This window comes from Streptomyces sp. NBC_00459 (assembly GCF_036013955.1).
Lineage (GTDB): Bacteria > Actinomycetota > Actinomycetes > Streptomycetales > Streptomycetaceae > Streptomyces.
In genome coordinates, this window is sequence record NZ_CP107903.1 from 575,071 (window position 1) to 630,074 (window position 55,004).

Sequence of the window (55,004 nt, forward strand, 5' to 3'; positions counted from 1 at the left end):
GCATGTCCGGCGAACACTCGTACTGGACGGACTGCTGGGCAGTTCACGGGAGTTGACACGGGAGGCGGGCGCGCTCGTACGGGAGGGGCGGTCGGCTCCTCGGCTGGTTCAGCTCTGACACCCACCCTCCTTCTCACCTTGGGAGCCCCTGTGAAGGATCTCTGGAGTGACCTGCTCGCGTGTCTCGAACTCCGACCCGCCGACGCGGACATGGAGTTCGCGGGGGCCAACCAACGTCTCGACCATCACCGGCTGTTCGGCGGGCAGTTGCTCGCCCAGTTCGTGCGGGCGGCCTCACTGGCCTGCCCGGACAAGGCGGTGAAGTCCGTACACGCCCTCTTCGCCCGCGCGGGGCGGCCCGACGAGCCCGTCCGGTACGAGGTGACGTGTCATCACCAGGGCTCCACCTTCGCGACGTTGGGGATCATCGCCCGTCAGTCTCCCGGGGTCATGGCCACCGCCGCGGTGTCGATGCACGCCCCCGAGGACGGCCCCGACCACCAGACACCGTTCCACGTCCCGGCCGTTCCCGGCGAGGAGCACTCCGTGGAGCTGGGTCTGCTGCCCTGGGACACCCGCGCGGTCACCGACCTCGACACCCCCGAGCCGGAGGCGCCCGAGTACGAACTCTGGATGCGCACCCCGGCCGCCGAGCCCGAACTGGCTCCGGCCCTCACGGCGTACGCCACCGATCTGAGCCTCATCGGCACCGCGCTGCGCCAGGTCGAAGGGGTCGGCCAGCACGATGCGAACAAGGTGTTCACCTCGGCCGTGACGGCGCACACCGTCCGCTTTCACCGGCCCTTCCGGACGGACTCCTGGCTGCTTCTGCGCCAGCACAGCCCCCTTGTGGCGCAGGGCCGTTGCTACGGCCGCGGTGACGTTCTCACCGAGGAGGGCTCCCTGGTCGCGTCGTACGCCCAGGAAGCCCTGCTCCGTTTCAAGGACTCGGGGAGTTGACGGTCCGTCAATTCACGGCGCGGGTACCTCGATCACCGTCGCCGAGCCCATCCCCCCGCCGGCGCACATCGCCGCGACGCCGATCCCGCCGCCGCGTCGGCGAAGTTCGTGCACGAGGGTGACCAGCATGCGGGCACCCGTGGCGGCGACCGGATGACCGAGCGAGCAGCCGCTGCCGTTCACGTTGACGAGGTCCGGGTCGAGGCCGAGTCGCTTGACGGCGGCCACGGGCACGGCGGCGAAGGCCTCGTTGATCTCGTAGAGGTCGACGTCGGAGAGCGAGAGCCCGGCACGCTTCAGTGCCTTGGGGATCGCGGTCACCGGGGCCAGGCCCATGTCGGCCGGGTCGACGCCCACCGATGCCCACGCCCGGACCGTACCGAGCGCCGGGAAGCCCAGGCGATCGCTGGCGATGACCAGGGCCGCCGCCCCGTCGTTCGCACCGCCCGCGTTGCCGGCGGTGATGCTGAACCCCTCGATCTCCGGGTGGAGCGGCTTGAGCGCGGCCAGTCGCTCCGCGCTGGTGTCGCGGCGCGGGTGCTCGTCGACGGAGAACAGTCCGTGCGGGGTGTCGATGGGGACGAGTTCGGCGTCGAAGCGGCCCTCGTCGATCGCGCGTACGGCGTTGCGGTGCGAACGCAGCGCCCAGTCGTCCATCTCGGCTCGGCTGATGCCTGCCCGGACGGCAGTGTTCCAGCCGACGGTGATCGACATGTCGGTGTTGGGGGCGTCCGGCCGGGCCGGGTGGGTCGGTGACATCCAGGGTTCCCACTCACCGTCGGCCTTGGTCACCGAACGCGGCGAGGTGGAGGCCGAGTTGACGCCACCGGCGATGACGAGTTCGTCCATGCCGGCGCGGATGCTCGCCGCCGCGCTCTGGACGGCGGCCTGACCGGCGGCGCAGTGCCGGTTGTGGGCGAGCCCGGGCACCCAGGTGAGGCCTGTGGTCAGCGCGGCGTGCCGGGCGATCACTCCGCCGCCGTAGAGGCTCTCGCCGAGGACGATGTCGTCGATGAGGGTCGAGTCCAGTCCCTCCGTGGCGGCTGCCGCGGCGACGATGTGGTGGGCGATGTCGAAGGCCGTGGTGTCGCGCAGGGTGCCCTTGAAGGCGGTGCCGACGGGGGTGCGCAGGGCGGACACGATGACTGCTTCAGGCATGGCTGGTCTCCAGGTCGGCGAGCAGGGCGCGGCGCAGCAGCTTTCCGGTGTCGGTCTTCGGCAGTTCGGCGCGGAAGACGACGGTGTCGGGTGTCTTGGCGGAGCGCAGACGCTGCCTGACCCAGGCGCGGATCTCCTCCGGGTCGCCCTCCCCGACGAGCACGGCCACGATCCGCTGCCCCCACTCGGGGTCGGGCACCCCGATCACCGCCGCCTCGACGATGCCGGGACGGGTGAGGAGTACGTCCTCGATCTCGGCCGGGGCGATGTTCTCGCCGCCCCGGATGATGGTGTCGTCGGCGCGCCCCTCGATGAACAGATAGCCGTCGGCGTCGAGGCGCCCCCGGTCCCGGGTGGCGAACCAGCCGTCGCCGTCCAGTGCGGCAGCGCGTCCGCCGTACTCACCGGAAATCTGCTCCCCACGTACGAACACCAGCCCGGTACTGCCGACTTGGACCGGCTCGCCGGCCTCCTCGCTGTCCTCGCTGCGGATCTGGATCTCGACGCCGGGCAGTGCGCGCCCCACCGAACCGAGCCGGTCGCGCACCGCCGGTTCGTCGGAGGCCAGCGCCTCGCGGTGGTCGTCGGGTCCGAGCGCGGCGATCGATGACGTGGTCTCGGTGAGGCCGTACGCGTTCACGAACCCGGTGTCCGGGAAGGCCCGCAAGGCCCGTTCGACGACGGGTCGCGCGGTGCGGGCGCCGCCGTACGCGAGGTTGCGCAGCGTCGGTGTAGCGGCGGTGGCGCCGTCGGGGATCTCGGCGACGATCCGGGCGAGCATCGTCGGGACGACCAGCGCGTGGGTGACGCGTTCACGTCGGACGGTGGCCAGCCAGTCGGGCGCGTCGAAGGCCGACTGGTAGACGATCCGGCGCCCCGAGTAGAGGTTCGTGAGCAGGTTCATCAGACCGGCCACGTGATACGGGGGCACCGCCACGAGCGTCGTGGCGTCGGGCTCGGCCGATCCGAACTCCTGCGTGTTGAACACATAGGCAAGGAGGTGTCGGTGACGCAGGAGGGCCGCCTTGGGCTCGGCCGTCGTTCCGCTGGTGTAGAGCACGACGGCGACGGCGTCCTGGTCCTGGGGGGCCGGTTCGTCGTCGCCCTCGCCCATCTCCCGCCCGGCTTCGAGGAGTTCGTCGAGATCGGCGGGGCGGAGCACCAGGGCCCCCGGGTGGCGGGCCAGCAACCGGGCCAACTGGTGCTCGCCGAGTCGGTAGTTGAGGGGAATGAAGGGGACTCCCGCCAGGGCCGCGCCGAACAGGGCGACGGGGTGGGCGAGATGGTTGGCGCCCAGATAGAGCACGGCCGATCGGCGCCGGAAGCGGTGCGCGGCGGCACGGGCGCGGTCCAGCAGCTCCGAGGCGGTCAGGGAACGGTCGTCCGCCGTCACCACCACCCGGTCTCCGGCCGAGCTCGCCATCTCCAGAAGCATGGTTATATTCATGAGAATGCTATTCTCATCTCACTAGAGCCCTGCTTGCAAGAGAGGAAAACCTTGATGCAGATCAGTGGCAGCTCAGCAGTCGTCGTCGGCGGGGCGGGAGGCCTGGGCGAGGCCACCGTCCGCCGGTTGCACGCGGCGGGCGCGAAGGTGGTCGTCGCCGACCTCGCCGACGAGAAGGGCAAGGCGCTGGAGCAGGAGCTCGGCGTGCGCTACGTCCGGACGGACGCCACCAGCGAGGACGACGTCCTGGCGGCACTGGCCGAGGCGGAGTCGGCGGGCCCGCTGCGGATCTCGGTGGACTGCCACGGCGGCCCGGCGAGCGGCGGCCGGCTCATCGGCAAGGACGGCACCCCGATCAGCCTGGAGGGCTTCAGGACGACCATCGACGTCTATCTGACCGGCGTCTTCAACGTGCTGCGCCTGGCCGCCGCCGCCATCGCGAAGCAGGAACCGACGGAGGACGGCGGCCGAGGGGTCATCGTCAACACCGCTTCGATCGCCGCGTACGAGGGCCAGATCGGCCAACTCCCCTACGCTGCCGCCAAGGGCGGGGTCGTGAGCATGACGCTGGTGGCCGCCCGTGACCTGTCCCCGCTCGGCATCCGGGTCGTCACCATCGCGCCGGGCACCTTCCTGACTCCGGCCTACGGCAAGGCGGGTGACCAGTTGGAGGCCTACTGGGGTCCGCAGGTTCCGCATCCCCGGCGGATGGGCCGCTCCCCCGAGTACGCGGCGCTCGTCGAGCACATCTGCGAGAACGGCTATCTCAACGGCGAGGTCGTACGCCTCGACGGAGCGCTCAGGTTCCCGCCGAAGTGAGCGACGTCAGTGAGTCGTTGAAGTTGTTGAAGTCGAGGTCGTTGGAGGGGAAGGCCGCGTTTGTCGCCGGGGCCAGCCGGGGCATCGGGCGCACGGTGGCCGTGGCGTTGGCGCAGGCCGGGGCGTCGGTGGCGGTGGCCGCGCGGTCCGAGGAGGCGGGCCGGCTGCCGGGGACGATCCACTCGGTGGCCGACGGGATCACCGAAGCGGGTGGCCGGGCGCTGGCGGTGCCCTGCGATGTCAGCAGCGAGGAGTCGGTGGAGGCGGCCGTGGCGGCGACCGTCGCCGAGTTCGGCGGTATCGACATCCTGATCGCCAACGCCGGGGTGCTGTGGCTCGGCCCGGTCGAATCCACCCCGCTCAAGCGCTGGCAGCTGTGCCTGGACGTCAATCTGACGGGCGTCTTCCTCGTCACCAAGGCCGTGATCCCGTATGTCCGGGAGCGCGGCGGCGGTTCGCTGGTGGCAGTGACGACCGGCGGGGTCGGAATGACCGACCGGGGCGCCAACGCGTACTGGGTGTCCAAGGCGGCCGTCGAGCGGCTCTATCTCGGGCTCGCCACCGACCTGCGGGCCGACAACATCGCCGTCAACTGCCTCGCCCCGTCCCGGATCGTGCTGACGGAGGGGTGGCAGGCGGCGGGTGGTGGTCGCGAGATCCCGCCGGAGATGGTGGAACCGCCGGAGGCGATGGGCCGGGCCGCGGTACTGCTGGCCGGCCAGGACGCGGGCGGGATCACGGGGACCGTCCAGCGGTCGGAGTCGGTCGGCTGAGGAGCGAATTCCGGATGCCAACTACTGTGCAGGACAAGGTAGTTGACATCCGACAGTCCAGGTGTTCGTCCTACCGCCCCGTTCTCCCCCGTACCGCCGCACAGGCGCCGCCGTCGATGAGCAGGTCGATGCCGGTGACGAAACTCGCCTCCGCCGAGAGCAGGAAGGCGACTCCGGCGGCGACCTCCTCGGCGCGGCCCGCACGGCCGGTCGCGGACCCGCGTACGAGCGCGTCCATGGCCGGCTGTTTCGCAGCTTCCCGGCGGCCCTGCGGGGTGTCGATGACGCCGGGCGAGACCGAGCAGATCCGGGCACCGAGCGGGCCGAGCCGAAGCGCCTCCTGCCGTACGAAACGATGTACCCCGTACTTGGCCCAGCCGTAGGCGGTGCCGCTGTCCTCGACGGCCGGTCCCAGGGCTTCGTGGAGCCGGTCGAGGAAGGCGTCGTCGAGCGGATCGTCAAGGACGGCGGCGACGGCCGGACCGGCCTCCAGATTGCCGAGCAACGGTGCCATCGAGGCGAAGCACACCATCGCCGTGCCGTCCGTGGCCAGTGGGCGCAGTGCTTCCGCCAACAGCGCGGTGCCCACCAGGTCCACCGCGAAAATGGTCCGCCAGTCGGCCATCGTGGGCGAGATACCGGCGGCGTGGGCGACGGCGCGCAGGGTGCCGAGTTCGGTGGTACGGGCGGCGAGCCGGGCCAGGCCGTCCCGGTCGGTGATGTCGAGGACGAACGGTTCGATCGACGCGTCCCCTTCGGCCGACAGGTCCTTCGCCGCGGCTGTCAGCGTCGCCTCGTCCCGGTCGACGAGCAGCAGTGTGTCCACCGTAGCGACCAGCCGCCGGGCGCAGGCCAGTCCCATTCCGCGCCCGGCGCCCGTGGCGATGCCCACGGTGCTCATCCTCTGCCCTCCTCGCCGGCCCAGAGCTTCTCCAGCATCGGCTGTGCCGCCCGGTCCACGAGTTCGACGAGTACTCCGTCGGAGCCGCGCAGAAAGGCGAAGGCGGATCCGGCGGAGCCGAGGCGGGATGCCTCCACCGTGTACCCGAGGGCTGCGAGTCCGGCGCAGTCCGCGGCGACGTCGTCGGACCAGTAGCCGACGTGGTGGACTCCCCCGCCGGGCAACGCTTCCCAGAGGGTTCCCGGGATGCTCCGCAGGATCTCCAGCCGGGGTGAGGTCCGCGAGTAGACGCAGCTGAGCCGTACTTCGGCGTCGCCGGTGGGGAGCGTCACGGTCAGCGGGCCGGCGATCTCCGCGCACCACTCGTATCCGAACGCCGCCGACAGCCCGGCCAGGGTGCCCTCGAAGTCCTCGGCGACGATGCCTAGGTGGAACTGGTCCTCGCCCCTCATGACTCGACCACCTCACTCTCACTGGAACAGCGCAGGACAGGATCGTTGTGTTCACCCAGCCCGGGCGGCGGCCCGTAGCCGGGCTCGTGGCCCGCGATCCGTACCGGGCTGCGGACCAGCCGGTAGCCACCCGCGGTCACCACGGCCTCGGGTGTGGCAGCCAGCGCCTCCGGCAGGGTGCGTACCGCGGCGGCCGGTACGCCCAGGGGCCGCAGCCGGGCTTCCCAGGCCGTGGCGGTGTCACCGGCCAGGGCCGCCGTAACGGCCTCCAGCACCTCTTCCCGCCGCACCGCCCGCTCGGCCATGGTCGGAAAACCGCGGACGCCCGCCTCGGCCGCGAAGGACTTCCAGAAGCCGTCGTGGGTGATGAACAACGCCAAGTGGCCGTCGGCAGTGGGAAAGAGCTGCGCCGGTACGTAGTAGGAGTGCGCTCCGAGCGGCAGCCGCCGCGGCTCGGTGCCCTCGTTCAGGTAGGCCGAGGCACGGTAGTTGAGCTGCGACAGCATCACATCCCGTAGGGAGACGTCCACTTGGCCGCCACGCCCCGCGATGATCTGCGCGAGCAGCCCCAACGCGGCCGTGAGACCGGTCGAGTTGTCGGCGGCGGAGTAACCGGGCAGCGTCGGCGGGCCGTCGGGATCGCCGGTGAGCGCGGCAACTCCGGTCGCTGCCTGGACGACGTAGTCGAAGGCGGGTTCGTCGCCCGTCGCCAGCCCGAAGCCGGTCAGCGCGACGCACACGAGCCGCTCGTTCCACTTCCGCAGCGCCTCGTAGGTCAGCCCCAGCCGATGGATCGCCGAGGGTTTGAGGTTGACGAGCAACGCGTGGGCGTCGGCGGCGAGTTCACCGAGTCGGTCCTGGCCCTCCACAGTCGTCAGATCCAGGCAGACGCTGCGCTTGCCCCGGTTGAGACTGGCGAAGTAGGCGTCGCTCACCTGCCGCGAGATGTCACCGCCGGGCGGCTCGATCTTCGTGACCTCGGCTCCGAGGTCGGCGAGCATCATCGTGGCGTAGGGGCCCGCCAGCATGTGGCCGACCTCCAGGATTCGGATGCCCTCTAGGGGCCCGGCCGTCGACCCGGAGGTCATCGGACTTCCACCGCCAGCGCCGAGAGCATCTCGCGCGTACGGCGCTTGGAGGCGACCAGTTCGTCCCGGCCCTCACCGATCGGCAGCAGCCGTACCGACAGGTCGGTGACCCCGGCGTCGGCGAAGCGGCGGAACCGGGCCAGGATGGCCGCCTCGTCGCCCGCCGCGCACAGGTCGCCGATGTCCCGGGCGTCGCCGTAGTCCAGCAGTCGCTGGTAGTTGGGCGATATCTCGGCCTCGCCGAGGATGCGGTTCGCGCGCTCGCGGGCCGCGTCGACCTCCGTCGGACGGCACAGGCACACCGGGATGCCCGCGACGACCCTGGGCGCCGGGCGGCCAGCGCCCTCGGCCGCCTTGGTGATGCGCGGGACGACATGGTCGGCGACCGCGCGTTCGTCGGCCATCCAGAGGACGGTGCCGTCGGCGCGCTCGCCCGCGAGGGCCAGCATGACCGGGCCGAGCGCGGCGATCAGGACGGGCAAGGGGCCGACCGGGCCGAGGTCGAGCGGGTTGTGCACGGTGAAGGTGTCGTTCTCGACGTCTACCGGGCCGGGTCCGTGCAGGGCCGCGTCCAGGACGTCGAGGTAGTCGCGGGTGAACGCGGCGGGCCGCTCGTAGGGCAGTCCGAGCATGTCCCGGACGATCCAGTGGTGCGAGGGCCCGACACCCAGAGCCAGGCGTCCCCCGGTCGCCGCCTGGGCGGACAGGGCCTGCCGGGCGAGGGCGATCGGATGCTGGGCCTGGAGCGGTACGACCGCCGTCCCGATCTCGATCCGTTCGGTCCGTGCGCCCATCAGCGCGACGGCCGTCAACGCGTCGAAGTCCGTGGGTATCTGGGGCACCCACGCGGTGTCGAGGCCCGCCTGCTCGGCCCACGTCACGTCGTCGATCATCCGCGCGACCTTGCGCGCGGAGTCCCCACGCTCCGGCCCGATCATCACACCGACTCGCACAGTGCCTCCAGATGTTCCGACAGGGTTCCGAGCAGAGTTCGAGCAGGTCCTACGGGCGCGTGCCCGCACTCCCCGCGCCTCCCGCAGGCCTTGTGAGCGCCCGCATCTCCGCCACGAGCACGTCGAGGGGCGTACCGGTCGGGAAGACCGCCGCCGCGCCCGCCGCCCGCATCCGGGGTACGTCGGCCGGCGGGATGGTGCCACCCACGACGACGGCGATGTCGTCGGCCCCGGCGGCCCGCAGCGCCTCGACCACCTTCGTGGTCAGGGCGAGATGCGCGCCGGAGAGGATGCTGAGCCCGACCACGGCCACGTCCTCCTGGACGGCCGTCGCCACGATGGTGTCGACGCGCTGGCGGATGCCGGTGAACACGACCTCGAAACCGGCGTCGCGCAGCGTCCGCGCGACGATCTTGGCCCCGCGGTCGTGTCCGTCCAGGCCGGGCTTGGCGACCAGGATCCGAGTGGCGGCGGCGCCCATCAGAACACCACCGGCTGCTGGAACTCGCCCCAGACAGCCTTCAGCGCGGCGACCATCTCCCCCACCGTGCAGTAGGCGTTGGCACAGTCGATCAGTACGGGCATCAGGTTCTCCGTCCCGTCCGCCGCGCGCGCCAGCCGGGCCAGTTGCTCCCGTACGAGGGCGGCGTCCCGGGTGGCCTTCACGTCGGCGAGTCGCTTCAGCTGCCGGTCGCGGCCCTCCGCGTCCAGTTTGTACGTCACCAGGTCCGGCGGCGGCTCGTCCGACACGAACCGGTTGACGCCGACGACCGGGCGGGTGCCCGCCTCCACGTCCAGGTGCAGCTGGTAGGCCTCGTCGGCGATGAGTCCCTGCAGATAGCCGTCCTCGATGGCGCGGACCATGCCCCCGTACCGCTCCAGGTCGTCCATGATCTCGACGATCCGTGCCTCGGTGGCGTCGGTGAGCGCCTCCACGAAGTACGAGCCGCCGAGCGGATCCGCGACCCGGGTCACGCCCGTCTCGTGGGCGAGGATCTGCTGGGTACGCAGTGCCAGCGTCGCCGAGTCCTCGCTGGGCAGTGCGAACGGTTCGTCCCAGGCCGCCGTGAACATCGACTGGACGCCGCCGAGTACGGAGGCCAGCGCCTCGTACGCCACCCGGACGGTGTTGTTCTGCGCCTGGGGCGCGTAGAGCGAGGCTCCACCGGCCACACAGCCGAAGCGGAACATCGACGCCTTGTCGGTCGTCGCGCCGTACCGCTCCCTGACGATGGTGGCCCAACGCCTGCGTCCCGCACGGTATTTGGCGATCTCCTCGAAGAAATCGCCGTGGGTGTAGAAGAAGAAGGAGATCTGCGGGGCGAACTGATCGACCGTCATCCGGCCGCGCTCCAACACCGTGTCGACGTACGTCACCCCGTCGGCGAGCGTGAACGCCATCTCCTGTACGGCGTTGGCGCCCGCGTCGCGGAAGTGCGAGCCGGCGACCGAGATCGCGTTGAAACGGGGTACCTCGGCCGCGCAGAACTCGATGGTGTCCGCGATGAGACGGAGGGAAGGCTGGGCGGGCCAGATCCAAGTGCCCCTGGACGCGTACTCCTTGAGGATGTCGTTCTGGATCGTGCCGGTGAGTTTCGCGCGCGGCACACCCTTGCGTTCGGCGGCGGCCACGTAGAAGGCGAGGAGGATCGCCGCGGTGCCGTTGATGGTGAAGCTGGTGCTGATCCTGTCGAGGGGAATGTCCTCGAAGAGGATCTCGGCGTCGGCGAGGGTGTCGAGGGCGACGCCGACACGCCCGACCTCCTCGGTCACCTCCGGGTCGTCGGAGTCGTAGCCGCACTGCGTGGGCAGGTCCAGCGCCACCGACAGTCCCGTACCGCCCTGTTCGAGGAGATAGCGGTAGCGGCGGTTGGACTCCTCGGGCGTGCCGAAGCCGGAGTACTGGCGCAGCGTCCACAGCCGTCCCCGGTAGCCGGTCGCGTAATTGCCGCGCGTGAAGGGGTAGTTGCCGGGCTCGGGCGGGTCGGCGCCCCGGTCGGCGGGTCCGTAGACCGCCTGGAGCGGGATGCCTGAAGCGGTCTCGTCGGGTCGTGTCATCTCAGCTGGTCCTTCATCACCTTGCCGGTGGCGTTCAGCGGCAGTTCTTCGAGGAACTCCACGAACCGGGGCGCCTTGAACCCGGCCATCCGTTCACGGCTCCAGGCGATCAGCTCGTCCGCCGAGACAGGTTCGCTACGGACGACGAACGCCTTGCCGACCTGTCCGAGCCGCTCGTGCGGTACGCCGATCACGGCGGCCTGCGCGACGGCCGGATGTTCGAGGAGGAAGCCCTCGATCTCGGCCGGGTAGGCGTTGAAGCCGCCCACGATGAACATGTCCTTCTTGCGGCCGACAACTCTCAGGCGCCCCCGGTCGTCGAGGGTGCCGAGGTCTCCGGTGTGCAGCCAGCCGTCCGCGTCGATCGCCTCGGCGGTGGCGGCGGGATCGTCGAGGTAGCCGCGCATGACGCTGTAGCCGCGGATCAGGACCTCGCCGTCGTCCGCGATGCTCACCTCGACGCCTTCGCAGGGGGTGCCGACCGTGGTCGCGATGTCCTCGAAGGAGTCGCCGGGGCGGGAGGCCGTGGCCGTGCCCGCCTCGGTCAGGCCGTAACCGGTCATGACGTGCTGGAAGGGCAGGTCGCTGACGATCCGGCGGATCAGTTCCACCGGGATGTCGGCGGCGCCGGTCACCGCCACCCGCAGGGAGGACAGGTCGTGCCGGTCCCCCGCCGCCAGGAGCGAGTGGTAGAGCGTGGGCGGGCCGGGCAGGACCGTCACCCTCTCGCGCTCCACAAGCTCCAGGACGCGGTCCACGTCGAAGACGGGCACCGGCAGGATGGTCGCCCCCCGGATCAGGGCGGCGACGAGGCCCGCCTTGTAGCCGAAGATGTGGAAGAACGGGTTGACGATCAGATAGCGGTCGCCCTCGCGCAGGGTCGCCAGATCGCACCACTCGCCGTACAGGCGGAGCGTCTGCGCGTGGGTCATCAGGACGCCCTTGGGCCGCCCGGTGGTCCCGGACGTGAACGTGATGTCGCTGACGTCGTCGCCGCTCACCTCCCGTTCGAACGGCGAACCGCTGGCCAGGAAGCCGGACTTGAGGTCGATCACGGGCACGCCCGACGGGCCCTCGAAGTCGAGCCCGAGGAAATCCTCCTCCACCATGACCAGCCTGGCCCCGCTGCGGCGGATGATGTCGTGGGCCTCGTCCGCCTTGAACCGGGTGTTGACCGGGACGAGCACCCCGCCGGCGGTGAGCAGCCCGAAGGCGGCGACGATCCACTCGGCGGAGTTGGGCGCCCAGATCGCGACCCGGTCGCCCTTCTCGATCCCGGCCGCGGCGAAGGCGCCCGCGGCCGTGCGGACCCGGTCCACCAACTCGGTGAAGGTGAGCCTGAGTTCGCCGTCGACGACCGCTTCGGCGTCACCGAAGCGGTCGGCCGCGCCCAGCACCATCCGCGGGATGGTCTCCCACTTCATTCCGGGATCAGCCTGGAGAGGTTGCCGCCCATGATCTTGGCCTGGTCGGTGACGCTCAGGTGCTGGATGGCATCGACGTAACTCTGCGGCTGGGCCAGGCCCTCGGGGTGCGGGTAGTCCGAGCCGAACAGCACCCGGTCCACGCCCATCAGGTCGATGAGATCGCTGAGGTCGTCCTCGTAGAACGGGCTGACGTGGATGCTGTCCTTGACGGCCTGGACCGGGTCGCCCAGGAACTCGTTCGGCATCTTCTTGTAGACGTCCCGGAGTTGGTCGAGCAGCGGCGCCACCCAGGAGGAGCCGTTCTCGATGAGCGCGATCTTCAGCCCCGGGACCCGGAACAGGGCTCCGTGACACACCCAGGCGGCCACCGCGTCCTGGATCGGCCGCCACTCGGACACCGTACGGAAGGCGTTGGGCTTGAACGGGAGCATCTCGTTGGTCCCGCCCTCCCAGTCACTGGTGTACCGGGCGTAGCCACTGTCCGAGGAGTGCATCGCGACCAGTACGCCGGTCTCGACGACGCGCCTCCAGAACGGGTCGAACTCGGGCGCCGCGAAGGAACGCGAGCCGCCGTGGCCGGGCACCGGGGCGGGGCGCACCAGGATCGCCCGGGCGCCGCGCTCGACCGCCCAGTTCAGCTCCGCTATCGCCTTGTCGACGATGGGCAGGGTGATGACCGGGGTGGTGAGGATGCGGTCCTTGTAGTTGAAGCCCCATGTCTCGTGCAGCCACTCGTTGAGCGAGTGGATCACCGCGTGGATCAGTTCGGGATCGTCCCGCATCCGCTCCTCGATGAGGCTGGCGAGCGTCGGGAACATCAGCGTCCGCTGCACTCCCAGCTCGTCCAGCAGCTCCAGCCGGGGCCCCGGTTCACGGAAGGCGGGGATGGAGCGCATCGGCTCGCCGAAGATCTCCCGGCGGCTCTTGCCGTCCGGGTTGCCGAACTTGAAGTAGTCCTCCATCGCCCCGGGGCGGGCGACCACCTCGAAGGTGGGGTTGGGGATGTACTCGCTGATCTGCCCCCGGATCGCGATCTTCGTACGGCCGTTCACCTGCACGTACTGGATCGCGCCTTCGTATTGCTTGGGGAGGTGCCTGGTCAGCGCCTCTTCGGTCTCGTACAGGTGGTTGTCCGCGTCGAATAGCGGATACGGCAGCTCGCGCGACGGCATTGAGATCCTCCTTCGCTGATTGTGAGAATCTTATTCTCACTTCTTGCGGCTCGCAATGTCCTTGCGGAGAACGAACTTCTGGACCTTGCCGCTGGCGGTGCGCGGGAACTCGTCCACGACGTGCAGTTCCTCCGGCCACTTCTGCCGGGCCAGGCCATCCCGGTCGAGGTGGGCGCGCATCTCGTCGAGGGTGGGCGCGGGGTGACCGGGTTTCAGTCGCAGGACGGCCGCCGCGTGTTCGCCGAGTCGATCGTCGGGCGCGGCCACCACTGCGGCCTCGGCGACGGACGGCAGGGCGAGGAGCACTTCCTCGACCTCCAGCGCGCCGATGTTCTCGCCGCCGCGAATGATGATGTCGGCCTTGCGGTCGGTGATCGTCAGATACCCGTCGCCGTCGATGGCCCCGATGTCCCCGGTGCGGTACCAGCCGTCGGCGTCGAAGGCCCGGCCGGTCAGCGCGGGATCGGTGTAGCCCAGGCAGAGATCCGGTCCCCGGCTGAGGATCTCGCCGTCGTCGGCGAGCCTGACCTCGACGCCGGGCAACGGGTCACCGTCGGTGTAGAGCCGCTTGATCTCGGGCGCGGTGTGTCGGGAGCCGGTGACAGAGGGGTGCTCCGTGCTGCCGTACGAGCGGAAGACGGTGATCCCGAGGCGGGCCAGCCTCTCGGTGACCGCGACCGGGACCGCCGCGCCGCCGAGGCCCGCGTACTTCATGCCGGCCAGGTGGGCGGGCGTGAAGTCGGGATGGTCGAGGAGGCTCGTCATGTAGTACGCGGCGCCTCCGCCGACCGTCAGCCCGTCGCTCTTCATCAGGCCGAGGGCCGCGCCGGGGTCCCAGGCGTCGGCGAGGTTCACCGGGGTGCCGTCCAGGACGGGGATGAGGAAGGCGTTGACCATGCCGATGAAGTGGCCGACGGGCGCCGAGGTGAGTTGGCGGCCCCGGTCGGGCGGGTAGAGCCCGGCCAGTTGCCGGGTCTCGAAGCCGAGGGTCTGGTGGCTGTGCACAACTCCCTTGGGATCACGGGTCGTTCCGGAGGTGAACGCGATCAGGGCGGGGCTCGCCGGATCCGTCGTGAGGACTCCGGGCAGGGGTTCGTCGGCCAGCAGGTCCTCGAAGTCGCGCCCGACGACGCCGACCACGGGCACGCCCGCGCTCAGGTCGGGTTGGTGTTCGAGGTGGCCGAAGCGGGCGGCGGTGACGAAGACGCGCGGGCGGACGGCGTCCAGGATGTAGCCGACCTCCCTGCGCCCGTAGAAGTGGACGACCGGCACGACGACCGCGCCGAGGAACGCCGACGCCCAGAAGACCGCAGCCGCCTCCATCCAGTTGGGCAGCTGGAACGCGACCACGTCACCGGGGCCCACCCCACGCGCCCTGAGCCCGGCCGCCAGCCGGCGCGCGACCCGCTCGACATCGGCGAAGGTTCCCGTCCACGGCCGCACCTCCGAGTGCACACGGAACTCAGTGTCGGGGGCGGCCGCCAGACCGCGCGTCAGCAGGTCCCCGAGCGTGTCGCGGGTCCACCAGCCCTCCGCCTCGTAGCGCTGAACCAGCTCGGCCGGGACTGCGCGGGTGGGGATGGTTCGCATCGCGGGAACTCCTTCCCTTGTAACGAGAATTGCACTCTCGCAGAGAGAGAAGGTAAATTCCATACATGGTACGAGACCACGGTTTCCACCCGGTCCGGATCAAGCGGATCGTCCAGGAGACAGCCGACACGCGCACCTACGTACTCGACGCGCCTTTCCCCTATCTCGCCGGACAGTTCCTGACGGTACGAGCGTGCGGCGCCCTGCGCAGCTACTCGATGTCGAGTTCCCCGGACACCGACAGCGAGTTGATGACCACGGTGAAGCGCGTTCCGGGCGGTCTGGTGTCCAACTGGATGCACGACCACCTCGCACCCGGCGATCTCATCGAGACCACGTCTCCGGCGGGGGTCTTCTGTCTGCGCGAGGGGACGACACCCCTGGTCGCCCTCTGCGGGGGCAGCGGGGTCACGCCGATCCTCTCCCTCGTGAAGACCGCGCTGGCCACGACGGAGCGGCGGGTGCGGGTTCTGGCGGCCAACCGGGACGCGGACTCCGTCATCTTCGGCGACACGCTGACCGAGCTGGCGAAACGGCACCCGGGCCGGTTCGACATCCGGCACCATCTCGACGACCGGCAGGGCCTCGTCACCGCGGCCGAGGTGCGGGAGTTCGTGGCCGGCGACCTGGGCGCCGACTTCTACCTCTGCGGACCGGCGCCGTTCATGGCACTGGCCGAGAGCACGCTTCTCGGGCAGGGTGTCGAGGCGGGACAGATCGTCGCCGAGCGCTTCACGGCGCCGGATCCGGCGGTCGAGGAGTCCATCGGCGACGCCGAGGCGGTACCGGAGACCGGCAGCGGGACAGTCACCGTCGTCCTCGCCGGAAAGCGGCGCACGGTCGACCAGCATCCCCGCGAGTCGCTGCTGGAGAGCGCCCGCCGGGGAGGTCTCATGCCGCCCTTCTCCTGCGAGATGGGCAACTGCGGCACCTGCATCGCCCGGCTCACCGAGGGCGCGGTCAGGATGCGCGTCAACAACGCGCTCGACGACGACGAGGTCGCCGAGGGCTGGGTGCTGACCTGCCAGGGCGAACCGGTGACCGCACACGTCACGGTCGAGTACGAGAGCTGAGCCCGAGGACCGAAGTCCGCGCCCCACCGACCGAAGAGGCACACATGGTTGATCTCGAACTCGAACTGGACGAGGGTCTGGCGGTCATCACCATCAACCGCCCGCACTCCCGCAACGCCATCGCACCGGCCACCATGGACGAGTTGGACGAGGCCCTCGACGCGGCGGCGGGCGCCCGGGCCCTGGTCATCACCGGCGCCGGCGACAGGGCCTTCGTGTCGGGCGGCGACCTCAAGGAACTCGCCGCGATCCGCACCGAGGACGAGGCGCTGGCGATGGCCCTGCGGATGCGTGGCGTCTGCGACCGGCTGGCCGCCTTCCCCGGACCGGTGATCGCCGCCCTCAACGGGCACGCCTTCGGCGGCGGAGCCGAGGTCGCGGTGGCCGCCGACATCCGGATCGCGGCCGACGACATCAGGATCGGCTTCAACCAGACGGCCCTGGCGATCATGCCCGCGTGGGGCGGCGCCGAACGGCTCGCCGCACTGGTCGGCAGGGGCCGCGCGCTGCTGCTCGCCGGCACCGCGCAGATTCTCGACGCGCCGGAGGCCGAACGCCTCGGCCTGGTGGACCGCGTGCTCCCCCGGTCCGCCTTCGAGGAGGGCTGGCGCACGCTGGCCCGGAAACTCGCCACCCGCCCGGCGCAGGAGATCAAGCGGGTGGTGTCGGGCAGCCTCACGTCGCACCAGGCGGCCCACGCCTTCGCCCGGCTGTGGGTGTCCGACGAGCACTGGCAGGCAGCGGAAAGGGTGATGTCCCGTGGATGACAATGGAGTTGAGACCTCAGACGGAGATGTCGGCGAACACCGGGTCCTTGTACAGGCCCGGCCCGACGACTCCTCCGGACCGGCCGAACGCCGCACCGCACAGACCGACTTGGCGGCCGTACGGGTCGAGTCGAGCCCGATCGGGCCGGTCGTGACCCCGCCGGACCCCACTGATCTCGTGATCCTCTGTCTGCACGGCGACCGGCATCTCTCCGATACGCCGGAGTCGGCGCTCGACCTGGCCGAGCGGCTCGCCCTGCGCACGCGGGCGGTGGTCGTCTGCCCGCGCTACCGCACGTCGTTCCCGGGAGCTCTCGACGACGTCCATGCCGTGTACGACTCCTGCCGGGCCCGGGGTCCGGTGGCGCTGGCCGGGGAGCGGCTCGGCGCCGGGCTCGTCGCCTCGCTGCTGGTGCGGCTGCGGGACATGGGGGCGACGGCTCCGGAGTGTGCGGTGCTCGGCTCGGCGCTGCTCGATCTGACGCTGGACGCGCCGAGCCTGTTGTTCAACGCGGCGGCCGAGCCCTCCTTCGACCTCGACGAACTCCGGCTGCGCGCCGCTCTCTACGCCGCCGGCACCGAGCCGACCAACCCGCTGCTCAGCCCCCTGCACGCCAATCTGCACGGGCTGCCGCCGGTGCAGCTGCTGGTCGCGGGCACCGATCCGCTGCTGGACGACTCCCTGGGGTTCGCCGCCCGCGCGGCCCGTTCCGGAGTCACCGTGGATCTGCGGGTGTGGGAGGACGCCGAGCGGCTGCGGACCGGGACGGTGACGGCCATGGCCGGGTTCATTCGGGCGTGGAGCCGATCAGAAGGGTCATCACGTCCCGCATGATCTCGGGGTAGTCGGACTGCTCGTCGTCCAGCAGCCACTGGAGCTGCATCCCGTCGAGCATCGCGACCAGGGCACTCGCCGCGGCGCGCGGGGTGAGGCCGCTGGGCAGGCGGTCGCCGTAGATCTCGGTGAGTTGGGCGACGGTGTTGTCCTGGATCGAGCGGTAGTGGTCGTGGAAGAACGCTTGGGAGGGGTCGTCGCCGATGATCCCCTCCGCCACCAGCACGCTGTGGATCTGGACGAGCCCGGCGTTCTGGTGGTCGTACGCGACGACCCCGGCGACCAGACTCGGCAGGTCCTTGTACGCATGGCCCGCCAGGTGTTCACGGGCGAGGTCCTCCCGGCGCTGGAGGAGCGCGTGCAACAGGCGCTTCTTGCTGGGGAAGTAGTGCAGGACGCCCTGCCGGGTCAGTCCCGCCCGCTCGGCGACCGCGTCCATCGAGGCCCGCTTGAAGCCGCGCTCGGCGAACACTTCCAGGGCGGCACCCAGGATTTCCTCACGCCGGGCCGTCGTCTCCACGCGTCACCTTCTCCGCCGCCGGCACACCGATGTGCCAGTACGGTCACCACACCACACAAGTGCCTTCTGCGGCCACTGCCGGACGCCGTCATTTCCGGCAGCTCACGCACGACACGCCAACACCCGCCGGACAGACGGGCGTTGGCGTGTCCTGAAGGCTCGGCCGCGGTGACGGACCGGTGTCAGCCGTTCCCGGCGGGCGGTTCGAAACCGGCGACGATCACCATGTTGGTCTCGGCTGCCGCGTGCCGCAAAGGCTTGGCCTGCTCGTACTCGGCGGACTCGTACCAGGCGCGGGCCCCCTCCACCGACTCGAACTCGAGGACGACGGTCCGGTCGCCGTGCCACTCGCCTTCCAGTTGCTGCGGCCCGTCGTCGACGGCCAGGATCTTCGCGCCGCTCGCGGCCAGGGTCGCCCCGGCGGCGCGGGCGTAGGCCTCCAGGCCCACCGGGTCCTTGATGGCCTCGGTGACGATGACGTATCCCTTGGGCATCCAACCGTCCTCTCGAACTCACTGCGCGAATAGGCCCTAGCTCAGCACGATGGCCCGCTCGGGGCAACTGCCGACGGCGGTGCGCACGGCGTTCTCGTGCTCGGCGGGAATCTCGGGCACCAGCACCTCGGCGTACCCGTCGTCGGTGAGGTCGAAGACCTCGGGGCACAGGGTCCAGCACACGCCGTGCCCCCGGCAGCGGTCCTCGTCCACGGCGGCCTTCATCGGGCGCTCTGTTCTGCGGACGTGAACTCCAGGCCGAGGTGGGTGAGCCCGCGCAGGATGTAGGTCGGCAGGTACCGGTATCGGCGGGCACCGGCGGGGCCGTGCGCCGCCTCGGAGATCCTGATGTCGGTCGTACGGTCGAGGATGCGCTCGATGGCCACGCGGCCCTCGGCCCGGGCGAGGGGCGCGCCGGGGCAGGTGTGGACGCCGCGGCCGAACGCCAGGTGATGGCGGGCGTTGGCCCGTGTGGCGTCGAAGGTCTGCGGGTCCTCGAAGTGGCGCGGGTCGCGGTTGGCGGCGCCGTTCAGGACCATGAGCGTGGTGCCGGCCGGAATGTCGACCCCGCCCACCGTGGCCGGTACGCGGGAGAGCCGGAAGTCGCCCTTGATGGGGCTCTCCATCCGGAGCACCTCTTCGACGAAGTTCGGGATGCGGTCGCGCTCGGCCCGCAACAGCGCCTGGATCTCGGGCTGTTCGGCGATGATCTGGAGCGCGTTGCCCAGCAGCCGGACGGTGGTCTCCTGGCCGGCCGCGAAGAGGTTGGTGGCGACTCGGGCGACATCGGCGACGTCGGGGGTCGACCCGTCGGGGAAGGTGGCGATGGCGAGGCCGGTGATCACGTCGTCGCGGGGTTCACGGCGGCGGTCCTCGACATAGGCCGCGAACCGTTCGTACAGGTACTCCAGCGGCGTGTGGGCCATCTCGCCCTGGGTGCTGCCGACTCCCGCGTCGGAATGCGGCCGGTTCTGGAGCTTCTCCGCGAACTCGTCCCGGTCGGCCTCGGGTATGCCTAGCAGGTCGGTGATGACCCGCAGGGTGAAGGGGCCGGCGAAGCCACCGATGAAGTCGCCCTCACCGGAGGCCAGATACTCGTCCAGCTGGGCGTCGGCGAGATGCCACATGGACGCCTCGTTCTCCTTGAGGCGCCTCGGCGTGATGAGCCGCATCAGCAGCCCGCGATGGGCGGTGTGCAGGGGCGGGTCGAACGTCGGCAGCTGGTCGCTCATGGGGAGCTCGTCCCGGTGGCGCTCGATCAGCTCGCTGACGTCGTCGCCCTCCAGCGGGACCGGGAACCCCGGGAAGGGCCCGGTCACCGACACGCACGAGGAGAACGTCTCGGCGTCGCTGAAGACCTGCACGGCCTCGTCGTAGCCCGTCACCATCATCACGTCGTGATGGTTCTCGCGCTGCACGGGGCACTGGCCACGCAGGGCCTCGAAGTACGGATACGGGTCCGCGACGGCCCCCTCGTCCCGGAAGAAGTCGATCGCCTCGAAGTCGTTCACGGCCTGTACCGCTCCCTTCGTCACCCTGACGACAGACGATAGCAATGCTCGCGAATAATGAGAAGCACATTTCCGCTCAGGAGAACTATCCTGTCGACCGCCTCCCGGAGATCAGTGGCCGTTCGATCCGCGCCATGGCCGTGAGGGCGTCGTCGGCCGTCCGCATCACGGTCGCGCCCGCCGTGGTGCCGGCCCCTTCGGCGAGGTCCGCCAGCAGCCGGGCGTCCTTGCGCAGCAGCGGACCGCCATGCGTGGCGATCCGGTCGAGGGTGCCACCGGCCTCGGCGACCCGGTCGAGCGCGAAACTCGCCCCGCTGCCGTGTGCGAGGACGTCGGCGAGGCCGGCGGGATCCACGTCGAGGGTTCGCCCGAGGGCGAGTACGTCCGCGGAGGCCGCGAGATTCGCCGTGAACAGGGCGTTGTTCAGCAGCTTGGCGACCTGCCCCGAGCCCAGCGGACCCATATGGACGACCGGATCGCCGTACGTCTCGAACACCCGTCGGCAGAACGCCACGGTCCCGGACTCGCCACCGACCATCACCAGCAGCCGCCCCTCGGCCGCCGCAGCGCCACCTCCACTGACCGGCGCGTCGACCAGGGCGACCCCGCGCAACCCGGCCCGGTCGGCGAGCCGACGGCAGGTGTCGGGGTGGACGGTGCTGTGCACGGCGATCACCCCGCCGCGCCGAAGCCCGGCGAGCACACCATCGTCGCCGGCGATGACCTCCTCGATGTCCGCGTCGTCACCGACACAGACACACACGAGGTCACTTGCGGCGGCCAACTCGGCTGCGGATACGGCACGTTGAGCAGGCGTACCGGCGAACGGGGTCAGCGAGGCGGGTCTTCTCGCCCACAGCGTCGTCGTGAAACCCGCGTCGACGATGCGCCGTGCCATGGGCCCGCCCTGATTTCCGAGCCCGATGAACCCCACACGCATCAGCCGGTCTCCTGCCCGGTCACTCCGGTGACGGCCGGATCCTCCGCCTTTACGGCCCGTTCGGGACGCTCGGGCCGCCAGAACGTCGCCAGCAGCCCCGCCGTCGCCACCACGGCGACCCCGAGCGCGATGGCGCCCCCGGCCCAGCCGGTGACCTCGATGTCGGCAGCGTGGTCCACGGAGACCTTGCCGGGACCCAGTACCCCGAGCGCCAGGGAGATCGCGGCCAGCATCAGGACGTACTCGTAGCCGTCCTTGAACACGAAGAACCCGTTGGGCCGGTGGGCGAGGAGCCCCGCGACCAGCATCACCGAGACCACCGCCGCGCAGGCCAGCGGGGTGAACAGGCCGAGGACCAGGAGCGCTCCCGCGCCGACCTCGGTGACCACGCTCATCCACGCCTGCAGCGTCCCGTGCCGCAGCCCGAGCCCGCCGAACCAGCGGGCCGTGCCCTCGATCTTTCCGCCGCCCCGCCAGTGGTTGAGCCCGTGCGCGATCATGATGACGCCCAGGACCACTCTCACGACCAGTACCGCGACTGCTTCCGCGTTCGTCAACTCGCCCTCCCCTGCTGCCGTTCGGCGACTTCCGCCGCCGCTGCCGCTTCTGCTTCCTCGCGTGCGAGCACGCACTCCTCAACGAACGAGAGCACCTTGAGGTGATAGGCCAAAGACGTCAACCCAATGCTCAAGTTGTGTCCGCCGCCCGCCTGTTCGTCGACGGCTACCCGGGGCGACGCGGTGAACAGTGAGGCGATGTCGGCGAGGGCCGACGGTCCGGAGTTCCACACCCGCTCGTGTTCGCCGAGGGTGTAGTGGACGGGGACGCGGATCAGGGGGGCGAGCTGGGGAAACGTGTCGATCCAGCTCCGGGCCACCACACCCTCGTAGGCGGGTGAACGCGAGGAGATGCGGGCGCCGCCGACCACGTCGTCGGCGTACAGACGGGACGGCTGCCACAGCAGGTCGCGTACTCCGCTGTTCGGCGGCCGGTGCCGCCAGTCGCCGAGGATTCCGGCCGCGTCGTCGTGGTGGCGGCGTCCGGTGCCGGCGATCTCCAGGCCGAGCAGGTCCGGTCCGCGCCGCTCGTCGGCCGCCATGCGGATTCCGAGTTCGCTGCCGATGGAGTGGGCCCACACGAAGACGCCGGCTCCGCGCGGTCGGGCGGCGAGGAGTCGTTCCACGGTCCCGTAGGCGACATCGACGCGTCGCTCCGGGGACGTGAACTCGTCGGCGTACGGGGCCGAACTGCCGTATCCCGGACGGTCGATGGCGATGACGGTGAAGCCGAGGGCCTCACCGGTGCGCAACAGGGACAGCCGGGGCCGGTCCGGGTAGTCGAAGTAGCCGGAGAAGGCAGCCCCGCCGTGCAGCGCGAGGACGACGGCGCGCGGCTGCCGTGCCTCGCGCAGCAGTGCCGATACGGGGATGCCGTCCACGTCGACGACGACGTGTGAGGCAGCGGTCATGTGTCGGTCCGGAAGAGGATCGCGCCGCTGGGGGTGAGTCCTCCGGTGCTGACCACGGCGACCCGGGCGTCCGGCACCTGGCGCGCGTCGGCCTCCCCGCGCAGCTGGGTGATCGCCTCGTGGACCAGCCCCAGGCCGTGGGTGCGGCCGTGCGAGAGCTGGCCGCCGTGGGTGTTCAGGGGCAGCAGTCCGTCGCGGGCGATGTTCTTGCCGCCGTCCAGGAAGTCCTTGGCCTCGCCGATCCCGCAGAAGCCCAACGCCTCTATCCAGGACAGGCAGTTGAAGGTGAAGCCGTCGTAGAGCTGGGCGACGTCGACGTCGGTCGGCCGCAGCGAGGTACGGGTCCACAGGTGGGCGGACTGGCCGAGCACCTGGGGTTCGTGGGTGAGCGTGCTCTGGTCCCACTCGATGCGTTCGAGGATCTGGGTGCCGACCGCCTCCACGAGGACGGGCGGTCTGGCCAGGTCGCGGGCCGCGTCGACGGCGGACACGATCACGGCGACCGATCCGTCGCAGGGCACGTCGCAGTCGTACAGCCCGAAGGGGGTGGTGACCGTTCTGGCCTGGAGGTAGTCGTCCATGGTCAGCGGGTCGCGGTAGATCGCGGTGGGGTTGAGCGCGGCGTTCGCCCGCTGGTTGAGGGCGATCCAGCCGAGAGTCTCGCGGGTCGTGCCGTAGCGGTGGAAGTGGCGTTGCGCGTTCATGGCGAGGGTGTGCGAGGCGGAGATCGCGCCGAAGGGCTTCATCCAGCCCGCCGCCGGTGCGCCCGCGCCGGGCGGGGCGATCCGGCCGCGCTTGACCAGTTCCCCGTACGACGACTCCCAGACCGTACGGAAGCACAGCACATGCCGGGCCAGCCCGCCGGCGACCGCGAGCATCGCCGCGATCAGTGAGCCGCCGGGGCCGAAGGTCTCGCTGCCGCCGTTGTACCAGGTGGGGCGGACGCCCAACGCGGCCTCCAGCGCCATCACTCCGCCCTCGGCGAAGCCTCCGTACGCCCCGGCGCCCGGGTAGGCCGCCAGTCCGTCGATGTCGGCGATGGTCAACCCGGCGTCGGCGATGGCGCGTTCGCAGGCCTTCACCGTCAGGGACAGGGGCGGCACGAGAAGGCGGCGCCCGACCTCCGACGCGCCGACGCCGGTGATCGCGACCTTGTCCTCGAACTTGTCCGGCGTCGCCATCGGGCGTACATGGGACCGGAACCGGGCGGGCTCGATGGCGTCGGCGGGGAAGGCTGTCGGTGACTCCTGGTCGGCCGCCGGACGGAACAGGGGCAGCCACGCGTCCCCGGCCCGCTCGAAGACGACCTCCATGCGCATGCCCAACTCCAGCCGGTCGGGCTCGCATTGGACGATGTTGGTGGTGAGGCGGACCCTGGGATCCTCCTCGATCGCGACCTGGGCCACGACGAACGGCGTCGGCAACCCGGGTGCCGGGAAACGGTGGTTGACGGTGAAGCCGATCAGGGTCGCGAAGCCGGAGACGGCCCGCACGCCGGTCTCTTGCCCGTGGCAGTGGCGGCACACCGGCTGCGGCGGATGAATGAGGACCGCGCAGGACCGGCACTCCGTCAGGCGCAGCCGGCCGTCCGCGCCGGAGGTCCAGAAGAAGGCGTTCTCCTCTGTGATCTCCGGCGCGGCCCGCCCCGGCATGTCGGGGGTCTCGTCGGTCATTCGGCGATCTGCGCCTTCGCCCTGCGAACCGTCACCGGCTCGGCGAGCCGCTGCTCGTCGCAGACCTGCTGCAGCTTCTCCAGCGTCTCGTCGAGTCCGGCGCCGAGCCGGGGGCCCGGGGTGAAGGTCGCCGGGAGATGGCGCATGCCCTGGATGATGCCGATGGTCTCGTAGTGCACAGTGCCCTCCGGGTCGCACCGGTAGTCGGGCATACGGTCGAACACCTGGGTGACCATGCGCTTGAAGACCGTACGCGCGACGTTGGATCCGATGCAGCGGTGGATGCCGAGGCCGAAGCTGCTGTGCCGGTTGGCCGGGCGTTCCAGATGGATGGTGTCGGGGTCGGGGAAGACGGAGGGGTCGCGGTTGGCCATCGCCCAGGACAGCCAGAGCCGTTCTCCCTCCTTGAACCGTGTTCCGGCGATCTCGCAGTCGGCGGAGAACGTGCGTCCGTCGCCCGGCGCAGGTGCGAAGAACCGCAGGAACTCCTCCGTGGCAGAGTCCAGCAGGGTGTCCCGCTCGCGGCTGAGGCGGTCCCGCTCAGCGGGATTCTCCCCGAGCCACTCAAGCGCGTGCGCGGTGAGCGCGGTCGTGGTGTCGAAGCCGCCGCCGATCAACAGGGCGAGTACGCCCAGGAGTTCACTGTCCGGCGGGGTCCTGCCGTTGATGTCCGCGTGGATCAGGGCGTCCACCAGACCGGGCCTGGGGTTGGCGCGGATCTCCGCGATGGTCCTGGCCAGGCCGATGCCCATGTTCCGGGCCAGTTCGGCGACCCGCTTCATGTCGGGCGAGTCCGGCGGTGTGTAGACGGAGGCGTGGGCGGGCTCGTTGTAGACGGTCCAGTCCTTGAGCGGGATACCCATCATCGCCAGGGTGAGGACGGCCGGGACGACGTTGGCCAGGTCGTCTACGAAGTCGATCCGGCCGGACTCGATCTTCTCGTCGATGGCGGCCCGCACCACCTCGTCGATCACCGGGACCCAGCGGCTGATGGCGGCCGGCGAGAGGTAGGGGTTGAGCGACTGGCGGTAGTGGCGCTGCTCGGGCGGGTCCATCTCCAGGAACCCGCCCTGAACCTGTCCCCGTTCCTTGGACGGCGGCGGGATGGTGATGCCCTGGTATCCGCGCCGCTCCCCCCTCACGTCGTGGTCGTTGGAGATGAACTCGGCTGCCCGGGCCAGTTCGAAGACCTCGCGGTTGCCGCTGGCGACCCAGTGGCCGCCGTGCGTCTCGGTCCAGGCGATCGGGCACCTGGACTGCAACTCGTGGGTGGTCTCGGTGAACTGGTGCCGGTACTCGGGGGTGTGCCGGTCGAAGTGGACCGTGTGCTTCTTGCGGTCGGCGTCGTCGTCCGTGGTCATCGGTTGTCGTTCTCCCCTCAGGAAACGAAGATCGCGCGTTCCGGGCAGGACCTGACCGCCTCGACGACCTGGTCCTGCTGGTCGTCCGGAACCTCCTCGTCGGTCACCGACGAGTGACCGTCGATCTCGCTGAGCTCGAACACCTTCGGAGCTCTCATGGCGCAGAGCGTGTGACCCTGACAGCGCTCCGGGTCGACCCGTACCTTCACGACCTGATTCCTTCCTGCCGCAACTTCGGGTTTCCTGCCGTTACTTGGTGCCTGCTACGGCGACCGGGAGCTCTCGGCTCCGCTACTTCAGGTCCGCCATCGACTTGCCGACGTCGGCGAGCGTCATCGGCTTGCCATAGGAACCCTTGTACTTGTAAGCCGGGATGTCGCAACGGTAGGAGCCCTGATCCGGCTTGAAATCGGCGACGGTCCAGCCCTTGTCGGTCGCCTGCACCACGTTGAAGCACTTGGGCGGGTTGGTGACCTTCGTCAGGTCCATGGGGGCCTGGAGACCGCCCGCGGTCCACTCCGTCTGTTTCATCGCGTTCTCGTACACGCACTTGCGGGTCAGGTCGTCGCACTCACCGGCAGCGGTGGCGAACAGCAGCCAGGCGGTGAAGGAGCGCAGCGCGGGCAGGGTGACCTGGGCGTCGGGCGCGTACTTGGCGAACAGCTCCTGGACCTGCTTGGTCGCCGGGTTGTCGGCGGCCTGCTCCAGCGGGGTGACCCCGCTGAGATCGGCGTAGTTGTTCTGCTCCGCGATCGCGGTTCCGGCCAGCTTGAGGAAGGCGGGGCCGTAGGCGTTGTTGTTGGTGTCGATCCAGTCGAGCTTGTAGCCGGTGTTGGTGAGCGCCTGTTCCAGCTTGGCGAGCTCGGCGAAGGAGCCGTTGAAGATGAGGCCCTTGATCTTCTTGCTCTTGATGGTCTGCGCGTACGGCGTCCAGTCGGAGACGCCGGCCGCCGGGTAGACGTCCGCGTAGTCCAGCTTGCCGCCGAGCGCCGGGATCAGTTCCTTGTCCTGCTCGGCGATGACCTTGGTGATCGGAACGTCACCGGAGATGACGCCGACGTGCTGGGCGGAGTCCGGGAAGGCCTCCTTGATCAGCCAGGAGTAGTAGCCGGTGTATACCGCGTAGCCGACTCCCGCGCTCTGGGCGAGCACCTGGAGGTCCGCGCCGACGGCGTTCACCATGCCCGACTGCGCGGGGAAGTCGGGCAGCAGACAGTTCAGCCGCGCCTTGACACCGAGCCCGTCGAAGGCGGCACCGCCACCGACGAGCGCGAAGTCGTCCCGGCAGGCCTCGATCATCCGCTGCTGCACCTCCATGAGCTTGGAGTCGCGGGTGACGGGGACGATCTTGCGGCCGTTGATGCCGCCGGCGGCATTGCACCACGAGGTGAACACCTTGGCCGCGTTGACGAACTCCGGGTTCTTGGTGAACCCGATGTCGCTGAACACACCGACCTTGATCTCGCTGTCGGTGACTCCCTGTTCGGTCACGGACTTGGGGCTGCCGGAGTGGCAGACGTTCTTGAGTGTGCCGAAGTCCGCGTTCGCGGCGGCACCGGACGCGGATGTGGACGGCTCTCCGGCACTGGATGTGTTCGTGGAGCGATCGGAACACCCGGCCAGGGCCAGGACGAGCGCGGTCGCGATGAGCAGTCGTCTCATCGGTCCTCCCGGTGAAATGGGTTCTGGAACCGCGGTGATCACCCAGGTGCGGTGATCAGGTGACCGCGCCCGCCTCTTTCAGTTCGAGGATGCGGGCCCAGTCCAGGCCCAGTTCGAGGAGGATCTCCTCGGTCTGGGCGGCGAACTCGGGCGCAGGCCCGAGTGGTACGGGGGTGGTGACGTCGAACTGCACGGGGCTGGCGGCGAGTTGGAGTTCGCCGGCCGTCACGAGGTACTCGTTGGCCCGGACCTGGGCGTCCTCGCCCACCTGGAGGGTGTTCTGTACGGGGGCCCAGGGTCCGGCGAGGGTGGCGAAGCGCTTCGTCCAGTCGGCGAGTGTGCGGCCCGCGAGCACCTCGCGCAGGATCTTGACGGCCTGCTCGGTGTTGGCGGCAATGAGGTCGGCGGTGGCGAAGCGGGGGTCCTCGGCGAGGTCCGGGCGGTCGATGTGGTGGCACACGTCGGCCCAGAACTTGCCGGGCTGCATCATCACGAAGGCCAGATGGTGGCCGTCGGAGGTGACGTACAGCCCGGACAGGGGGTTGGCCGGGGAGCCGTGGGCGCCCGCCGGTGGCGCGGCCCAGGGCCTGCCGAGATGGAGGGAGAGCGCGGTGGCGTGTCCCATGGCCCAGACGCCGCTGCCGAGCAGGGACACGTCGACGACCGAGGTCTCACCGGTGCGTTCGCGTCGCAGCAGCGCCGCCGCGATACCGCCGGCGAGGTTGGTCCCCGAGATGGTGTCCCCGTAGGCGGGTCCGGGCGGGTTGATGAGACCTTCGCTGCCGGCCGGGGTGATGCTGGCCGCGGTGCCGGCCCGGCACCAGAAGGCGGTCATGTCGTAGCCGCCCTTGACGGCCTCGGGGCCGCGTGGTCCGAGGGCGCTCCCCCGGGCGTAGACGATGTCCGGGTTGACGGCGCGGATGTCGTCCACGTCGATGCCGAACCGTTCGCGGTGTCCGGGCAGGAAGCTGGTGAGGAACACGTCCGCGCGCCTGGCCAGGTCGTAGAGCACCTCGCGGCCCTCGGTCTTGGAGATGTCGAGGCCCAGGCTGCGCTTGCCCCGGTTGGCGTGCTCGACGTTGGGGTTCGGGTCACCCTCGACGACGAACGTGCCGGTCCGCCTGAGCCCGCGTTGCGGATCGCCGTTGACCGCGTGCTCGACCTTGATGACGTCGGCACCCCAGTCGGCGAGTACGGCTCCGGCCGAGGGGACGAAGCCGTACATGGCGACTTCGAGGACCCGGATTCCCTCCAGGGGCCTCACCGGACGACCGCCGCGAAGGACTTGTACTCCAGGAACTCCTCAAGCCCGGGGACCCCGCTCTCGCGGCCGATGCCGGACTGCTTGTAGCCGCCGAACGGCACGTCCGCGGCGAAGTAGTTGCCGCCGTTGATGCTGAACGTGCCGGTACGGATGCGGCGGGCCAGGGCGACGGCCCGTTCCTCGTCGGCGCTCTGGATCCCGCCGGACAGCCCGTAGACCGAGTTGTTGGCGATGCGCACGGCGTCGTCATCGTCGTCGTACGGGATGACCGCGAGCACGGGGCCGAATACCTCGTCCTGGGCGATCTCGCTGTCCGGGTCGACGTCGGTGAGCAGGGTGGGAGTGAAGTAGAAGCCGGGGTCGACCTTCGTACCCCCGCTGACGAGCTTCGCGCCCGCGGCGACGGCCCGCTGGACCATGCCGTCGACCTTGTCGCGCTGTCTGGCGCTGATGAGCGGCCCGGCGAAGGTCTTGGGGTCGGTGGGGTCGCCCATGCGCATCCGGGCAAGGCCGGCGGCGACCTTCTCGACGATCTCGTCGTGATGCGCCCGGGGCACCAGAAGCCGGGTGGTGAGCGCGCAGCCCTGTCCCGAGTGGGAGCAGATGGTGCCGGCCGCGAACATGGCGGCGGTGGTGAAGTCGGCGTCGTCGAGGATGATCATCGCGGACTTGCCGCCGAGTTCCAGGAACACCTTCTTCACGGTGCGGCCGGCGACCTCCATGATCCGGCGGCCGGTGGCGGTGGACCCGGTGAAGGAGACCATGTCGACGTCGGGGTGGCCGGTGAGCACCTCGGCGGCCTCGACGGAGGTGGAGGTCAGCACGTTGACCACGCCGGGCGGGATGTCGGTGTGCCCGGCGATCAGTTCACCCAGGAACAGCGTCGTCAGGGGCGTGTCCGGGGCGCCCTTGAGGACGACCGTGCAGCCCGCGGCGAGCGAGGGGGCGAGCTTGGCCAGGGCCAGCTGGTTGGGGTAGTTGTACGCGGTGATCGCGGAGACGACCCCGACGGCCTCCTTCTCCACCCAGCGGCGGTGGCGCTGACCGCGGATCTCGACCTCGCCGAGGTCCTCGGTCAGGGGGTACTTGCGCAGCAGGTCCGCGTAGTAGCGGACGAGTTTGACCGGGTCGTCGAGCTGGGGGCCGTAGGTGAGCATGCGGGGTGCGCCGACCTCGGCGATCGTCAGCTCGCGCAGCTCTTCCAGGTGGTCGGTCAGCGCCTGGTGGAGCTGGTCGAGACAGCGGATGCGGAACTGGACGTCGGTCGGCCAGTTCGTGGTGTCGAAGGCGCGACGGGCGGCGGCCACGGCGGCCTCCGTCTGGGCGACCGTGGCATCGGGAGCCTGGCCCAGGACCTCGCCGGTGGCGGGGTTGAGCGAGGGGAAGAGGTTCTCGGTCCCGACGAGCGATCCGTCGATCAGCAGCCGCTTCACCGCGAACTCCCCTTTACGTCGCCGACCTGCCGCCTCACAGCCGGACCCCCTGGCCGCCGTCGACGGCGACGACCTGGCCGGTCAGCCAGCCCGCGGCGTCGGAGAGCAGGAACAGCACGGTCGGGGTGAGGTCGCCCGGCTGCCCCATCCGGCCGAGCGCCAGCCTCTGCGCCATCGCGGCCTGATGTTCCTTCGGCAGGACGGTGCCGGTGGCCTCGGTGTCCGTCGGTCCCGGGGCGATGCCGTTGACCCGGATGTTCCGGCCGCCGAGTTCGGCGGCGAGCGAGGCGGTGAGGTGGTTGATACCGGCCTTGGCGAGCCCGTAGTACCCGGTGGCCATGTAGGAGGCGGTGGACGACTGGTTGACGATCGCGCCGCCCTCGGTCATGTGCGGGACGACCGCCCGGGTGCAGTAGATCGCGCCCATCAGGTTCACCTGGAGGAAGCGGTTGAGGTAGTCCAGGTCGACGGTGGTGAGACCGTCGCGCTTCATGCTGTGGTAGATCGCGGCGTTGTTGACCAGGTAGTCGATCCGGCCGAACTCCGCGACCGCGGCGGCGGCCATCGCCTCGGCCGACTCCGGGTCACCGACGTCGACCCTGACGAAGACCGCCCCGTCGATGTCCTTGGCGACCCGCTGCCCCTGCTCCTCGTTGATCTCGGCGACGACGACGCGGGCACCCTCGGCGGCCAGCGCCCGAGCGTAGTCCTCGCCGATTCCCTGTCCGGCACCGGTGACGATCGCCACCTTGTCCTGGAACCGCATCCTGTCTCCTTGCTCGGATGGGCGGCCTTGCTCCAACGTGGCGGAAACTACATTCTCACTTTCAGCAAATCAACCATCCGAACACGAGAATGTGCCGCATCACAGTGAGTTGACGGCAACCGGAGCACCTCGACGCATCGCCCCCGACGCCTCACTCCCCACCGGGAGATCCGCACGACACTTCCCGGCGACCACCAGCGAGAATATCATTCTCGCTCAGGGAAGGAATATTTTCATGATCCACGTGGGAGACCGCATGAAAACCGCAGTTGTCACCGGAGGCAGCTCCGGGATCGGGCTGGCCGTCGCCGAGCGACTGAAGGCCGACGGCTATCACGTCGCGACCCTCGACCTGAACCCATCCGACTCGGCCCCGGCACTGTCACAGATCGCCGACGTCACCGACCGGGCCCAGGTGGACAAGGCGCTGGCCGCCGTCCGGGAGCGGCTCGGACCATGCACCATCCTGGTCAACGCGGCCGGAGTGGCCGGCTACAAGCGGTTCCAGGATCTGACGTTCGCCGCCTGGCAGCGGGTCGTCGACATCAACCTCAACAGCGTCTTCCACTGCGTCCAGGCCGTACTGCCCGACATGCTGGAGGCGGGCTGGGGACGGATCGTCAACATCTCCTCCTCCAGCGCCCAGTCCGGGCAGCAGTTCATGACGCACTACGTCGCGGCCAAGTCGGCGGTCAACGGCCTGACCAAGGCGCTGGCACTCGAACTGGGCCCGGCCGGCATCACCGTCAACGCGGTGCCACCGGGCTTCATCGACACACCCATGCTGCGCAGGGCGGAGTCGCGCGAACTGCTCGGCGGGACGGTCGAGGAACACATCGAGCGCACCCCCGTACGGCGGGTCGGACGCCCCGAGGACATCGCCGCGGCCTGCGCGTTCCTCGTCTCGGAGGAGGCCGGGTACATCACCGGGCAGATCCTGGGCGTGAACGGCGGGCGCAACACATGAACCACCCGCGCCGTATCGCGCCGCTCCCGCACGCCGAGTACCTGAAGGCGCTGGGCCCCTCGGCCCCCGACCCGCAGAAACCGCCCTCGAACGCGCTCGGACTGCTCGCCCGGCACCCCGAACTGGCCAAGGCCTTCCTCGCGTTCAACAAGTACCTGCTCGTCGACTCGACGCTCTCGAAGCGCACCCGTGAGCTGGTCGTCCTGCGGGTGGCATGGCGGCGGCAGTGCCGGTACGAGTGGGCGCAGCACGTCCTGATCGCCCGGCGCGCCGGGATCTCCGACGAGGAGATCGACCTGGTCCGGACCGGCGCCCCGACACTCCTCAACCGGGCGGTGGACGAGCTGGAGACGGACTCGCGGCTGTCCGACGCGACCTACGAGGCACTGGGCGCGGACCTGGACGAGCAGCAGCTCCTGGACCTGGTGTTCACGGTCGGCACATACGGCGTGCTGGCCACGACCTTCAACACCTTCGAGGTGGAGCTGGATCCAGGAATCCCTCACGAGAACTTCAATAGCCACACATGAGAATGCTATTCTCATTTTGGAGAAGGGAGTGATCATGCCACACTTCGCCAAGCCGGCGGCCGGAAGCTGGACCGAGCAGTACCCCGAGTTGGGCACGAGCCCCGTGAACTACGAGGACTCGATCGACCCCGCGTACTACGAGGCCGAGCGGGAGGCCGTCTTCAAGCGGACCTGGCTGAACGTCGGGCGCGTGGAGCAGGTGCCGAAGACCGGCAGCTACTTCACGAAGGAGCTCGCGGTCGCGGACACCTCGCTGATCGTCGTGCGGGGCAGGGACAAGGAGATCCGTGCCTTCCACAACATCTGCCGACACCGCGGCAACAAGCTGGTGTGGAACGACTTCCCCGGTGAGGAGGTCAAGGGCACCTGCCGTCAGTTCACCTGCAAGTACCACGCCTGGCGCTACAGCCTCGACGGCGATCTCACCTTCGTCCAGCAGGAGCAGGAGTTCTTCGACCTGGACAAGTCCGACTACGGCCTCAAGCAGGTCCGCTGCGAGGTCTGGGAAGGCTTCGTCTTCGTCAACCTGGACCCGAACGCGCCGCCGCTGCGGGAGTACCTCGGCGACCTGGCCAAGGGCCTGGAGGGCTATCCCTTCCACGAGATGACCGAGGTCTTCACCTACAAGGCCGAGATCGGCAGCAACTGGAAGCTGTTCATCGACGCGTTCGCGGAGTTCTACCACGCCCCCGTCCTGCACATGAAGCAGGCCGTCAAGGACGAGGCCGACAAGCTCTTCAACGTCGGGTACGAAGCACTGCACTACGAGATCCACAGTCCGCACTCGATGATCTCGTCCTGGGGAGGCATGTCGCCGCCCAAGGACCTGAGCATCGTCAAGCCCATCGAACGCGTGCTGCGCAGCGGCCTGTTCGGACCGTGGGAGGCGCCCGACATCGAGGGGCTCGACCCCCTGCCCCCCGGCCTCAACCCGGGCGGGCACCGAGCCTGGGGGAACGATTCCTTCGAGTTCTTCCCCAACATGACGCTGCTGATCTGGAAGCCCGGCTGGTATCTGACGTACCACTACTGGCCGACGGCGGTGGACAGGCACATCTTCGAGGCCAACCTGTACTTCGTGCCCGCCAGGACGGCCCGCGAGCGGCTCAAGCAGGAGCTCGCGGCGGTGACGTTCAAGGAGTACGCCCTCCAGGACGGCAACACCCTGGAGGCCACCCAGACCATGCTCAAGAGCCGGGTCGTGACCGACTTCCCGCTCTGCGACCAGGAGTTGCTGCTCCGCCATCTGCACAAGACGGTCGCCGACCACGTCAAGGAGCACACCGATGCTGCCCAGTGAGTTCGCGGCGCTCGAACCGTTCACCCCATGGGTCCTGGAGACCGAACGGGAGCGCTACAGCAAGCGCCTGGCCAGCTCCATGGAGGAGATGCAGGCCTTCTACGACGTGGCGTTCCCGCTCCTCGAGCAGGCGTCCGACCACCTCGACAACTACCCGCTCGACGAGCTTCCGGAGCCCGAGCGCAATCTGCTCCTGCTGATGTTCTCCCTGGTGAACGTCTCGTTCCCGGTCGAGGTGTGGAAGCAGGCCCGGGTACCGGACAGCGGGGCCGCCTACATGGACCTCGTCGTCGAACCCAGGGTCTGACCGGCCGTGGTCACGCTCAAAGCGACGCGTGTACTGCACGTCGAGACCGGGGAGTTCGAGGAACCGGGCCTCGTCCAGGTGGACGGCGAACGCATCGCGCGAGTCGGCGCCGATGCCGATACCGGGGGTGACGTACTGGATCTCGGAGACGTCACCCTGCTGCCCGGTCTGATGGACATGGAGGTCAACCTCCTCATGGGCGGCCGGGGCGAGACCCCGGTCCTGTCGATGGTCCAGGACGATCCGCCGCTGCGCATGCTGCGGGCCGTGGGCAACGCCCGACGCACCCTGCGGTCCGGCTTCACCACGGTCAGGAACCTCGGACTGTTCGTGAAGACCGGCGGCTATCTGCTGGACGTCGCCCTCGCCAGGGCCGTCGACGCGGGCTGGATCGAGGGGCCGCGGATCATCCCCGCGGGGCACGCCATCACCCCGACCGGCGGCCATCTGGACCCGAGCGTGTTCGGCGCGCTGGCCCCCGGCATCATGCCGCTCTCCGTGGAGGAGGGCGTCGCCAACGGGGTCGACGAGGTGCGCAGGGCCGTGCGGTACCAGATCAAGCACGGGGCGCGGCTCATCAAGGTCTGCGCGTCCGGGGGTGTCATGTCCCACACGGGCACCCCCGGCGCGCAGCACTACTCCGACGCGGAACTGCGGGCCGTCGTCGACGAGGCCCACCGGCGCGGGCTGAAGGTGGCCGCACACACCCACGGGGCCGAGGCGGTGCGCTCGGCGGTGGAGGCGGGCATCGACTGCATCGAGCACGGCTTTCTGCTGGACGACGAGACCATCGCGCTGATGGCGGCGCGCGGCACCTTCCTCGTGCCGACCACCGCGCTGATCGACGGTATGGACGTGTCCCGGGCTGCGCCCGAACTGCGCGCCAAGGCCGCCGAGGTGTTCCCGCACGCCCGGTCCGTCGTCGCCAGGGCCGCGAAGGCCGGAGTCCGTATCGCGGTGGGCACGGACGCGCCGGCGATCCCGCACGGGCGCGGCGCCCAGGAGATGGTCGCGCTCGTCGAGCGGGGCATGGAACCGCTGGAGGTGCTGCGGGCCGCGACGGTCAACGCGGCCGAGCTGATCGACGCGGACGACCGCGGACGCGTCGCCGAGGGCATGCTCGCCGACCTGATCGCCGTACCCGGCAACCCACTCGATGACATGTCGGTGCTGGCCGACGTGCGGTTCGTGATGAAGGGGGGCAAGGTCTTCCGCCACGAGCCGCGGTAGGTGACACCAGGCCACGTGGACAGGGCCGCTCAGCGGGGTATCGCCCACCCCCGCCGAGCGGCCCGCTCCCGTGTCGGCCGCCGCAACCCCCGGCCGTCTACTGGCCCTTGATGTGCTCCTTCATGCCCTCCAGCCGGGTCAGCACCGGATACCCGCTCACGCTCAGCGCGTTCCCGTGTCCCGTCTCATGGATGTCGAACACCGACTGGACGGCCGCGTAGAAACCCTGCACGTCCAGGCTCTGGTTGACGGCCCGCTTGGCCTGGCGCAGCCCGAAGGGCGGCATCCGGGCGATACGGTCGGCCAGGTCCATGGTCGCCGCGTCGAGTTCGTCGAGCGGGACCACCTGGTTGACCATGCCGACCCTCTCCGCCTCGGCCGCCGTGACAGCCCTCCCGGTGAAGAGGATCTCCTTGGCCTTGCGAGCGCCCAACTCCCAGGTGTGCCCGTGGTATTCGACGCCCCCGATGCCCATGTGGACGACGGGGTCGGAGAATTCGGCGTTCTCGGCGGCCACGATGAGATCGCAGGGCCAGCAGAGCATGAGTCCGCCCGCGATGCACTTGCCCTGCACGGCGGCGATCGACGGCTTGGGTATGTTGCGCCAGCGCAGGGTGTATTCGAGGTACCGGCGGCTCTCCGCGTTGTAGATCCACTCCAGGGTGATCTCCTTCGGGCCCGGCCAGCGGTCCTTCAGGTCGTGCCCGGCGGAGAAGTGCCGCCCGTTGCCGCGCAGCACGACGACGCGTACGTCCTCGTCGGCCGCCGCCCGGCTCCACGCGTCGTCCAGAGCGTCGAGGAGCGACATCGTCTGGGCGTTGGCCACCTCGGGCCGGTTGAGCGTGATGACCGCGATCCGGTCCTTGACCTCGTACAGAATCTGGTCCATCGGGGTGCTCCCTCTATCGGTCCCGGCGGCTATCTGGGCAGGCCGAGGATGCGCTCGGCGATGATGTTGCGCTGGATCTCGGAGGTGCCGCCGGCGATGGTCCCGCCGAAGCTGCGTGCGTACCGTTCGAACCAACTGGCGGAGAACACCTCCATGTTCATGTGGAAGTGCGGGGCCGTCGGCACGGGGTGGCGCAGGGCGTCGGTGCCGTGCGCCTCCAAGGCGCGCAGGGTGGCGTTCTGCACAGCCTCCGAGCCGAACAGCTTGAGCACGGAGACCTCGGCCGGGTTCCGGTCGGTGCCGAGCTGGCGGTAGCCCAGCAGCTTCAGAGCCTGGAAGTCCATGAGGAGCGTGGCGTACCACTCCTCGTCGCTCGGCGCGTCCCGGATCAGGTCCTCCAGCCGCTCCGCGTAGCTCAGCCACAGCAGGGTCCGCTCATGCCCGAGCGAGCCGTTCGCCACCTTCCAGCCCTCGTTCAGCGGGCCGATCAGGTTCTCCCGGGGCACCCGGACATCGGTGAAGAACACCTCGTTGAAGTCGAAGTCGTCGGGGTCGGCGATGGACCCGAAGGGCCTCCTGACCACGCCCTCCGTGCCGGTGGGGACGATCAGCACGCTGATCCCCTTGTGCTTGGGCGCGTCCGGATCGGTGCGGACGAACGTCAGCAGCACGTCCGCGTCGTGCGCCCCGGAGGTCCACACCTTCTGCCCGTTGACGACGAAGTGGTCGCCCTCCAGGGCCGCGCGGGTACGCAGCCCGGCGAGGTCGGACCCGGCGCCCGGCTCGCTCATCCCGAGGGCGGCCGTCAGCTCCGCGCGCAGAATGGGAGCCGCCCACCGCGCCTTCTGGTCCTCGGTGCCGAAGCTGAGTATCGAGGCGGCGATGATCCCCACGCCCTGCGGATTGAAGCTGTGGTAGATCCGGCGCCGGGACATCTCCTCGGCATGGGCGAGCAGTTGGGGCAGGGTGGCGTTGCGTCCGCCGTACTCGGGCGGGTTGCCGGGCACCAGCCAGCCCGCGTCGAACAGCTTCCGCTGCCATGTCCGCGCCCAGGGAGGCACATCCGCGCTCGACTTCGCGCGGGGTACGGCCTCCTCGGCGGTGGGCAGGTTGGCGTCGAGGAAGGCGGCGAACTCGGCCCGGAACTCCTCGATCCCGGGGTCGGCGGCGAGTCTCATACCAGCAGCGCCTTCCTGTGCACGGCCGCCGTCCCCAGCAGCAGGTCACCGGCCTTGGCCCTTTTCAGATGGATCTGGAGTTCGTTCTCCCAGGTGTAGCCCATCGCGCCGAACAGCTGGAACCCGCTCTGGAAGCAGAGCCGTTGACACTCCCCCGCCGCCGCCTTGGCCATTGCGGCGGCCCTCGCCCGTCCCTGGTCGGCCTCGGCGATGGTGAGGGCGGAGTAGAGGGCGAGCGCCCGGGCCCGTTCGATCGCGACGTACATGTCGGCGGCCTTGTGCTTGACCGCCTGGAAGGACCCGATGGGCACCCCGAACTGCTGCCGCTGTCTCACATGCGCGACCACCAGGTCGAGGATGCGCCGACAGCTGCCGACGATGGAGATCGCCAACCCCGTCAACGCCAACTCCGGTACCCCGGCCACAAGGTCGTATCGGTCGACCCGGGCAACATGGAGGGTCGGGTCGAAGACGGCGATCCGTTCGGCGCGTACGTCGGCACCGCTGCGGACGACCACGCCGTCCCGGGTGAGCAGGGCGATCTCGTCCGCCCGGTCCGCGTCGAGGACGAACCCCCCGACGCCGTCGAAGACCGCCGTCCCCGAACCGATCGGCAGTCGTCCGGCCAACGGCGCGAACCAGGTGGCCGTGGCCAGGAAGGGCGTCGGATCAGCGGCGTACCCCAACTCCTCCAGAATGATCGCCAGTTCCACCGGAGGTGCCTCCAGCCACCCCAACTCCAGGTAGGTGGCCCAGAGTTGCTCCTCGGGCAGCGCCCGCGACCTGGCCACCGTCTCGCGGACCATGCGCTGCAGCAGTCGCTGGTCCTCGTCGAATTCAAACTCCACGGGCGACCTCCAGAAGAACCTTGCCGATGGCACCGCGGCCCACACGCAGCGCGGCACCCACCTCGTCGAGCGGGTGGACGGCATGGATACGGGGGTGAACGGCCCCCTCGGCGAACAGCCGGTGCAGTTCGATGCGGGCGGCTGCGAGCCTCTCCCGGTCGTGCCGCGCCCAGCCGCCGAAGTCGAAGCCATGGATCGTGACGCCCTTGAGCATCGCCAGGTTCAGCGGAATGCTCGGGATCTCGCCGCTCGCGAACCCGACACTGACGAACCGGCCGCCCCAGCGCATCCCGCGCAGCGCCTGTTCGGAGTGCGGCCCACCGACCGGGTCGACGACGACATCGGCGCCGCCCGCCTCCTGCAGCGCCCGTTTCAGGTGCTCGTACGGCAGGACGGTGTGGGCGCCCAGTTCGGCGCAGACGGCGCGTTTCTCCTCGCTCGACGCGACGGCGATCACCTCGGCGCCCAGCAGCAGGGCGAGTTCGACCGCGGCGAGGCCGACCGCCCCGGCGGCGCCGAGCACCGTGACCCGCTCACCCTCGCGCACGTCGGCGACGAGGCGCAGCGCGTTGAAGGCCGTGGCGTGGGAGACACCGAAGGCCGCAGCGCCTTCCATGGGCACGGCGGCCGGGATGCGGTGGAGGCTGGCGGCCGACACGGCGACGCGTTCGGCGAAGGCGCCGATGAAGGCGGAGCCGAAGACCCGGTCGCCGACGCGGAAGCCGTGCCCGTCCCGGGCGACCGTCCCGGAGAACTCGCTCCCGGGGATGAAGGGCACCTCGGCCTTCACCTGGTAGGTGCCCTCGATCACCAGCACGTCGGCGAAGTTGACCGCCGCGAAGTGCACGTCGACGGGCACCTCGCCCCGCGGTTCGGGGACCTCCTCGACGACCGGCGGTCCACCGAGGGTGTGACAGCGGGCGGCCCTCATAGCCGCGTCGTCGCGGCCAGTTCGGCGGCCTGGGCTGCCATCGTCAGGACCGTGTCACCGTAGAAGGCCATCTTCGGGTTGCCGCCCTCGCCCTTGACGTGCCGGGCGTAGCCGCCTTCGAGGACGATGGCCATCTTGAAGCGGGCCAGCACCACGTAGTAGTCGATCTCGCTCACGTCCCGGCCGCTGACCTTGGCGTAGTGCTCCAGAAGGTCGGCCCGGTCGGGCATGCCCTCGTAGCTGACGTACCCCTTCTGCGTACGGTCCTCGTCGGCATCGGGCCAGCCCATGATCACCCAGGCGAGGTCCAGGAGCGGGTCGCCGACAGTGGCCATCTCGAAGTCGACGAGGGCGGCGAGGCGGGCGGGGGCGCCGTGCCGGAACATGACGTTGGCGAACTGGTAGTCGCCGTGGATGATGCCCGGGGTCCAGTGGCTGGGCCGGTGCGCGCGCAGCCAGGCGGCGGCGGTGTCGAGTCCGGGTATCTCGCGGAACGCGAACTTCGCCAAGTGGGCCTGCCAGCGGTCCACTTGACGGTCGTGGAAGCCGTCGGGCCGACCGAAGCCCTCCAACCCCTGTGCCCGCCAGTCGACGTTGCCGAGCCGGGCGATGCCCTCCACCAACTCGTAGGCCAGGCCGGGGCGCAGGGCGAGGTCGCTCTTGAAGGGCTCGGGCCAGCCGCCCTCGACGTTCATCGGCGACCAGCCGTCGACATGGCCCATGAGGTAGAAGCAGGACCCGATGACGTCGGTGTCCTCGCACACCGCGACGGCCTCCGGATGCGGAACGTCAGTCCCGCCCAGGGCGTTCAGCACCCGGAACTCGCGCAGCATCGTCTCGTTGCGGCCCGGCGGGACCTTCTCGGGCGGCTTGCGCAGGACCAACCGGCGGTCCCCGCGCCGGATTTCGTAGATGTCGTTGGAGGTGCCCCCGGAGATGAGGGAGACCTCGACGGGTTCGCCTGGGGCGATGTCCTGGCCGTCCAGCCAGCGGGCGAGCGACTCTGTGTTCACAGGTTCTCCAGCTGCTTGCGGGCCCACTCCCGGCGTGCGGGCAGATGCTGGGTGGGCCAGAGTCCGGGGGTGGCCTCGTAGCCGCGCAGAAGGTCACGGGCCACGGTGATCTTGTGGACCTCCGTGGGTCCGTCGACGACGGCCATGACGGCGGCGCCGGTCCACATGTCGGCGAAGGGCATCTCGTTCGAGACGCCCAGGGCGCCGTGCAGATGCATCGAGCGGTAGACGACGTCGTGCAGCACCTTCGGCGTCAGGAACTTGATCGTGGCGATGTCCTTGCGGACCCGCTTGTAGTCGTTGTACTGATCGATCTGCCACGCCGTGTAGAGGACCATCAGGCGGAACTGGGTCAACTGCGCGTAGGAATCGGCAAGATCGGCCTGCACCAGCTGCTTGTCCGCGAGCCGGCCGCCCTGGGTCTCGCGCGACAGCGCGCGCTCGGCCATCATGTCCAGCGCCCGTCGGCACTGCCCCACGACCCGCATCGCATGGTGGACGCGTCCGCCGCCCAGCCGGGTCTGCGCGATGGCGAACGCCTGGCCCTCCCCGCCGAGCAGCGCGTCGCCGGGGACGCGGACCCCGTCGTAGGCGATCAGCGCGTGCATGCCGTCCTCCGGGCCCTCGCCCAGCAGCCCGACGTTGCGTTCCATCCGGATGCCGGGGGTGTCGCTCGGCACCAGGAACATCGACATGCCCTTGTACGGGCTGACGTCCGGGTCCGTCACCGCCATCACGATGACGAACTTCGAGGTTCGGGCGTTGGAGGAGAAGTACTTGCGGCCGGTGATGACCCAGTTGTCGCCGTCGCGCACCGCCCGCGTGGTGAACATCGTCGGGTCGGCGCCGGCCTGCGGCTCGGTCATCGAGAAGCAGGAGAAGCACTCACCTTCGAGCAGCGGCTGGAGATAGCGCTCCTTCTGTTCCTCGGTGCCGTAGCGGGCGATGATCTCCGCGTTGCCGGTGTCCGGAGCCGCCGTGCCGAAGATGACGGGTGCCCAGCTCGACGCACCGAGGATCTCGTTGATGAGGGCGAGTCTGACCTGTCCGAAGCCTCGTCCGCCGAGTTCGGGGCCGAGATGCGGGGCCCACAGCCCCTGGTCGCGGACCTGTTGCTTGAGCGCCCGGACGATCGGGCCGGTCTCGTCGTCGAGGGGATGGTAGGCCCGGTCGGGGTGGAGGAGGTCCAGTGGGTCCACGCGCTCGGCGCGGAACCTCCTGATCCACTCCAGCTTCTCCTCGAACTCGGGCTCGGTGGAAAAGTCCCATGCCATGTCAGACGACCCTCGTTTCGACAGCTCGATGCCGCGCGGGCACTGCTCCGGACGTCCGCGACGCGGCTGAGAATATCATTCTCACTCCACGCAAGTAAGGGTCTCTAAAGTTGCGGTGCGTGATTCGGTAGGGAGCTTCGGTTGATTACCGCTGAAGTGCAGTATCGTTCTACGCGTGACCGCCATCCCCGAAGAGCCCGCCTGGCGCCAGCGCGCCGTAGAGCGATCCACCCGCGCCGCGAAACAGCGCGCCGAGCAGCGCGTCCAGCGCTTCCTGGACGCCGCACAGGAACTCATCGCGGAGAAGGGGACGACCGACTTCACCGTCCAGGAGGTCGTCGACCGCTCGAAGCAGTCGCTGCGCAGCTTCTACCAGCACTTCGACGGCAAGCACGAGCTGCTGCTCGCCCTGTTCGAGGACGCCCTCTCCACATCGGCGATCGAGATCCGCGAGGCCACGTCGGGTGCGGGCGAGCCACTGTCCCGGCTGCGTATCGCCGTGGAGCTACTGTTCGAGCAGTCGCTGCCCAACCCGGGTGTCCAGCGCCCTCTGTTCAGCGACTTCGCGCTGCAACTGCTGGTCAAGCATCCGGCTCAGGTGGCCACAGCGCACCTGCCCCTGCTCAACCTGTTCACCGAGCTGCTGGAGCAGGCCGCCGAGGCAGGCAGCGTCCACGCGGACAAGCCGCGCAGGCTGGCGGCGCTCCTCATGCAGACCGTCATGTTCTCCGCCCAGGCCAACGGTGTCCCCTCGGACAGCCACGCCCATCCGGTGACCGCCGACGAGGTGTGGCAGTTCTGCCTCGGCGGCATCTCCGGCGCCTGAGCCACGCCGCACCCACCAGACACAGATCGCCCGCGTTGCCGAGAACAACATTCTCGGCAACGCGGGCGATCGGCGTTCCGGCCCGGTGGGGCCTCAGCTCAGCGGCTTCGCCAGCACCGCCTTGCGGTGGCTGAACGTCTCGATCGAGTAGCGGCCGTGATAGCTGCCCATCCCGCTCTCCCCCACCCCGCCGAACGGCAGGTCGGAGACGGTGAGATGGGCGAGCGGCAGGCCGTAGCCGACGGCACCGGAGGACGTCTCGGCGGCGATCCGCTCCCTGGTCGTGCCGGACTCGGTGAACACGTACAGCGCGAGCGGCTTGTCGCGGTCGTTGATGAAGCCGATCGCGTCGTCCAGTCCGGGCACGGTGACGATCGGCAGGATCGGGCCGAAGATCTCCTCCCGCATCACGGGCGAGGCGGGGTCGACGTCGGCGAGGACGGTCGGCGCGATGTACTTCGTCGTACGGTCCTTGACTCCGCCGGTGACGACCCGGCCCGAGTCGAGCAGGCCGCCGAGGCGGTCGAAGTGGCGTTCGTTGACGATCCGGCCGTACTCGGTGGAGGTGGCCGGGTCCGCGCCGAACAGGTTCTCGACGGCCTTGGCGAGGGCGGGCTCCAGCGCGGCGGCGGTGTCCGGGTCGGTCAGGACGTAGTCGGGGGCGACACAGGTCTGCCCGGCGTTGAGGAACTTGCCCCGGACCAGTCGGTCGGCGACGACGTCCACATCGATGCCGGTGTCGACGAACGCCGGGGACTTGCCGCCGAGTTCGAGGGCGACCGGGGTGAGGTGCTCGGCGGCGGCGCGCATCACGATCCGGCCGACGGTGCCGTTGCCGGTGTAGAAGATGTGGTCGAAGCGCTCGGCCAGCAGGGCCGTGGTCTCCGGGATGCCTCCCTCGACGACGGCGACCGCGTCCGTGTCCAGGTACTGGGGCAGCAGCCGGGCCACGACGTCGGAGGTGGCGGGGGCCAGCTCGCTCGGCTTGATCACCACCGCGTTGCCGGCGGCGATCGCGCCGACGACCGGGGTCAGCAGGAGCTGGACCGGATAGTTCCAGGGCGCGATGACCAGGGCGACGCCCAGCGGGTCGTACTGCGTCCAGGCCGTGGCGTCGGCGCCGAGGCGCTCGGGGACCGGCGCGGCCTCGGGGCGCAGCCAGCCGTCGAGGTGGTCGAGGGTGTGGTCGATCTCCCGGATCGTGAAGTCGATCTCCGTGCGGTAAGCCTCGGTCGAGCTCTTGCCGAGGTCCGCGTGGAGTGCGGCTGCCACGTCCTTGCCGTGCTCCGTGAGCAGTGCGCGCAGCCGGCCGAGTTGGGCCTTGCGCCACTCGACGGGCTTGGTGCGGCCCGTGCGGAAGGTGGCACGCAGGCGCGCCACGATGTCGGCCGGCTGCTCGGGGGACGTGGGGTGGTTCACGATGCCTCGCTCACGGTGTTCTGATGCGGTGGTCTCCGGCACGGAAGGCCGGCTCGATGCTCTCGACTCACATGCCAACCTTTCACGCGGCAGAATATATTCCACATACACGAAGATGACTTTGAGTAACTGATTGTCGCTGTACGTTTCAGATCCGGGCGGTGATCAGGCCGTGCGTCAGTCGTCGACCTGACCGAGGAAGGGCCGGACCTCGACCGGCATGGTGGTCGCCAGGGCGGCCTTGCGGCCCCACTCCAGAGCGACGTCGAGATCGGGTGCCATCAGGAGGCAGATCCCGCCGAGAAACTCCTTGTTCTCCGCGTAGGGCCCTACGGTCTCCTCGATCTCGCCTCCCATGGGCCACAGCACGGTCGCGGCGTCCGGGCGGTGCAGTCCGCCCGCGAAGACCCACGCTCCGGCCTCACGCAACTCGTCGTGAAAGGCACTCAGTCTGTGGTTGATCTCCACCATGGCCTCCGGTGCGGACGGTTCACCGACCGGCTTCATGGCGCTGAGCAGGTAGTACTTCATCACGTCCTCCTGGGCATCACGGCTCTGCCCCATCTCCTACACGAAGGGAACACCTCTGGGGAGGCACAACGCACCGCGACACCGGGAGAATCTTGTCCATGACCGCCATCGCGCACCCGCTCGTCACCGTCGCCCGTCGGCTCGCCGCCGACGTCCTGGCCCCGCAGGCGGCCCGGGTCGACCAGGAAGGCGTGCCCGCGAGCAGCATCAAGGCCATCAAGCGGTCGGGGCTCCTCGGGGTGAGCGCACCGAAGGAGTACGGGGGCGCGAACGCGCCGGCCTCGGTGGCCCGGGAGGTCGCCGAGGTCCTGGCCGGGGCCTGCTGCTCGACCTGGTTCGTGCAGACACAGCACCACACCCCGGTGAAACTGCTGACGGAGTCCCAGCTCCCGGTACGGGAACGCCTGCTGGGTCCGCTGTCGACGGGCGCGCTGCTGTCTGGGATCGCGTACGCGCACCTGCGCTCCTTCCCTCACGTCCCCGTGCGGGTCGGGTACGAGCGGGGCGGCTGGCGCTTCGACGGGACGGTGCCCTGGTACACGGGCTGGGGGCTGAACGACGTCATGCTGCTCGCGGGGCTGTCCGACACGGACGAGGTGGTGTTCGCCTTCGCCGACGCGCGCGAACAGTCGGGGCTGCGCGCCTCGCCGCCCATGCGCCTGGCGGCACTCACGGCCGCCCGGACCGTCTCCCTGGAGCTCAAGGGCCTGCGGCTGCCGGAGGAGGCGGTCGTCCTGCGCACCCCGCGCGAGAAGTTCGCCCTCGTCGACCTGCCCCGGGCCGCGAACACGAACCCGGCGGTGTTCGGAGTGGCGTACGCGGCCCTCGATCTCCTCGCCGCCCACCCGGACGCCACGGCGACCGCGCGCTCACTGCGCACCCGCCTCGACGCCGTACGCCGCAACGCGTACGCACTCGCGGACCACCGCCGGCCCCAGGAGCACATCGCGGACCGGCTGGCGCTCAAGACCCGGGCGTACGACCTGATGCGCACGGCGACGACCGCGGCGATCGTCGCCGGGGGCGGCCGGTCGCTGGACCTGAACAGCCCGGCCCAACGTCTGGCCCGCGAAGGCCTGTTCCTACTGGTACAGGCCCAGACGACGGACATACGCGGCGCACACCTCGCCTCACTGGCCGACTAGCCCCTGAAAGGCTCGCGGAGCGCGCTTTCAGGGGCGCGGGGAACTGCGCGACCAGCCCCCGCGGGCCCGCAGCATGCGAACTGCCGATCTCGCGGAGCGCCTAGCTCGCGAACGGCACCTGTGCCGCCGGGGCGGCGGCCGACGCGAACGGATGCCGCCACAGCCCCCGCGCGGCCAGCCTCGGCAGCACCCCCTCGCCGAACCAGTACGCCTCCTCCAGATGCGGATAGCCGGAGAGGACGAACTCGTCGATGCCCAGGGCGTGGTACTCGGCGATACGGTCGGCGACCTCGTCGTGGCTGCCGACGAGCGCGGTGCCGGCGCCGCCGCGCACCAGGCCGATACCGGCCCAGAGGTTGGGGTGGATCTCCAGCCCGTCCCGGTTGCCGCCGCCGTGCAGGGCGAGCATCCGCTGCTGCCCCTCCGACTCGCTGCGGGCGAGGCCGGCCTGGATGTCCCGTACGGTCCCCGGGTCGAAGCCCGCGAGGATCCGGTCCGCCTCCGCCCACGCCGCCTCGGCGGTGTCGCGGGTGATGACGTGCAGCCGGATGCCGAACCGCAGGGTGCGCCCCTGCCTGGCGGCCAGCCCTCTGACCCAGGCGATCTTCTCGGCGACCTGTGCGGGCGGTTCGCCCCAGGTGAGGTACACGTCGACGTACCGGGCGGCGACCTCACCGGCGATGGGTGAGGAGCCCCCGAAGTAGACCTCGGGGACCGGATCGGGCACCCGGGCCAGCTTCGCGTCCTCGACGCGGAGGTGTTCGCCGGTCAGGTCGACCGTCTTGCCCTCCCACAACTCCCTTACGACTTCGAGGAATTCGCCGGTACGACGATAACGGGCGTCCTTGTCGAGAAAGTCGCCGTAGGCCTTCTGCTCATGGCTCTCGCCGCCCGTGACCACGTTGAGGAGGAGCCGTCCGCCGGTCTGGCGCTGGAAGGTGGACGCCATCTGCGCGGCGAGGGTCGGGGAGACGAAGCCGGGGCGGAAGGCGACCAGGAACTTCAGTCGCTCGGTGTGCTGGCTGACCATCGCGGTGGTCAGCCAGGCGTCCTCGCACCAGGCACCGGTGGGGGTGAGCGCGCCGACGAAGCCCAGGTCCTCGGCGGCGCGGGCGATCTGACTCAGATAGGCGACCGTCGGCGGCCGGTTCTGTCCGAAGGCGGTGGCCGGGGTGCCGTGGCCGCCGCCGACGACATGGCGGCTGTCGCCGTTTGTGGGGAGGAACCAGTGGAAGGTGAGGGACACCGAAGATCTCCGATCGGGAACGTCGCGTACGTGGCGCAGGTCGCGTTACAGCAGTCCGTGCCGGGGCGGTCTTGTGCCGTTCAGCACGTAGCGGCCGATGTGCTGGATCTTCCAGCGGGCCGGGTCGTGCAGGGTGTGGGTGCGGGCGTCCCGCCAATGCCGGTGCAGGTTCAGGGAGTTGAGGGCCGAGCGGGTTCCGGCGACCTCGAAGAGGGCCCCGGTGATCTCCACGGCGGTGGTCGTCGCGTGCGCCTTCGCGACGGCCACCGCGATGGACGCCTCGGCCGCCGAGTCGTCGGTGAGGTCGGCGCCGGCCGCGTCCACGGCACGGGCCGCCTCGCGCAGCAGCGCCTCGGACGCCCGTAGCTGGACGGCGAGTTCACCGAACCGCTGGATCAGCAGCGGGTCGTCGGCGGCGGTCTCGGCGCCGCTCTCGAACCAGGGCCGGCTCTTGCTCCGGACGAACTCCGCGGCCTCGGCGAGCGCGCCCCCGGCGATACCCACGTCGATGGCGGTGTGCAGCAACTGCGCTACGGCGCCGTGGAGTTGCGGCCCCTGGAAGGTGAGGTGGTGCGGGAGGACCCGGTCGGCCGGGACGGGGACCGCGTCGAGCCGGACGGTGCCACTGGCCGTCGTGCGCTGGCCCATGCCGTCCCAGTCGTCCACGACCGTGAGGCCGGGCGCGTCGTGCGGGACGTACGCCACGTGCAGGTTGTCGTCCTCGGCGCGGGCGAGGACCGGGACCCAGTGGGCGAACAGAGCGCCGGTGGAGTAGTGCTTCACGCCGGTCAGCGTGAACGAGCCGTCGGGCCGCCGGTCCAGGCGGGTCCGGATGTCCTGGACGTGTTTGGTGCCCGCCTCCGACTGGGCGTTGCCGAACCGACGCCCCGCGAGGATCTCCCCGAAGAAGAACTCCCTTTGTTCCGCAGTTCCCTGACGGCGGATCACATTGACGTACACGAAGTGGTTCTGCGGGATCTGGGCGAGGCTGGCGTCGGCCGAGGCGAGCAGCCGGAAGATCTCGGCCAGGGTCTCCTGGCGCACGTCCGCTCCCCCGTACTCGGCGGGCACGGTGACCGCGAGCAGTCCCGAGGCCGAGAGGCGGTCCAACTCCGCTCGTGGGAGACGACGTTCGGCGTCCCGCGCGGCGGCCCCGGTGCGGAACTCGTCCGCCAGGGCCGCCGCCACGGTCAGGGCCTCCACGTCGTCGGCGACGACTTTCGCGGTCATGGGAGTCAGACCGCCGCGGCGAGGAGCGGGGAGCGGCCGAGCGCTGCCGAGAACTGGTCCAGGACCTGGGTGAGGGCCTCGGCGGTGGCCGGGGCGACCGCGATGGAGCCGTCCTCGTGTGCGGTGATGTCCTTGTCGAGGGTGAACCATCCCTGGACGATGTGGGCGGCGCCCATGGAGTTGAGGACCGGCCGCAGCGCGTAGTCGATGGCCAGGACGTGGGCGGTGCTGCCTCCGGTGGCCAGCGGCAGCACGGTCTTGCCGGTGAGGGCGTACTGCGGGAGCAGGTCGAGGAGCGCCTTGAGGACACCGGAGTAGGACGCCTTGTAGACCGGGGTGCCGACGACGACACCGTCGGCGCGTGCGAACAGCTCGGTGGCCTCGACGATCGCCGGGTGCCGGAAGTCGGCCCCGAGCAGGGCCTCGGCGGGGATCGTGCGTACGTCGAGCGGGATCACCTCGTGTCCCTGGGCGGCCAGGCGGGTGTCCAGGTGGCGCAGGAGCTTTCCGGTGCGGGAGGAGACGGAGGGGCTGCCGGAGACGGACAGGATGGTGGCCATGGGGTCCTCTTTCGGGAGGCTTGCCGGGGTTCCGGGGAGCCTGTGGGGTGGCAGGCGTCCCGGGCGAGCGGGACGGGCGTCAGGCGTGGACCGCTACGGACTCGGGCTCGTTCTGCGGGAGTTGGGCCTCGAGTTCACGGACCAGGGGCAGGACCCTACGGCCGAAGTACTCGACGTCCTCGTGGTAGTGGAGGAAGCCGAGGAGGAGCAGGTCGACGCCGAGCCTCTTGTAGGCGACGATCCGCTCGGCGATCTGTTCCGGGGTGCCGATGAGCCCCGTACGGAAGCCGTCGTTGTACTGGACGAGGTCCTCGAAGGTGGAGTCCTGCCACATGCCCTTGCCGTCGGCGGCGGACTGTCCGGCCTGCTTGACGGCGGCGCCGAACCCCTCGACGGCCTCCCGGTCGGCGTTGGCGACGATCTCGCGGAGCGTCTCGCGGGCCTCGGCCTCGGTGTCACGGGCGATCAGGAAGCCGTTGAGGCCGAACTTCGGTGCGCGGCGGCCGACCTGGGCCGCCGATGCCCGTACGTCGGCGATCTGCTCGACGACTCCGTCGAAGTCCTTGCCGTTGGAGAAGTACCAGTCGGAGACCCGGCCCGCCATGGCGCGGGCGGCGGTCGAGTTGCCGCCCTGGAAGATCTCGGGGTGCGGGCGTTCGGGGGTGTTGAGGGGCTTGGGCTTGAGGGAGAAGTCGCGCAACCGGTAAAAGTCACCGGCGAGTTCGGTGTGGTCCTCGGTCCAGATCTGACGGAGGGCCTGGATGAACTCCTCGGAGCGGCGGTAGCGCTCGTCGTGCTCCAGCCAGGGCTCGCCGAGCGCGGTGAACTCGCCCTTGAACCAGCCGCTGACGACGTTCACGGCGAAGCGGCCGTTCGACAGGTGGTCGGCGGTGGCGCCGAGTTTGGCGAGGACACCGGGGTGCCAGAGGCCGGGGTGGACGGCGGCGATGACCTTCAGACGCTGGGTGGCGAGGAGCAGGGCGAGGCTGAAGCTGGTCGACTCGTGCTGGAACTCGGCGCCGTAGCTGGCCATGTAGCGGACCTGGCTGAGCGCGTACTCGAAGCCGTTGTTCTCGGCGAGAACGGCGAGTTCGCGGTTGTATTCGTATCCCCAGTCGGTGCGCTGCTCGATCCGGCTGGTGACGAGTCCGCCACTGACGTTGGGGACCCAGTAGGCGAATTTCACGGGCTCTGCGGACATGCGGAACTCCTGTTGCGGAATGCGTTTTCGGGCACGCCAATTCCCGTCCGGAGCGAAGTCCGGCAATTTCCAGGCGGTTGCGGAAACGGAACGGGCGCGGCGGATCGGGACGAGGATCAGGCCGCGGAGCAACAGGAGGCGCTGGAGACGCGCGCGAGGTCGACGTGGCGTCGCCGCGTGAGGTCCAGTCGCATCTTCATGTCGTCGATCGTGACAGTCACCGAAGACGGCAGTCAAGGAAAACCCGACCGGTCTCGTATCGCGGACCACCTGATTTCACGAAGGCGTGACAGGGAAACCCTTGAACCGCTCCCTCGGACGCCCGCATTCTGCTGCGGTGCGTATTGAACAGCTGGAATACATCGCGGCGGTCACCCGGCTCGGTTCACTGCGCCGGGCGGCGGAGGAACTCCGCCTGTCGCAGCCCGCGTTGAGCGAGACCGTGCGCAATCTGGAGCGGGAACTCGGGGTCGACCTGCTGGAGCGGAAACGGTCCGGGGCGACGATGAGCGCGGAGGGCCAGGAACTGCTGCCGCACATCATCGACGTCCTCGACGCGGTGGACCGGCTGCGAGGCGCCGCGGGCGAACAGCACCGCATCAGCCGTATGGTGCGCGTCGGCACGGTGAACGCGGCGACCGTGCCGCTGCTCATCCCCGCCGTACGGGAGTTCCGCGCGACGCACGAGCTGACACAGGTGGAGGTGGTGGACGTACAGCAGGCGGAGATCCACCGGGGGCTCACCGAGGGCGGTTTCGACCTCGGACTGGTGAACCAGCTGGAGGGCGACGACGTCCCCGCCGGCTTTGAGAGCACCGAACTGCTGCGCGGACGGCCCGTGGTGTGCGTACGTCCGGACAGTCCCCTCGCGGCCCGGGCGGCGGTGTCGGTGGCCGATCTGCTCGCCGGGCCGCTGATCGCGATGCGCTCCGGTTACGTCATGCACCGCTATCTGCACCGGCTGCTGGAGGGCCACGGCGCGGCCTTCGCGTACTCCACGGACGGCGCCGAGATGGGCAAGCTGATGGTCGCGGAAGGGCTCGGGGCGACGGTGCTGCCCGACTTCAGCGTGATCGGCGACCCACTGGAACGGCACGGCATCCTCACCTACCGGCCGATCGCGGAGGACGACACCACCCAGGTGCTGCTGACCCTCCAGCGCCGCCGCGCGGAGTCCGTACCCCTGGCCGCGCGCGATCTGCACGAGGTGTTCGTGCGAAGAGCCGGGGAGCTGGGCGGAACACTCACCGTGCAGGGTGGATGACACAGAATCACCGCACTGCACATAAGGGATGAATAAGAGCACAATGTGAGTAAGCGGCGTTCACCGCATACCGCAACAGAAGCGGTCGGGCCTGCACAGTCGAAGGAGACGAGTCATGGCCAATGTCTCGCACACCAGAGGCGACATCCACAGTCACCCTGATGTATCCGAAATGCGGGCACGGTACGCCCGTATGCTCGGCGGTCGCGATGTGGCGCTCGTGGACGGACCGGTGTTCCTCGTCGGTCTGTACTGCGCGGCATCCCCGTGGATCCTCCACTACACGACAAGCCAGCCCCCGCTCGTGACCCACAACCTGATCATGGGCATCGCGATCGGTCTGCTGGCCCTCGGGTTCACCAACACTCCGGAACGCATGTACGGCCTCAGCGGGGCCCTGTGCGCGATGGGCATCTGGATGATCGTCTCGCCGTGGATCGTCGGCGACAGTCCGGACGCGGGTGTCGTGCTGAACAACGTCATCATCGGCGCCCTGGCCCTGTTCCTGGGGCTGTTGAGTGCGGGCGCGACAGCGAGAAGTGCTCCCAGGGCGTAGGTGGGCACAGACGGAAGCGGCCCGGTCCCTGCCAGGGACCGGGCCCGCTCGCCTCTCAGCGGACTGTCCCGGGCCACAGCGGGCAGGAGACAGGAGGTAGCCAATACCGGCGAAGTGGGGCGGAAATGACGATCTCGAGCATCATCGGTGCCATCATCATCGGCACTGTCATCGGCATCCTGGGTCGGCTCGTCATCCCGGGGCGCCAGCGCATCGGAATCCTCTGGACGATCGTCGTCGGCATCGCGGCCGCGCTCCTCGGATCGGCGATCGCCGCCGGGTTCGACGTGTCGGACACGGACGGAATCGACTGGGTCGAGTGGCTCATCCAGATCGGGCTCGCCGGCCTCGGCGTGGCCGCGCTGGACCGGGCGAAGGCGCCGCGCCGCGCACACAGCAGGCGGCGGTGAGAACGATAGGCATCGGGAGCGACCGGCGCTCACCGGACCGGCGCCGGGCAGTCGTCCGAGACGTCGAAACTCCGTTGCGGGCAGCGAACGACCGGGGCTAGCTTCGGCGGGCCCACCGCACCGTGCCGACGACCGGCGCGGTGCGGCCGTCGTACTGCCCGTACGGCCCCACTCACCGTCACGGAGACCTCTTGCCCCCGCGCATCACCGCACTCACCGATCCCGAACCCGGCGCTTCGAGCCGACGGCTCGCCTGGCTGGCGGCGGATCCGGGCGGTGTACCCCTCGGCTCCGCCTTCCTGCGTCTGTTCACCAGGGAGGGCCAGGAACATCTCGCCGAGCTGGAGATCGCGGTCCACCGCTCCGAACGCCGGCAAGGGGTCGGCACCCGGCTCCTGGAGGCCGCCGTCATCGCGGCCCGGAGTGACGGACGACGGTCGGTCGTGGCACAGGCCGAGGAGGGCTCCCCCGGCGACCGATTCCTGGCGGACCGGGGTTTTCGCCGGGTGCTGACACTGACGTACGCCCGTCTGGTGCTCGCCGACGCCGACCTCACGGAGATCTCCCGCCTCGCCGAACTCCCGCACCCCGGCTATCTGTTGACGACCTGGGAGGGCGCCGTGCCGCCCGAGCTGGCACAGAGCTACGCCGACTCGCACCGCGCCATGGACGACATGCCGATGGAGGACACCGACTACGGCACGGTCGTCTGGGACGTCGACCGAGTCCTGGCGGCGGCCGAGGCCGTCGCCGGGCGCGGGGACCTGCTGCACACCGTGGCCGCGCTGGATACGACGGACGGATCGGTCGTCGGCTTCTCCGAGCTGGTGGTGCCGGGCGACGGACAGGGAGACGGGCAGCACTACGGTACGGCGGTACTGCCCGAGCACCGCGGACACGGCCTCGGCCGCTGGATGAAGGCCGAGTCGATCCGCCGGGCCCGTCGGCGCCACCCCGGGCTCACCGGGCTGCTCACCGACACCGCGACCGGCAACGCGCCGATGCTCGGCATCAACGACGAGCTGGGATACGCGCCCACGCACAGGGCGGTGGAGTACCAGCTCGGGCTGTGAGACCGGCGCCGCCCGGCGACCCGGCCGCCACGGGTCAGGACTCGTACTCGTACACGTACGGAGTCGTGGTGGTGAGCGGTTCGAAGCCGAGGCGTTCCAGGACGGGCCTGCTCTGGTGGGAGGCGTCGACCTGGAGGTAGCGGTAGCCGCGCTTCACGGCGTCGCGGGCACGGTGGGCGACCAGGGACCGGTAGATGCCCCGGCCCCGCCAGCCCTCGACGGTGCCGCCGCCCCACAGCCCGGCGAACCGGGTACCGGGTACGAGTTCCATGCGAGCCGCGCTCACCGGCTCCTCGCCGGCCAGCGCCACGACGGCGGTGACCGAGTCCGGGTCGTCGGTGAGCCGGGCGAGCAGCTGGCGCCGCAGCCGGGAGCTGTCGGTACCGAAGGCCTTCTCGTGCACGTCCGCCACGAGGTCGACGCCGGCCTGGTCGGTCACGGGAACGAGGCGGATGCCCTCGGGCGGATCGGTGTCGAAGGTCAGACCGGAGACCTCACCGATCATCAGCGTCTCCTCCGGTTCGGGCGTGAATCCCGCCGTCCGCAGCCGTTGCCCCAGGTCGATGGGGAGGTCGTGGCCGTAGAGCTTCCATTCGAATGTCTGCCTGAGGTCGCCGTAGTAGCGGATCTGCTCGGCGATCGCCTCGTCGGCGCGCACGGCGTCGAGGTCGGACCAGACGACGCCGTTCCACCCCTGGGCGTCGGCGACCTGGCGCACCACCCCTCCCACCCGTTCGATCCGGGCGCCTGGCCCGTCAGGCTGGGCTCCTTCGCGCATGTCCCGGTCGTAAAGGGCGAGCACTCCTACATGATCCATGCCGTTACTCCAGCATCCCCATGCGGCAAGCGCAACGGTATTGGCGCCCGCAATGCGTCACCTTTCGATCATTCGCGGATGCGAAGCCCGATTCGACGTCGCCACGGTGTCGTCCGGCTCCTGTCCTGCCTCCCCGGCCGTACGGAAGTACCCTGCACCCTGACACCGCACCACGAGGAGGCCCGGTCAGCCATGGTGAAGGACGACGAACTGCCCCACCTGCGCCGCTGCGTGGAACTGGCCGCCGAGGCGCTCGCGGCCGGGGACGAGCCGTTCGGATCCGTGCTGGTGGGCGGGGAGGGCGCGGTGCTGGCGGAGGACCACAACCGGGTGGCCTCCGGTGACCGCACACGCCACCCGGAGTTCGAGCTGGCCCGCTGGTCCGCCGCCCATCTGACACCGGAGCAGCGCGCGGCAGCCACCGTCTACACCTCCGGCGAGCACTGCCCGATGTGCGCCGCCGCGCACGCCTGGGTGGGCCTCGGACGGATCGTGTATGTGGCCTCGTCCGAGCAACTGGCCATCTGGCTGGGCGAGTTGGGTGTCCCCGCACCCCCGGTCCGGACACTGCCGGTCAACGAGATCGCGCCCGGCGTGACCGTAGAGGGACCGGTGCCGGAACTGTCCGCCCAAGTACGCGACCTGCACCGCCGGTTCCACACCGCCGCACCCCGACAGGGCTGAGCCCCACCGGAGTTCGCCACTACCCGAGTTCGAGCGTGGTCACCCCGAAGATCCGCTCCTGCGCGAACTCCCGCACGGGGCCCGTGTACATGCGTGCCGTCTCGAAGGACGGCGTGAAGCCCACCTCCTCCACCATCGCGACGGCAGCCGCGTTCGGCTCGGGGATGTCGATCGCGACCTCCGTCCCGGCCACGTCGGCCGTCAGCGCGGCGAACAGTGCGCGAGCGTCGTCGGCGGTGTCGGCGAACAGCGGGCCGATCCGCGACGCGTCCCGGCCGGGGCGGACGACCCCGTAACCGGTGACGGCACGGCCGGCGGGTCCGTGCCCACCGGCACTTTCCCGCACCAGGGCCCGATGACCGGGAGCCGTCAGCCAGTACTCCAGGAAGCGGGGCCGGTCGGCCGGGTTGCAGAGCGCGTCGTACGCCGTGATCGCCGCCAGGTCCTCCCGCCGTACGGGACGCACCCGGGCTGGGGTGTCGGCGGCGGGAGCGGTTCCGGTGAACCGGACGGTTCGGTGGGCGGGCTCGAAGCCTGAGCGGCGGTAGTTGTCCTGCTGGGCGACGACTCCGTCGAGGCCGACGGTACGACCTCCGGCGTGGGCCAGCGCGGTCTTCCAGGTGAAGATCCCGTAGCCGCGCCCGCGCAGATCGGGACGGACGAGATAGAAACCCAGAAAGGCGTAAGCGTCACCGTAGTTGACGACCGAGACCGCCGAGACCGGCTCCCCGCCGACCCTGCCGATGAAGAAGCCCTGGGGGTCCTGGGCGAAGAAGCCGGCGGTGTCCGACAGCCCAGGGTTCCAGCCCTCGTCGGCCGCCCATCCGGTGACCACCGGCCAGTCATCGGGCCTGGCCCGGGTGACGACAAGGTCTTCGTGAGCCGGGAGGAGGGGGCCGGCGGAAGAGGTCATGGATGTACTCCGTTCCGTTCAGTGGGGGGATCTCGGCCCCATCCGACCATGGATCCGGAAGGGGCCGCGACCACCCGGCACCGCGGCCCGCACGCGG

Annotated in this window: 59 protein-coding genes (1 of these 59 running past the window's edge); 19 read left to right on the forward strand and 40 right to left on the reverse strand. The window is 69.9% G+C overall.

Annotated features, from left to right (window positions below):
* A protein-coding gene (locus OHN74_RS02285) for an acyl-CoA dehydrogenase family protein (RefSeq protein ID WP_327692805.1) crosses the window boundary here: on the forward strand, positions 1-118 show its end. 671 nt of this gene lie to the left of the window's left edge; only the last 118 of its 789 coding nucleotides appear in the window; the start codon falls outside the window, past its left edge; it ends in the stop codon at positions 116-118.
* A gap of 32 nt (positions 119-150) precedes the next feature.
* Entirely contained in the window at positions 151-960 is an 810-nt protein-coding gene (locus tag OHN74_RS02290; RefSeq protein ID WP_327692806.1) for an acyl-CoA thioesterase, read from the forward strand.
* 12 nt (positions 961-972) lie between these two features.
* Here OHN74_RS02290 and OHN74_RS02295 read toward each other — a convergent pair whose 3' ends face one another.
* Positions 973-2,118 (reverse strand): thiolase family protein, encoded by a 1,146-nt coding sequence (locus OHN74_RS02295; RefSeq protein WP_327692807.1) that lies wholly within the window; start codon positions 2,116-2,118, stop codon positions 973-975.
* On the reverse strand, positions 2,111-3,565 hold the full coding sequence (locus OHN74_RS02300; protein WP_327692808.1) for a class I adenylate-forming enzyme family protein: 1,455 nt from the start codon (positions 3,563-3,565) through the stop codon (positions 2,111-2,113). Before OHN74_RS02300 ends, OHN74_RS02295 begins: the two co-directional genes overlap by 8 nt.
* Positions 3,566-3,619: 54 nt before the next feature.
* Between OHN74_RS02300 and OHN74_RS02305 the strand changes: the two genes are divergently transcribed.
* Together OHN74_RS02305 and OHN74_RS02310 are read left to right on the forward strand one after the other, a co-directional pair.
* Complete coding sequence (locus tag OHN74_RS02305; protein ID WP_327692809.1) at positions 3,620-4,384, forward strand: SDR family NAD(P)-dependent oxidoreductase; 765 nt, start codon at positions 3,620-3,622, stop codon at positions 4,382-4,384.
* Positions 4,381-5,157, forward strand: coding sequence for an SDR family NAD(P)-dependent oxidoreductase (locus OHN74_RS02310; RefSeq protein WP_327692810.1), 777 nt, complete (start codon positions 4,381-4,383; stop codon positions 5,155-5,157). The genes OHN74_RS02305 and OHN74_RS02310 overlap by 4 nt, the downstream gene beginning before the upstream one ends.
* A 70-nt stretch (positions 5,158-5,227) precedes the next feature.
* On the opposite strand, the gene OHN74_RS02315 is transcribed toward OHN74_RS02310, so the two are convergent.
* From OHN74_RS02315 to OHN74_RS02355, 9 genes are read right to left on the reverse strand one after another with little or no spacing between them, the layout of a single operon-like run.
* Positions 5,228-6,058: an SDR family oxidoreductase gene (locus OHN74_RS02315; protein ID WP_327692811.1), complete on the reverse strand. Its 831-nt coding sequence runs from the start codon at positions 6,056-6,058 to the stop codon at positions 5,228-5,230.
* Positions 6,055-6,510, reverse strand: coding sequence for a VOC family protein (locus OHN74_RS02320; RefSeq protein WP_327692812.1), 456 nt, complete (start codon positions 6,508-6,510; stop codon positions 6,055-6,057). Before OHN74_RS02320 ends, OHN74_RS02315 begins: the two co-directional genes overlap by 4 nt.
* The gene (locus OHN74_RS02325; protein WP_327692813.1) at positions 6,507-7,598 is read right to left on the reverse strand and encodes a CaiB/BaiF CoA transferase family protein; all 1,092 of its coding nucleotides are present in this window, start codon (positions 7,596-7,598) and stop codon (positions 6,507-6,509) included. Before OHN74_RS02325 ends, OHN74_RS02320 begins: the two co-directional genes overlap by 4 nt.
* Positions 7,595-8,551: an LLM class F420-dependent oxidoreductase gene (locus OHN74_RS02330; protein ID WP_327692814.1), complete on the reverse strand. Its 957-nt coding sequence runs from the start codon at positions 8,549-8,551 to the stop codon at positions 7,595-7,597. The genes OHN74_RS02325 and OHN74_RS02330 overlap by 4 nt, the downstream gene beginning before the upstream one ends.
* Before the next feature lie 49 nt (positions 8,552-8,600).
* Complete coding sequence (locus OHN74_RS02335; RefSeq protein ID WP_327692815.1) at positions 8,601-9,032, reverse strand: cobalamin B12-binding domain-containing protein; 432 nt, start codon at positions 9,030-9,032, stop codon at positions 8,601-8,603.
* Positions 9,032-10,609 carry a methylmalonyl-CoA mutase family protein gene (locus OHN74_RS02340; protein WP_327692816.1) on the reverse strand — a complete coding sequence of 526 codons (1,578 nt, stop codon included), beginning with the start codon at positions 10,607-10,609 and terminating at the stop codon, positions 9,032-9,034. The genes OHN74_RS02335 and OHN74_RS02340 overlap by 1 nt, the downstream gene beginning before the upstream one ends.
* Positions 10,606-12,033 carry a FadD3 family acyl-CoA ligase gene (locus OHN74_RS02345; RefSeq protein WP_327692817.1) on the reverse strand — a complete coding sequence of 476 codons (1,428 nt, stop codon included), beginning with the start codon at positions 12,031-12,033 and terminating at the stop codon, positions 10,606-10,608. The genes OHN74_RS02340 and OHN74_RS02345 overlap by 4 nt, the downstream gene beginning before the upstream one ends.
* On the reverse strand, positions 12,030-13,208 hold the full coding sequence (locus OHN74_RS02350) for an amidohydrolase family protein (protein WP_327692818.1): 1,179 nt from the start codon (positions 13,206-13,208) through the stop codon (positions 12,030-12,032). Before OHN74_RS02350 ends, OHN74_RS02345 begins: the two co-directional genes overlap by 4 nt.
* 36 nt (positions 13,209-13,244) lie before the next feature.
* Entirely contained in the window at positions 13,245-14,798 is a 1,554-nt protein-coding gene (locus OHN74_RS02355) for an AMP-binding protein (RefSeq protein WP_327692819.1), read from the reverse strand.
* A gap of 65 nt (positions 14,799-14,863) precedes the next feature.
* Between OHN74_RS02355 and OHN74_RS02360 the strand changes: the two genes are divergently transcribed.
* The 3 genes from OHN74_RS02360 to OHN74_RS02370 are packed head-to-tail and all read left to right on the forward strand — an operon-like array spanning position 14,864 to position 17,473.
* Positions 14,864-15,871 (forward strand): ferredoxin--NADP reductase, encoded by a 1,008-nt coding sequence (locus OHN74_RS02360; protein WP_327692820.1) that lies wholly within the window; start codon positions 14,864-14,866, stop codon positions 15,869-15,871.
* A gap of 44 nt (positions 15,872-15,915) precedes the next feature.
* Positions 15,916-16,638: an enoyl-CoA hydratase/isomerase family protein gene (locus tag OHN74_RS02365; protein WP_327692821.1), complete on the forward strand. Its 723-nt coding sequence runs from the start codon at positions 15,916-15,918 to the stop codon at positions 16,636-16,638.
* Positions 16,631-17,473, forward strand: a complete 843-nt coding sequence (locus OHN74_RS02370) for an alpha/beta hydrolase fold domain-containing protein (protein ID WP_327692822.1) — start codon at positions 16,631-16,633, stop codon at positions 17,471-17,473. The genes OHN74_RS02365 and OHN74_RS02370 overlap by 8 nt, the downstream gene beginning before the upstream one ends.
* Here OHN74_RS02370 and OHN74_RS02375 read toward each other — a convergent pair.
* The 14 genes from OHN74_RS02375 to OHN74_RS02440 form a co-directional block, all read right to left on the reverse strand.
* Entirely contained in the window at positions 17,427-17,993 is a 567-nt protein-coding gene (locus OHN74_RS02375; RefSeq protein WP_327692823.1) for a TetR/AcrR family transcriptional regulator, read from the reverse strand. The genes OHN74_RS02370 and OHN74_RS02375 overlap by 47 nt on opposite strands.
* Positions 17,994-18,175: 182 nt before the next feature.
* Positions 18,176-18,487 carry a DUF1330 domain-containing protein gene (locus OHN74_RS02380; protein ID WP_327692824.1) on the reverse strand — a complete coding sequence of 104 codons (312 nt, stop codon included), beginning with the start codon at positions 18,485-18,487 and terminating at the stop codon, positions 18,176-18,178.
* Positions 18,488-18,523: 36 nt separating this feature from the next.
* The gene (locus tag OHN74_RS02385; protein WP_105968007.1) at positions 18,524-18,712 is read right to left on the reverse strand and encodes a ferredoxin; all 189 of its coding nucleotides are present in this window, start codon (positions 18,710-18,712) and stop codon (positions 18,524-18,526) included.
* Positions 18,709-19,998, reverse strand: coding sequence for a cytochrome P450 (locus tag OHN74_RS02390; RefSeq protein ID WP_327692825.1), 1,290 nt, complete (start codon positions 19,996-19,998; stop codon positions 18,709-18,711). Before OHN74_RS02390 ends, OHN74_RS02385 begins: the two co-directional genes overlap by 4 nt.
* An 85-nt stretch (positions 19,999-20,083) precedes the next feature.
* Entirely contained in the window at positions 20,084-20,938 is an 855-nt protein-coding gene (locus OHN74_RS02395) for an NAD(P)-dependent oxidoreductase (protein ID WP_327692826.1), read from the reverse strand.
* Positions 20,938-21,495: a DoxX family protein gene (locus tag OHN74_RS02400; RefSeq protein ID WP_327692827.1), complete on the reverse strand. Its 558-nt coding sequence runs from the start codon at positions 21,493-21,495 to the stop codon at positions 20,938-20,940. Before OHN74_RS02400 ends, OHN74_RS02395 begins: the two co-directional genes overlap by 1 nt.
* Positions 21,492-22,406, reverse strand: a complete 915-nt coding sequence (locus tag OHN74_RS02405) for an alpha/beta hydrolase (RefSeq protein WP_327692828.1) — start codon at positions 22,404-22,406, stop codon at positions 21,492-21,494. Before OHN74_RS02405 ends, OHN74_RS02400 begins: the two co-directional genes overlap by 4 nt.
* Complete coding sequence (locus tag OHN74_RS02410) at positions 22,403-24,079, reverse strand: thiolase C-terminal domain-containing protein (protein ID WP_327692829.1); 1,677 nt, start codon at positions 24,077-24,079, stop codon at positions 22,403-22,405. Before OHN74_RS02410 ends, OHN74_RS02405 begins: the two co-directional genes overlap by 4 nt.
* On the reverse strand, positions 24,076-25,440 hold the full coding sequence (locus OHN74_RS02415; RefSeq protein WP_327692830.1) for a cytochrome P450: 1,365 nt from the start codon (positions 25,438-25,440) through the stop codon (positions 24,076-24,078). Before OHN74_RS02415 ends, OHN74_RS02410 begins: the two co-directional genes overlap by 4 nt.
* Before the next feature lie 17 nt (positions 25,441-25,457).
* Positions 25,458-25,649: a ferredoxin gene (locus OHN74_RS02420; protein WP_327692831.1), complete on the reverse strand. Its 192-nt coding sequence runs from the start codon at positions 25,647-25,649 to the stop codon at positions 25,458-25,460.
* A gap of 82 nt (positions 25,650-25,731) precedes the next feature.
* Positions 25,732-27,102, reverse strand: coding sequence for an ABC transporter substrate-binding protein (locus tag OHN74_RS02425; RefSeq protein WP_327692832.1), 1,371 nt, complete (start codon positions 27,100-27,102; stop codon positions 25,732-25,734).
* Between the two features lie 55 nt (positions 27,103-27,157).
* A complete protein-coding gene (locus tag OHN74_RS02430) occupies positions 27,158-28,366 on the reverse strand; it encodes a CaiB/BaiF CoA transferase family protein (RefSeq protein WP_327692833.1) in 1,209 nt (402 codons plus the stop codon).
* Positions 28,363-29,799 (reverse strand): aldehyde dehydrogenase family protein, encoded by a 1,437-nt coding sequence (locus tag OHN74_RS02435; RefSeq protein WP_327692834.1) that lies wholly within the window; start codon positions 29,797-29,799, stop codon positions 28,363-28,365. Before OHN74_RS02435 ends, OHN74_RS02430 begins: the two co-directional genes overlap by 4 nt.
* A gap of 34 nt (positions 29,800-29,833) precedes the next feature.
* Positions 29,834-30,565, reverse strand: coding sequence for an SDR family oxidoreductase (locus OHN74_RS02440; RefSeq protein ID WP_327692835.1), 732 nt, complete (start codon positions 30,563-30,565; stop codon positions 29,834-29,836).
* Positions 30,566-30,821: 256 nt separating this feature from the next.
* On the opposite strand from OHN74_RS02440, the gene OHN74_RS02445 reads away from it, so the two are divergent.
* From OHN74_RS02445 to OHN74_RS02465, 5 genes are read left to right on the forward strand one after another with little or no spacing between them, the layout of a single operon-like run.
* Entirely contained in the window at positions 30,822-31,532 is a 711-nt protein-coding gene (locus OHN74_RS02445) for an SDR family NAD(P)-dependent oxidoreductase (protein ID WP_327692836.1), read from the forward strand.
* Positions 31,529-32,062 carry a carboxymuconolactone decarboxylase family protein gene (locus OHN74_RS02450; protein ID WP_327692837.1) on the forward strand — a complete coding sequence of 178 codons (534 nt, stop codon included), beginning with the start codon at positions 31,529-31,531 and terminating at the stop codon, positions 32,060-32,062. Before OHN74_RS02445 ends, OHN74_RS02450 begins: the two co-directional genes overlap by 4 nt.
* Before the next feature lie 34 nt (positions 32,063-32,096).
* The gene (locus tag OHN74_RS02455; protein WP_327692838.1) at positions 32,097-33,362 is read left to right on the forward strand and encodes an aromatic ring-hydroxylating oxygenase subunit alpha; all 1,266 of its coding nucleotides are present in this window, start codon (positions 32,097-32,099) and stop codon (positions 33,360-33,362) included.
* Entirely contained in the window at positions 33,349-33,669 is a 321-nt protein-coding gene (locus OHN74_RS02460) for a hypothetical protein (RefSeq protein WP_327692839.1), read from the forward strand. The genes OHN74_RS02455 and OHN74_RS02460 overlap by 14 nt, the downstream gene beginning before the upstream one ends.
* A gap of 6 nt (positions 33,670-33,675) precedes the next feature.
* Positions 33,676-34,899 (forward strand): metal-dependent hydrolase family protein, encoded by a 1,224-nt coding sequence (locus OHN74_RS02465; RefSeq protein ID WP_327692840.1) that lies wholly within the window; start codon positions 33,676-33,678, stop codon positions 34,897-34,899.
* A gap of 97 nt (positions 34,900-34,996) precedes the next feature.
* Here OHN74_RS02465 and OHN74_RS02470 read toward each other — a convergent pair whose 3' ends face one another.
* Genes OHN74_RS02470 through OHN74_RS02495 form a run of 6 tightly spaced genes read right to left on the reverse strand, consistent with a single transcriptional unit; the run spans position 34,997 to position 41,032 of the window.
* On the reverse strand, positions 34,997-35,788 hold the full coding sequence (locus OHN74_RS02470) for an enoyl-CoA hydratase (RefSeq protein ID WP_327692841.1): 792 nt from the start codon (positions 35,786-35,788) through the stop codon (positions 34,997-34,999).
* Positions 35,789-35,817: 29 nt separating this feature from the next.
* Positions 35,818-36,966: an acyl-CoA dehydrogenase family protein gene (locus OHN74_RS02475; protein WP_327692842.1), complete on the reverse strand. Its 1,149-nt coding sequence runs from the start codon at positions 36,964-36,966 to the stop codon at positions 35,818-35,820.
* Entirely contained in the window at positions 36,963-37,814 is an 852-nt protein-coding gene (locus tag OHN74_RS02480) for an acyl-CoA dehydrogenase family protein (RefSeq protein WP_327692843.1), read from the reverse strand. The genes OHN74_RS02475 and OHN74_RS02480 overlap by 4 nt, the downstream gene beginning before the upstream one ends.
* Positions 37,804-38,745 (reverse strand): NADPH:quinone oxidoreductase family protein, encoded by a 942-nt coding sequence (locus OHN74_RS02485; protein ID WP_327692844.1) that lies wholly within the window; start codon positions 38,743-38,745, stop codon positions 37,804-37,806. Before OHN74_RS02485 ends, OHN74_RS02480 begins: the two co-directional genes overlap by 11 nt.
* Positions 38,742-39,758, reverse strand: coding sequence for a phosphotransferase family protein (locus tag OHN74_RS02490; RefSeq protein WP_327692845.1), 1,017 nt, complete (start codon positions 39,756-39,758; stop codon positions 38,742-38,744). The genes OHN74_RS02485 and OHN74_RS02490 overlap by 4 nt, the downstream gene beginning before the upstream one ends.
* On the reverse strand, positions 39,755-41,032 hold the full coding sequence (locus tag OHN74_RS02495; protein ID WP_327692846.1) for an acyl-CoA dehydrogenase family protein: 1,278 nt from the start codon (positions 41,030-41,032) through the stop codon (positions 39,755-39,757). Before OHN74_RS02495 ends, OHN74_RS02490 begins: the two co-directional genes overlap by 4 nt.
* 175 nt (positions 41,033-41,207) lie before the next feature.
* Between OHN74_RS02495 and OHN74_RS02500 the strand changes: the two genes are divergently transcribed.
* Entirely contained in the window at positions 41,208-41,858 is a 651-nt protein-coding gene (locus tag OHN74_RS02500) for a TetR/AcrR family transcriptional regulator (RefSeq protein ID WP_327692847.1), read from the forward strand.
* A 93-nt stretch (positions 41,859-41,951) separates the two neighbouring features.
* Here the strand turns inward: OHN74_RS02500 and OHN74_RS02505 are convergent, their stop codons facing one another.
* Positions 41,952-43,277 carry an aldehyde dehydrogenase family protein gene (locus tag OHN74_RS02505; RefSeq protein WP_327692848.1) on the reverse strand — a complete coding sequence of 442 codons (1,326 nt, stop codon included), beginning with the start codon at positions 43,275-43,277 and terminating at the stop codon, positions 41,952-41,954.
* Between the two features lie 177 nt (positions 43,278-43,454).
* Entirely contained in the window at positions 43,455-43,808 is a 354-nt protein-coding gene (locus OHN74_RS02510; RefSeq protein ID WP_327699952.1) for a YciI family protein, read from the reverse strand.
* Between the two features lie 98 nt (positions 43,809-43,906).
* On the opposite strand from OHN74_RS02510, the gene OHN74_RS02515 reads away from it, so the two are divergent.
* Positions 43,907-44,953: an acyl-CoA dehydrogenase family protein gene (locus tag OHN74_RS02515; RefSeq protein WP_327692849.1), complete on the forward strand. Its 1,047-nt coding sequence runs from the start codon at positions 43,907-43,909 to the stop codon at positions 44,951-44,953.
* Between the two features lie 100 nt (positions 44,954-45,053).
* Here the strand turns inward: OHN74_RS02515 and OHN74_RS02520 are convergent, their stop codons facing one another.
* From OHN74_RS02520 to OHN74_RS42815, 5 genes are all read right to left on the reverse strand, one after another.
* Positions 45,054-46,199, reverse strand: a complete 1,146-nt coding sequence (locus OHN74_RS02520) for an LLM class flavin-dependent oxidoreductase (protein ID WP_327692850.1) — start codon at positions 46,197-46,199, stop codon at positions 45,054-45,056.
* Between the two features lie 45 nt (positions 46,200-46,244).
* The gene (locus tag OHN74_RS02525; RefSeq protein WP_327692851.1) at positions 46,245-47,429 is read right to left on the reverse strand and encodes an SfnB family sulfur acquisition oxidoreductase; all 1,185 of its coding nucleotides are present in this window, start codon (positions 47,427-47,429) and stop codon (positions 46,245-46,247) included.
* Between the two features lie 5 nt (positions 47,430-47,434).
* Complete coding sequence (gene ssuE, locus OHN74_RS02530) at positions 47,435-47,989, reverse strand: NADPH-dependent FMN reductase (protein ID WP_327692852.1); 555 nt, start codon at positions 47,987-47,989, stop codon at positions 47,435-47,437.
* Between the two features lie 79 nt (positions 47,990-48,068).
* Positions 48,069-49,190, reverse strand: a complete 1,122-nt coding sequence (sfnG, locus tag OHN74_RS02535) for a dimethylsulfone monooxygenase SfnG (protein ID WP_327692853.1) — start codon at positions 49,188-49,190, stop codon at positions 48,069-48,071.
* A 116-nt stretch (positions 49,191-49,306) separates the two neighbouring features.
* On the reverse strand, positions 49,307-49,390 hold the full coding sequence (locus OHN74_RS42815) for a putative leader peptide (protein WP_351532065.1): 84 nt from the start codon (positions 49,388-49,390) through the stop codon (positions 49,307-49,309).
* Positions 49,391-49,527: 137 nt separating this feature from the next.
* On the opposite strand from OHN74_RS42815, the gene OHN74_RS02540 reads away from it, so the two are divergent.
* The 4 genes from OHN74_RS02540 (at position 49,528) to OHN74_RS02555 (ending at position 52,493) form a co-directional block, all read left to right on the forward strand.
* On the forward strand, positions 49,528-50,454 hold the full coding sequence (locus tag OHN74_RS02540) for a LysR family transcriptional regulator (RefSeq protein ID WP_327692854.1): 927 nt from the start codon (positions 49,528-49,530) through the stop codon (positions 50,452-50,454).
* A gap of 115 nt (positions 50,455-50,569) precedes the next feature.
* Positions 50,570-51,010, forward strand: a complete 441-nt coding sequence (locus OHN74_RS02545) for an SPW repeat protein (RefSeq protein WP_327692855.1) — start codon at positions 50,570-50,572, stop codon at positions 51,008-51,010.
* Positions 51,011-51,135: 125 nt separating this feature from the next.
* Positions 51,136-51,420, forward strand: a complete 285-nt coding sequence (locus tag OHN74_RS02550) for a GlsB/YeaQ/YmgE family stress response membrane protein (protein WP_327692856.1) — start codon at positions 51,136-51,138, stop codon at positions 51,418-51,420.
* A gap of 191 nt (positions 51,421-51,611) precedes the next feature.
* Entirely contained in the window at positions 51,612-52,493 is an 882-nt protein-coding gene (locus OHN74_RS02555) for a GNAT family N-acetyltransferase (protein ID WP_327692857.1), read from the forward strand.
* Positions 52,494-52,527: 34 nt separating this feature from the next.
* On the opposite strand, the gene OHN74_RS02560 is transcribed toward OHN74_RS02555, so the two are convergent.
* Positions 52,528-53,310 (reverse strand): GNAT family N-acetyltransferase, encoded by a 783-nt coding sequence (locus tag OHN74_RS02560; RefSeq protein ID WP_327692858.1) that lies wholly within the window; start codon positions 53,308-53,310, stop codon positions 52,528-52,530.
* Between the two features lie 192 nt (positions 53,311-53,502).
* Between OHN74_RS02560 and OHN74_RS02565 the strand changes: the two genes are divergently transcribed.
* Positions 53,503-53,994: a nucleoside deaminase gene (locus OHN74_RS02565; RefSeq protein ID WP_327692859.1), complete on the forward strand. Its 492-nt coding sequence runs from the start codon at positions 53,503-53,505 to the stop codon at positions 53,992-53,994.
* A 19-nt stretch (positions 53,995-54,013) separates the two neighbouring features.
* On the opposite strand, the gene OHN74_RS02570 is transcribed toward OHN74_RS02565, so the two are convergent.
* Entirely contained in the window at positions 54,014-54,907 is an 894-nt protein-coding gene (locus tag OHN74_RS02570) for a GNAT family N-acetyltransferase (protein WP_327692860.1), read from the reverse strand.
* Between the last annotated feature and the right edge of the window lie 97 nt (positions 54,908-55,004).

Bases quoted from the DNA above. Each gene is read 5' to 3' on its own strand.
- OHN74_RS02295 (WP_327692807.1), bottom strand. From the start codon at position 2,118: ATGCCTGAAGCAGTCATCGTGTCCGCCCTGCGCACCCCCGTCGGCACC.
- OHN74_RS02300 (WP_327692808.1), bottom strand. From the start codon at position 3,565: ATGAATATAACCATGCTTCTGGAGATGGCGAGCTCGGCCGGAGACCGG.
- OHN74_RS02305 (WP_327692809.1), top strand. From the start codon at position 3,620: ATGCAGATCAGTGGCAGCTCAGCAGTCGTCGTCGGCGGGGCGGGAGGC.
- OHN74_RS02315 (WP_327692811.1), bottom strand. From the start codon at position 6,058: ATGAGCACCGTGGGCATCGCCACGGGCGCCGGGCGCGGAATGGGACTG.
- OHN74_RS02320 (WP_327692812.1), bottom strand. From the start codon at position 6,510: ATGAGGGGCGAGGACCAGTTCCACCTAGGCATCGTCGCCGAGGACTTC.
- OHN74_RS02325 (WP_327692813.1), bottom strand. From the start codon at position 7,598: ATGACCTCCGGGTCGACGGCCGGGCCCCTAGAGGGCATCCGAATCCTG.
- OHN74_RS02335 (WP_327692815.1), bottom strand. From the start codon at position 9,032: ATGGGCGCCGCCGCCACTCGGATCCTGGTCGCCAAGCCCGGCCTGGAC.
- OHN74_RS02340 (WP_327692816.1), bottom strand. From the start codon at position 10,609: ATGACACGACCCGACGAGACCGCTTCAGGCATCCCGCTCCAGGCGGTC.
- OHN74_RS02345 (WP_327692817.1), bottom strand. From the start codon at position 12,033: ATGAAGTGGGAGACCATCCCGCGGATGGTGCTGGGCGCGGCCGACCGC.
- OHN74_RS02350 (WP_327692818.1), bottom strand. From the start codon at position 13,208: ATGCCGTCGCGCGAGCTGCCGTATCCGCTATTCGACGCGGACAACCAC.
- OHN74_RS02355 (WP_327692819.1), bottom strand. From the start codon at position 14,798: ATGCGAACCATCCCCACCCGCGCAGTCCCGGCCGAGCTGGTTCAGCGC.
- OHN74_RS02360 (WP_327692820.1), top strand. From the start codon at position 14,864: ATGGTACGAGACCACGGTTTCCACCCGGTCCGGATCAAGCGGATCGTC.
- OHN74_RS02365 (WP_327692821.1), top strand. From the start codon at position 15,916: ATGGTTGATCTCGAACTCGAACTGGACGAGGGTCTGGCGGTCATCACC.
- OHN74_RS02380 (WP_327692824.1), bottom strand. From the start codon at position 18,487: ATGCCCAAGGGATACGTCATCGTCACCGAGGCCATCAAGGACCCGGTG.
- OHN74_RS02385 (WP_105968007.1), bottom strand. From the start codon at position 18,712: ATGAAGGCCGCCGTGGACGAGGACCGCTGCCGGGGGCACGGCGTGTGC.
- OHN74_RS02395 (WP_327692826.1), bottom strand. From the start codon at position 20,938: ATGCGTGTGGGGTTCATCGGGCTCGGAAATCAGGGCGGGCCCATGGCA.
- OHN74_RS02405 (WP_327692828.1), bottom strand. From the start codon at position 22,406: ATGACCGCTGCCTCACACGTCGTCGTCGACGTGGACGGCATCCCCGTA.
- OHN74_RS02410 (WP_327692829.1), bottom strand. From the start codon at position 24,079: ATGACCGACGAGACCCCCGACATGCCGGGGCGGGCCGCGCCGGAGATC.
- OHN74_RS02415 (WP_327692830.1), bottom strand. From the start codon at position 25,440: ATGACCACGGACGACGACGCCGACCGCAAGAAGCACACGGTCCACTTC.
- OHN74_RS02425 (WP_327692832.1), bottom strand. From the start codon at position 27,102: ATGAGACGACTGCTCATCGCGACCGCGCTCGTCCTGGCCCTGGCCGGG.
- OHN74_RS02440 (WP_327692835.1), bottom strand. From the start codon at position 30,565: ATGCGGTTCCAGGACAAGGTGGCGATCGTCACCGGTGCCGGACAGGGA.
- OHN74_RS02445 (WP_327692836.1), top strand. From the start codon at position 30,822: ATGAAAACCGCAGTTGTCACCGGAGGCAGCTCCGGGATCGGGCTGGCC.
- OHN74_RS02450 (WP_327692837.1), top strand. From the start codon at position 31,529: ATGAACCACCCGCGCCGTATCGCGCCGCTCCCGCACGCCGAGTACCTG.
- OHN74_RS02455 (WP_327692838.1), top strand. From the start codon at position 32,097: ATGCCACACTTCGCCAAGCCGGCGGCCGGAAGCTGGACCGAGCAGTAC.
- OHN74_RS02460 (WP_327692839.1), top strand. From the start codon at position 33,349: ATGCTGCCCAGTGAGTTCGCGGCGCTCGAACCGTTCACCCCATGGGTC.
- OHN74_RS02470 (WP_327692841.1), bottom strand. From the start codon at position 35,788: ATGGACCAGATTCTGTACGAGGTCAAGGACCGGATCGCGGTCATCACG.
- OHN74_RS02475 (WP_327692842.1), bottom strand. From the start codon at position 36,966: ATGAGACTCGCCGCCGACCCCGGGATCGAGGAGTTCCGGGCCGAGTTC.
- OHN74_RS02485 (WP_327692844.1), bottom strand. From the start codon at position 38,745: ATGAGGGCCGCCCGCTGTCACACCCTCGGTGGACCGCCGGTCGTCGAG.
- OHN74_RS02495 (WP_327692846.1), bottom strand. From the start codon at position 41,032: ATGGCATGGGACTTTTCCACCGAGCCCGAGTTCGAGGAGAAGCTGGAG.
- OHN74_RS02510 (WP_327699952.1), bottom strand. From the start codon at position 43,808: ATGAAGTACTACCTGCTCAGCGCCATGAAGCCGGTCGGTGAACCGTCC.
- OHN74_RS02515 (WP_327692849.1), top strand. From the start codon at position 43,907: ATGACCGCCATCGCGCACCCGCTCGTCACCGTCGCCCGTCGGCTCGCC.
- OHN74_RS02525 (WP_327692851.1), bottom strand. From the start codon at position 47,429: ATGACCGCGAAAGTCGTCGCCGACGACGTGGAGGCCCTGACCGTGGCG.
- ssuE (WP_327692852.1), bottom strand. From the start codon at position 47,989: ATGGCCACCATCCTGTCCGTCTCCGGCAGCCCCTCCGTCTCCTCCCGC.
- sfnG (WP_327692853.1), bottom strand. From the start codon at position 49,190: ATGTCCGCAGAGCCCGTGAAATTCGCCTACTGGGTCCCCAACGTCAGT.
- OHN74_RS42815 (WP_351532065.1), bottom strand. From the start codon at position 49,390: ATGAAGATGCGACTGGACCTCACGCGGCGACGCCACGTCGACCTCGCG.
- OHN74_RS02545 (WP_327692855.1), top strand. From the start codon at position 50,570: ATGGCCAATGTCTCGCACACCAGAGGCGACATCCACAGTCACCCTGAT.
- OHN74_RS02550 (WP_327692856.1), top strand. From the start codon at position 51,136: ATGACGATCTCGAGCATCATCGGTGCCATCATCATCGGCACTGTCATC.
- OHN74_RS02560 (WP_327692858.1), bottom strand. From the start codon at position 53,310: ATGGATCATGTAGGAGTGCTCGCCCTTTACGACCGGGACATGCGCGAA.
- OHN74_RS02565 (WP_327692859.1), top strand. From the start codon at position 53,503: ATGGTGAAGGACGACGAACTGCCCCACCTGCGCCGCTGCGTGGAACTG.
- OHN74_RS02570 (WP_327692860.1), bottom strand. From the start codon at position 54,907: ATGACCTCTTCCGCCGGCCCCCTCCTCCCGGCTCACGAAGACCTTGTC.